Annotated in this window: 57 protein-coding genes (1 of these 57 running past the window's edge); 18 read left to right on the forward strand and 39 right to left on the reverse strand. The window is 34.8% G+C overall.

Annotated features, from left to right (window positions below; genetic code table 11):
• Nucleotides 1-516 precede the first annotated feature (516 nt).
• Nucleotides 517-1,134, forward strand: a complete 618-nt coding sequence (locus IP023_RS10740) for a trimeric intracellular cation channel family protein (RefSeq protein ID WP_241790281.1) — start codon at nucleotides 517-519, stop codon at nucleotides 1,132-1,134.
• Nucleotides 1,135-1,166: 32 nt separating this feature from the next.
• On the opposite strand, the gene IP023_RS10745 is transcribed toward IP023_RS10740, so the two are convergent.
• From IP023_RS10745 to IP023_RS10775, 7 genes are all read right to left on the reverse strand, one after another.
• Nucleotides 1,167-2,462 (reverse strand): UDP-N-acetylmuramoyl-tripeptide--D-alanyl-D-alanine ligase, encoded by a 1,296-nt coding sequence (locus tag IP023_RS10745; RefSeq protein WP_241790282.1) that lies wholly within the window; start codon nucleotides 2,460-2,462, stop codon nucleotides 1,167-1,169.
• Nucleotides 2,463-2,543: 81 nt separating this feature from the next.
• Nucleotides 2,544-3,368: an SMP-30/gluconolactonase/LRE family protein gene (locus tag IP023_RS10750; protein WP_241790283.1), complete on the reverse strand. Its 825-nt coding sequence runs from the start codon at nucleotides 3,366-3,368 to the stop codon at nucleotides 2,544-2,546.
• Between the two features lie 47 nt (nucleotides 3,369-3,415).
• On the reverse strand, nucleotides 3,416-4,156 hold the full coding sequence (locus IP023_RS10755; RefSeq protein ID WP_241790284.1) for an acyl-[acyl-carrier-protein] thioesterase: 741 nt from the start codon (nucleotides 4,154-4,156) through the stop codon (nucleotides 3,416-3,418).
• Nucleotide 4,157: 1 nt separating this feature from the next.
• On the reverse strand, nucleotides 4,158-4,745 hold the full coding sequence (locus IP023_RS10760) for an LOG family protein (protein ID WP_241790285.1): 588 nt from the start codon (nucleotides 4,743-4,745) through the stop codon (nucleotides 4,158-4,160).
• Nucleotides 4,746-4,827: 82 nt separating this feature from the next.
• Nucleotides 4,828-7,236 (reverse strand): TonB-dependent receptor, encoded by a 2,409-nt coding sequence (locus IP023_RS10765; protein ID WP_241790286.1) that lies wholly within the window; start codon nucleotides 7,234-7,236, stop codon nucleotides 4,828-4,830.
• 48 nt (nucleotides 7,237-7,284) lie between these two features.
• On the reverse strand, nucleotides 7,285-9,018 hold the full coding sequence (locus IP023_RS10770) for a PspC domain-containing protein (protein ID WP_241790287.1): 1,734 nt from the start codon (nucleotides 9,016-9,018) through the stop codon (nucleotides 7,285-7,287).
• 20 nt (nucleotides 9,019-9,038) lie between these two features.
• The gene (locus IP023_RS10775) at nucleotides 9,039-9,377 is read right to left on the reverse strand and encodes a PadR family transcriptional regulator (protein ID WP_241790288.1); all 339 of its coding nucleotides are present in this window, start codon (nucleotides 9,375-9,377) and stop codon (nucleotides 9,039-9,041) included.
• A gap of 163 nt (nucleotides 9,378-9,540) precedes the next feature.
• Between IP023_RS10775 and IP023_RS10780 the strand changes: the two genes are divergently transcribed.
• Nucleotides 9,541-9,921 carry a VanZ family protein gene (locus IP023_RS10780; protein ID WP_241790289.1) on the forward strand — a complete coding sequence of 127 codons (381 nt, stop codon included), beginning with the start codon at nucleotides 9,541-9,543 and terminating at the stop codon, nucleotides 9,919-9,921.
• A 129-nt stretch (nucleotides 9,922-10,050) separates the two neighbouring features.
• Here IP023_RS10780 and IP023_RS10785 read toward each other — a convergent pair whose 3' ends face one another.
• Nucleotides 10,051-10,668, reverse strand: coding sequence for a ComF family protein (locus IP023_RS10785; protein ID WP_241790290.1), 618 nt, complete (start codon nucleotides 10,666-10,668; stop codon nucleotides 10,051-10,053).
• A gap of 110 nt (nucleotides 10,669-10,778) precedes the next feature.
• A complete protein-coding gene (rlmN, locus tag IP023_RS10790; RefSeq protein WP_241790291.1) occupies nucleotides 10,779-11,834 on the reverse strand; it encodes a 23S rRNA (adenine(2503)-C(2))-methyltransferase RlmN in 1,056 nt (351 codons plus the stop codon).
• A gap of 116 nt (nucleotides 11,835-11,950) precedes the next feature.
• On the opposite strand from rlmN, the gene IP023_RS10795 reads away from it, so the two are divergent.
• Nucleotides 11,951-12,775, forward strand: coding sequence for an N-acetylmuramoyl-L-alanine amidase (locus tag IP023_RS10795; protein ID WP_241790292.1), 825 nt, complete (start codon nucleotides 11,951-11,953; stop codon nucleotides 12,773-12,775).
• A gap of 51 nt (nucleotides 12,776-12,826) precedes the next feature.
• Here IP023_RS10795 and rimO read toward each other — a convergent pair whose 3' ends face one another.
• The 5 genes from rimO to rpmB all read right to left on the reverse strand — a co-directional run bounded on the left by rimO (nucleotide 12,827) and on the right by rpmB (nucleotide 16,124).
• Nucleotides 12,827-14,161, reverse strand: coding sequence for a 30S ribosomal protein S12 methylthiotransferase RimO (rimO, locus tag IP023_RS10800; RefSeq protein ID WP_241790293.1), 1,335 nt, complete (start codon nucleotides 14,159-14,161; stop codon nucleotides 12,827-12,829).
• Between the two features lie 133 nt (nucleotides 14,162-14,294).
• Nucleotides 14,295-15,257 carry a signal recognition particle-docking protein FtsY gene (gene ftsY, locus IP023_RS10805; protein WP_241790294.1) on the reverse strand — a complete coding sequence of 321 codons (963 nt, stop codon included), beginning with the start codon at nucleotides 15,255-15,257 and terminating at the stop codon, nucleotides 14,295-14,297.
• 171 nt (nucleotides 15,258-15,428) lie between these two features.
• Nucleotides 15,429-15,590 carry a DUF4295 domain-containing protein gene (locus tag IP023_RS10810; RefSeq protein ID WP_241790295.1) on the reverse strand — a complete coding sequence of 54 codons (162 nt, stop codon included), beginning with the start codon at nucleotides 15,588-15,590 and terminating at the stop codon, nucleotides 15,429-15,431.
• A gap of 46 nt (nucleotides 15,591-15,636) precedes the next feature.
• Nucleotides 15,637-15,819: a 50S ribosomal protein L33 gene (gene rpmG, locus IP023_RS10815; protein WP_002998409.1), complete on the reverse strand. Its 183-nt coding sequence runs from the start codon at nucleotides 15,817-15,819 to the stop codon at nucleotides 15,637-15,639.
• Nucleotides 15,820-15,890: 71 nt separating this feature from the next.
• Nucleotides 15,891-16,124 carry a 50S ribosomal protein L28 gene (gene rpmB, locus IP023_RS10820; protein ID WP_241790296.1) on the reverse strand — a complete coding sequence of 78 codons (234 nt, stop codon included), beginning with the start codon at nucleotides 16,122-16,124 and terminating at the stop codon, nucleotides 15,891-15,893.
• 298 nt (nucleotides 16,125-16,422) lie between these two features.
• Between rpmB and recO the strand changes: the two genes are divergently transcribed.
• Nucleotides 16,423-17,145 (forward strand): DNA repair protein RecO, encoded by a 723-nt coding sequence (recO, locus tag IP023_RS10825; protein ID WP_241790297.1) that lies wholly within the window; start codon nucleotides 16,423-16,425, stop codon nucleotides 17,143-17,145.
• Nucleotides 17,146-17,212: 67 nt separating this feature from the next.
• Complete coding sequence (locus IP023_RS10830) at nucleotides 17,213-17,629, forward strand: DUF805 domain-containing protein (protein ID WP_241790298.1); 417 nt, start codon at nucleotides 17,213-17,215, stop codon at nucleotides 17,627-17,629.
• A gap of 103 nt (nucleotides 17,630-17,732) precedes the next feature.
• Here IP023_RS10830 and IP023_RS10835 read toward each other — a convergent pair whose 3' ends face one another.
• Complete coding sequence (locus tag IP023_RS10835) at nucleotides 17,733-17,924, reverse strand: cold-shock protein (protein WP_241790299.1); 192 nt, start codon at nucleotides 17,922-17,924, stop codon at nucleotides 17,733-17,735.
• A gap of 127 nt (nucleotides 17,925-18,051) precedes the next feature.
• Here IP023_RS10835 and IP023_RS10840 point away from each other — a divergent pair, with 127 nt between their 5' ends.
• The 4 genes from IP023_RS10840 (at nucleotide 18,052) to gcvT (ending at nucleotide 21,098) form a co-directional block, all read left to right on the forward strand.
• Complete coding sequence (locus tag IP023_RS10840) at nucleotides 18,052-18,768, forward strand: SIMPL domain-containing protein (RefSeq protein WP_241790300.1); 717 nt, start codon at nucleotides 18,052-18,054, stop codon at nucleotides 18,766-18,768.
• Between the two features lie 88 nt (nucleotides 18,769-18,856).
• On the forward strand, nucleotides 18,857-19,225 hold the full coding sequence (locus tag IP023_RS10845) for a hypothetical protein (RefSeq protein ID WP_241790301.1): 369 nt from the start codon (nucleotides 18,857-18,859) through the stop codon (nucleotides 19,223-19,225).
• A 2-nt stretch (nucleotides 19,226-19,227) separates the two neighbouring features.
• On the forward strand, nucleotides 19,228-19,941 hold the full coding sequence (locus IP023_RS10850) for a pseudouridine synthase (RefSeq protein WP_241790371.1): 714 nt from the start codon (nucleotides 19,228-19,230) through the stop codon (nucleotides 19,939-19,941).
• Nucleotides 19,942-20,018: 77 nt separating this feature from the next.
• Nucleotides 20,019-21,098 (forward strand): glycine cleavage system aminomethyltransferase GcvT, encoded by a 1,080-nt coding sequence (gene gcvT, locus IP023_RS10855; protein WP_241790302.1) that lies wholly within the window; start codon nucleotides 20,019-20,021, stop codon nucleotides 21,096-21,098.
• Between the two features lie 90 nt (nucleotides 21,099-21,188).
• On the opposite strand, the gene IP023_RS10860 is transcribed toward gcvT, so the two are convergent.
• The 3 genes from IP023_RS10860 to IP023_RS10870 form a co-directional block, all read right to left on the reverse strand.
• Nucleotides 21,189-21,422, reverse strand: a complete 234-nt coding sequence (locus IP023_RS10860; protein ID WP_241790303.1) for a DUF6358 family protein — start codon at nucleotides 21,420-21,422, stop codon at nucleotides 21,189-21,191.
• A gap of 337 nt (nucleotides 21,423-21,759) precedes the next feature.
• Nucleotides 21,760-23,178: a Glu/Leu/Phe/Val family dehydrogenase gene (locus IP023_RS10865; RefSeq protein WP_241790304.1), complete on the reverse strand. Its 1,419-nt coding sequence runs from the start codon at nucleotides 23,176-23,178 to the stop codon at nucleotides 21,760-21,762.
• 252 nt (nucleotides 23,179-23,430) lie between these two features.
• Nucleotides 23,431-23,745 carry a rhodanese-like domain-containing protein gene (locus IP023_RS10870; RefSeq protein WP_241790305.1) on the reverse strand — a complete coding sequence of 105 codons (315 nt, stop codon included), beginning with the start codon at nucleotides 23,743-23,745 and terminating at the stop codon, nucleotides 23,431-23,433.
• A 107-nt stretch (nucleotides 23,746-23,852) separates the two neighbouring features.
• On the opposite strand from IP023_RS10870, the gene IP023_RS10875 reads away from it, so the two are divergent.
• Nucleotides 23,853-25,154, forward strand: coding sequence for a M20/M25/M40 family metallo-hydrolase (locus IP023_RS10875; RefSeq protein WP_241790306.1), 1,302 nt, complete (start codon nucleotides 23,853-23,855; stop codon nucleotides 25,152-25,154).
• Here the strand turns inward: IP023_RS10875 and IP023_RS10880 are convergent.
• The 9 genes from IP023_RS10880 to IP023_RS10920 all read right to left on the reverse strand — a co-directional run bounded on the left by IP023_RS10880 (nucleotide 25,151) and on the right by IP023_RS10920 (nucleotide 33,789).
• Entirely contained in the window at nucleotides 25,151-25,627 is a 477-nt protein-coding gene (locus IP023_RS10880) for a GNAT family N-acetyltransferase (RefSeq protein ID WP_241790307.1), read from the reverse strand. The two genes, IP023_RS10875 and IP023_RS10880, sit on opposite strands and share 4 nt — an antisense overlap.
• 8 nt (nucleotides 25,628-25,635) lie before the next feature.
• Complete coding sequence (locus tag IP023_RS10885; protein WP_241790308.1) at nucleotides 25,636-26,199, reverse strand: thiamine diphosphokinase; 564 nt, start codon at nucleotides 26,197-26,199, stop codon at nucleotides 25,636-25,638.
• A 4-nt stretch (nucleotides 26,200-26,203) separates the two neighbouring features.
• Nucleotides 26,204-27,394 carry a M20 metallopeptidase family protein gene (locus IP023_RS10890; protein ID WP_241790309.1) on the reverse strand — a complete coding sequence of 397 codons (1,191 nt, stop codon included), beginning with the start codon at nucleotides 27,392-27,394 and terminating at the stop codon, nucleotides 26,204-26,206.
• Between the two features lie 20 nt (nucleotides 27,395-27,414).
• Nucleotides 27,415-27,870: an SPOR domain-containing protein gene (locus IP023_RS10895; protein ID WP_241790310.1), complete on the reverse strand. Its 456-nt coding sequence runs from the start codon at nucleotides 27,868-27,870 to the stop codon at nucleotides 27,415-27,417.
• Between the two features lie 20 nt (nucleotides 27,871-27,890).
• The gene (secA, locus tag IP023_RS10900) at nucleotides 27,891-31,178 is read right to left on the reverse strand and encodes a preprotein translocase subunit SecA (protein ID WP_241790311.1); all 3,288 of its coding nucleotides are present in this window, start codon (nucleotides 31,176-31,178) and stop codon (nucleotides 27,891-27,893) included.
• 124 nt (nucleotides 31,179-31,302) lie between these two features.
• Complete coding sequence (locus tag IP023_RS10905; RefSeq protein WP_241790312.1) at nucleotides 31,303-32,178, reverse strand: menaquinone biosynthesis family protein; 876 nt, start codon at nucleotides 32,176-32,178, stop codon at nucleotides 31,303-31,305.
• Between the two features lie 23 nt (nucleotides 32,179-32,201).
• Nucleotides 32,202-32,462, reverse strand: a complete 261-nt coding sequence (locus IP023_RS10910; RefSeq protein ID WP_241790313.1) for a hypothetical protein — start codon at nucleotides 32,460-32,462, stop codon at nucleotides 32,202-32,204.
• 2 nt (nucleotides 32,463-32,464) lie between these two features.
• Nucleotides 32,465-33,247 carry a 5'/3'-nucleotidase SurE gene (gene surE, locus IP023_RS10915; protein WP_241790314.1) on the reverse strand — a complete coding sequence of 261 codons (783 nt, stop codon included), beginning with the start codon at nucleotides 33,245-33,247 and terminating at the stop codon, nucleotides 32,465-32,467.
• Between the two features lie 353 nt (nucleotides 33,248-33,600).
• Nucleotides 33,601-33,789 carry a CsbD family protein gene (locus tag IP023_RS10920; RefSeq protein ID WP_241790315.1) on the reverse strand — a complete coding sequence of 63 codons (189 nt, stop codon included), beginning with the start codon at nucleotides 33,787-33,789 and terminating at the stop codon, nucleotides 33,601-33,603.
• 288 nt (nucleotides 33,790-34,077) lie between these two features.
• Between IP023_RS10920 and IP023_RS10925 the strand changes: the two genes are divergently transcribed.
• Entirely contained in the window at nucleotides 34,078-37,302 is a 3,225-nt protein-coding gene (locus tag IP023_RS10925) for a SusC/RagA family TonB-linked outer membrane protein (protein ID WP_241790316.1), read from the forward strand.
• 12 nt (nucleotides 37,303-37,314) lie between these two features.
• On the forward strand, nucleotides 37,315-39,186 hold the full coding sequence (locus tag IP023_RS10930; RefSeq protein WP_241790317.1) for a RagB/SusD family nutrient uptake outer membrane protein: 1,872 nt from the start codon (nucleotides 37,315-37,317) through the stop codon (nucleotides 39,184-39,186).
• A 128-nt stretch (nucleotides 39,187-39,314) separates the two neighbouring features.
• Here IP023_RS10930 and nadD read toward each other — a convergent pair whose 3' ends face one another.
• The 7 genes from nadD to dnaN form a co-directional block, all read right to left on the reverse strand.
• Nucleotides 39,315-39,896 carry a nicotinate (nicotinamide) nucleotide adenylyltransferase gene (nadD, locus tag IP023_RS10935; protein ID WP_241790318.1) on the reverse strand — a complete coding sequence of 194 codons (582 nt, stop codon included), beginning with the start codon at nucleotides 39,894-39,896 and terminating at the stop codon, nucleotides 39,315-39,317.
• A 5-nt stretch (nucleotides 39,897-39,901) separates the two neighbouring features.
• Nucleotides 39,902-40,471, reverse strand: coding sequence for a guanylate kinase (gmk, locus tag IP023_RS10940; RefSeq protein ID WP_241790319.1), 570 nt, complete (start codon nucleotides 40,469-40,471; stop codon nucleotides 39,902-39,904).
• 4 nt (nucleotides 40,472-40,475) lie between these two features.
• Nucleotides 40,476-41,351: a YicC/YloC family endoribonuclease gene (locus tag IP023_RS10945; protein WP_241790320.1), complete on the reverse strand. Its 876-nt coding sequence runs from the start codon at nucleotides 41,349-41,351 to the stop codon at nucleotides 40,476-40,478.
• Nucleotides 41,352-41,605: 254 nt separating this feature from the next.
• On the reverse strand, nucleotides 41,606-43,909 hold the full coding sequence (locus IP023_RS10950; RefSeq protein WP_241790321.1) for a family 20 glycosylhydrolase: 2,304 nt from the start codon (nucleotides 43,907-43,909) through the stop codon (nucleotides 41,606-41,608).
• 85 nt (nucleotides 43,910-43,994) lie between these two features.
• Nucleotides 43,995-44,630, reverse strand: coding sequence for a DedA family protein (locus IP023_RS10955; RefSeq protein ID WP_241790322.1), 636 nt, complete (start codon nucleotides 44,628-44,630; stop codon nucleotides 43,995-43,997).
• 31 nt (nucleotides 44,631-44,661) lie between these two features.
• Nucleotides 44,662-45,324, reverse strand: a complete 663-nt coding sequence (locus IP023_RS10960) for a DedA family protein (protein ID WP_241790323.1) — start codon at nucleotides 45,322-45,324, stop codon at nucleotides 44,662-44,664.
• 8 nt (nucleotides 45,325-45,332) lie between these two features.
• Nucleotides 45,333-46,457 (reverse strand): DNA polymerase III subunit beta, encoded by a 1,125-nt coding sequence (gene dnaN, locus IP023_RS10965; RefSeq protein WP_241790324.1) that lies wholly within the window; start codon nucleotides 46,455-46,457, stop codon nucleotides 45,333-45,335.
• A 124-nt stretch (nucleotides 46,458-46,581) separates the two neighbouring features.
• On the opposite strand from dnaN, the gene IP023_RS10970 reads away from it, so the two are divergent.
• The 5 genes from IP023_RS10970 (at nucleotide 46,582) to IP023_RS10990 (ending at nucleotide 51,093) form a co-directional block, all read left to right on the forward strand.
• Nucleotides 46,582-47,727, forward strand: a complete 1,146-nt coding sequence (locus IP023_RS10970) for a DNA polymerase III subunit (protein WP_241790325.1) — start codon at nucleotides 46,582-46,584, stop codon at nucleotides 47,725-47,727.
• 102 nt (nucleotides 47,728-47,829) lie between these two features.
• Nucleotides 47,830-49,107: a PSP1 domain-containing protein gene (locus IP023_RS10975; protein WP_394801853.1), complete on the forward strand. Its 1,278-nt coding sequence runs from the start codon at nucleotides 47,830-47,832 to the stop codon at nucleotides 49,105-49,107.
• Nucleotides 49,108-49,127: 20 nt separating this feature from the next.
• Complete coding sequence (locus IP023_RS10980; RefSeq protein ID WP_241790327.1) at nucleotides 49,128-49,589, forward strand: gliding motility lipoprotein GldH; 462 nt, start codon at nucleotides 49,128-49,130, stop codon at nucleotides 49,587-49,589.
• The gene (gene lpxK, locus IP023_RS10985; RefSeq protein WP_241790328.1) at nucleotides 49,586-50,623 is read left to right on the forward strand and encodes a tetraacyldisaccharide 4'-kinase; all 1,038 of its coding nucleotides are present in this window, start codon (nucleotides 49,586-49,588) and stop codon (nucleotides 50,621-50,623) included. Before IP023_RS10980 ends, lpxK begins: the two co-directional genes overlap by 4 nt.
• A 95-nt stretch (nucleotides 50,624-50,718) precedes the next feature.
• Complete coding sequence (locus tag IP023_RS10990) at nucleotides 50,719-51,093, forward strand: hypothetical protein (RefSeq protein ID WP_241790329.1); 375 nt, start codon at nucleotides 50,719-50,721, stop codon at nucleotides 51,091-51,093.
• Between the two features lie 77 nt (nucleotides 51,094-51,170).
• Here the strand turns inward: IP023_RS10990 and dnaA are convergent, their stop codons facing one another.
• Both dnaA and dxs read right to left on the reverse strand, forming a co-directional pair.
• Nucleotides 51,171-52,598: a chromosomal replication initiator protein DnaA gene (gene dnaA, locus IP023_RS10995; RefSeq protein WP_241790330.1), complete on the reverse strand. Its 1,428-nt coding sequence runs from the start codon at nucleotides 52,596-52,598 to the stop codon at nucleotides 51,171-51,173.
• Nucleotides 52,599-52,971: 373 nt separating this feature from the next.
• On the reverse strand, nucleotides 52,972-54,900 hold the full coding sequence (gene dxs, locus IP023_RS11000; protein WP_241790331.1) for a 1-deoxy-D-xylulose-5-phosphate synthase: 1,929 nt from the start codon (nucleotides 54,898-54,900) through the stop codon (nucleotides 52,972-52,974).
• Between the two features lie 148 nt (nucleotides 54,901-55,048).
• On the opposite strand from dxs, the gene IP023_RS11005 reads away from it, so the two are divergent.
• Nucleotides 55,049-55,837, forward strand: coding sequence for a segregation and condensation protein A (locus IP023_RS11005; RefSeq protein ID WP_241790332.1), 789 nt, complete (start codon nucleotides 55,049-55,051; stop codon nucleotides 55,835-55,837).
• Between the two features lie 3 nt (nucleotides 55,838-55,840).
• On the opposite strand, the gene IP023_RS11010 is transcribed toward IP023_RS11005, so the two are convergent.
• The 3 genes in view from IP023_RS11010 to IP023_RS11020 are tightly spaced (each overlapping or abutting the next) and all read right to left on the reverse strand, a layout consistent with a single transcriptional unit that may run on beyond the window.
• Nucleotides 55,841-56,539 (reverse strand): enoyl-CoA hydratase/isomerase family protein, encoded by a 699-nt coding sequence (locus IP023_RS11010; RefSeq protein WP_241790333.1) that lies wholly within the window; start codon nucleotides 56,537-56,539, stop codon nucleotides 55,841-55,843.
• The gene (locus IP023_RS11015; protein WP_241790334.1) at nucleotides 56,526-57,380 is read right to left on the reverse strand and encodes a beta/alpha barrel domain-containing protein; all 855 of its coding nucleotides are present in this window, start codon (nucleotides 57,378-57,380) and stop codon (nucleotides 56,526-56,528) included. The genes IP023_RS11010 and IP023_RS11015 overlap by 14 nt, the downstream gene beginning before the upstream one ends.
• Nucleotides 57,370-57,671: the 3' end of an acyl-CoA dehydrogenase family protein gene (locus tag IP023_RS11020; protein WP_241790335.1), read on the reverse strand. Its footprint extends 850 nt past the window's final position; 302 of the gene's 1,152 nt are visible here — the last part of the coding sequence; its start codon lies beyond the right edge, outside the window; the stop codon is at nucleotides 57,370-57,372. The genes IP023_RS11015 and IP023_RS11020 overlap by 11 nt, the downstream gene beginning before the upstream one ends.

The raw sequence follows: 57,671 nt of genomic DNA on the forward strand, positions 1-57,671 counted from the left end.
TTAAAGTTAAATTGTAACTTTCGTTTCTCAACTACTCATTACGCTACATGATCATTTTCTTAAAGAACTTTCTTCGCATCCGCATCGCGCTTCTGCTTATATTTCGAGCATTACTGCTGTACTTATCGTTTTTTGTTTTCCCTTCGTTTCCGTCGGGACTGCAAAGGTAGAAAATTTATTCTAATCTCCAAATTTTATTTGAAGATTTTTTTGTTTTGTTTTTCGCATATTTCTATGCTTAAACATCTTCTACTCTACTTTTTCAAGGTTGTTACCAACCGTTCCTCCCTTGCGGAGTGGTGCAAAGATAGCACAAAATATATCCTACTTCCAAGTGTTTTATTCCTTATTTTCTGAAATAGTAGCTAAGTTGTTGATACGATGACGGATAAAATGATTGTATATGCAATTATCGCTACTCTTAATTATAGTAAGATATGATGGAATAACGTTTAAACAGTAGTTAATTATCATTTTTGCCTAACAATCACTATAATTGTTTAGGAATAACATATTATGAACTTTATTTACGCAATAGATTTATTAGGAACAGGAGTATTCGCGATTTCTGGAGCAATGGCCGGACATCGAAAAGGTATTGATATCTTCGGTGCCACATTTATGGCCTTCGTTACTGCTATAGGTGGAGGTTCATTACGCGATGTATTCCTTAATATACGACCGCTATGGGTCGAGGATGGCAATTATCTGATTGCTATTTTCGTTGGTGTTTTAATTTCTATAGTAGCCAACAAACAATTATATACATTAGCGAAGACATTAACTTTATTCGATGCGATAGGAATCGGATTTTTTACAGTAGTAGGAACATTAAAATCATTAGATTATGGGAGCAGTGATATTGCAGCCATTATGCTGGGGATGTTTTCTGCAGCAATGGGTGGAGTAATACGCGATGTATTAGTCAATGAGACACCACTTATTCTACGCAAGGAGATATATGCATCAGCCTGTTTGGCGGGAGCCCTATTATTTGTAATATTAAACTATTTCGAAGTGGACACAGGATTGAATGCTTTTATAAGCGCATCATTAGTTTTTATTATCCGGATAATATCAGTAAGGTTCAATTTATCATTACCAAGTGTTGAAGAAAAAGAGGAGGTTGTATAAATACAACCTCCTTTATAATTTATATTGACAATCTATAATAGAGCGATTAAATTTTCAAAAGCCATACCTCTTGATGCCTTTAACAATACAAAACTATCTGACAAATCTATAACCGCAGCCTTAGCTTCTTCAGTAGTCTTATAAAATTCAGCTTTATCCGATTTTTGCTTATAAAACTCCTTGCCCACAAATATGAGTTTATTAAAGCCTAATTTTACAGCCTTCTGAATGATATTTTTGTGCTCTTCATACGCTTCTTCCCCCATTTCGAACATATCACCTAAAATAACAACCTTATTATTTGCTGTCAAGACCTCCATATTGTCCAAGGCCGCCGCCATACTACTGGCATTAGCATTATAAAAATCAGCAACTACAGTATTTCTTTCGGTTTTTGTGATCTGTGATCTATTATTTTGAGGAACATAACTAATGATACCATTATTGATCTCCTCTGCATTAAGACCAAAATGTAAACCAACCGCAATTGCGGCTAAAAAATTCTCCGTATTATAAGAACCTGTTAGGTTTGTCGGAACTTCATAAGGAAGCTGCTGCCCCTTTTGCTGCCAAGCAATAGATAAATATGGGTTTGCAATTATTAACTTCCCTATTACATCATTAAAGTCACTAAATCCATAGCGAATAACAGTATCAATAGATCGTTGGGCTGCCATTTCTACTAGATGATTATTATCTCCTTGAAGAAATAATATTCCATTATGATCTTGCAGATAATCATACAACTCACCTTTGGTCTTCTTTACGCCCTCAAAGGAGCCAAATCCTTCAAGATGCGCTTTACCGACATTCGTTATCAATCCATGTGTCGGTTGGGAGATATTAGAAAGAAAAGCTATTTCGCCAAAGTGATTTGCCCCCATCTCAATTATTGCTATTTCATAGCTACGATCTATAGCAAGTAAAGATAATGGAACCCCGATATGGTTATTCAGATTTCCTTTTGTAGCAAATGTTTTAAAATGTTGAGATAATACAGCATATAACAATTCCTTAGAAGTGGTCTTCCCGTTAGTGCCTGTTATACCAATAACTGGGATCTGCAATTGCTTACGATGGTATTGTGCTAAGTCTTGCAAGGCAGTCAATACATCATCTACAAGAATATATTGATCTCCTTTTTTGAAGGCTACTTCATCAATAACAACATACGCTGCACCATTGGCTAAAGCCTGATCAGCAAAATAATTACCATTGAAATTAGCTCCTTTTAAGGCGAAAAAAATACTATCTTTTATAATATTACGTGTATCCGTAGATATGGAAGGATATTGTTTATAAATAGTGTACAATTCTTCGATGTGCATAAGACTAAAATTTTATAGAACAAATGTACTAAACGTTCTATTTATAAAACAAAAAAAGGTGCCTAGGCACCTTTTTTTGTTTTATTTTAGTTGATAAGCAATCACGCTGTTATTACTAAAAGTAGGAATATACATTATTTTAGTTTTAGGATTATAGCCCAAATCTGCGGTATTCATTACCCCTTGCACATCTTTCATTTTGACAATACTACCATCGGCATTAACATAATATACAATACCAGGCCAACACGTAACCAAATAATCCCCATTACCAATTGGTTCTAGGCCATCGCCACCTTTTTCAAAACCTTTAGCGATTACTTTTATTTGTTTATTCGCATCTATAGCCCACAGTTCTGTTCCTACTAGTGCCAAAAGCTTCCCTTTATCAAATTTTAAACCATTCACATTTGGGGCATTCTCTAAGTACAATGAGGAGCTTCCATTCTGTACTTGATAAATCTTACCATCTCTTGTATCGGATACATACACAATTCCTCTATCATCTACGGTGACATCATTCAAAAATGTAGATCCAGGAATACTGATTTCATCGACAATATTTCCAGAAACAATATCTACTACTATGATAGATGATATATCTGCTATATATAATAGGTCATTAAAAATTGCTAATCCTTTAGGGGCATTTAAACCCGTAATCCAACTCGCATCTTTTGTAGAACCATCTGTATTTAGAATCGCAATTCCTCCTTTACCATCTTTATCACTCGCTCCACCATCAATCAGAGAAACATATAGCATTCCATTTTTGGCATGAAAGAGCACAGACTCCGGTGTTGGAAGATTATCCTTCACTTCCCATAATCTCTCTATAGATTGTGCTTTCAAACTAGATGTTCCTAAACACGCTGCTATCGCAACCAAAAACATATATCTTTTCATATTTTAGTGTTTTAGACTGTAAAATACAAAAATATAATGACTTATCCCTAAGCTATTTCAAATTCACAAACAAAACAAACGACATCATCCTTAAGGATTTTAAAGAATATCCTATTTTCATCTATACCTTTAGCAATAATTATTTTGTCCTCTAATGCCAATTCTTTAATAAAATTTAAATCTATTGCTTTGATTCTATTATTTAGAATAAGATCTACATTTACATGATTGAGACACCACTCGAGGTATTTGACATTATTAGCATGCCTAACGATATCTAAATCTGAAAACTGCACGGTATAATCATAAGATTCCGTAACGACAAAATCTGATGAAAGCTTGCGATTTGGAAAATTAGTGGCGTGTCTGTCGGGGTAACGTTCCACGTGGGAGGTGTCAATTTTAAGACTATCAGGTCTACGTGTTTTCATATTAAATATAGCCCATAAGGAAGATACACCTATGTATTTTTTCCCTTGATGAATTACCTCAAAGTCACGGACAGATTTAACGCCTTTCAGTTCTTCTACCCAGGTATTAATTTCAATATTATTTGACCAAACAGGAAGTTTATCAATTTCAATACGCATTCTATTCATCACCCAAGACTGATCATAGTCTGCAAGATCGGCAAATCCCACACTGCCCATATCTGCATGAGCTGCTGCTGTCAATTGGAGTAAATTAGATAACTCCGGTATTTTGAGTGCTCCATTAGGATAACACTGCGAAAAATAAATCTCCCAATTAACTGTCAATTGAGAGCTAAAATTTGCTGCTATAGGCATATTAACTATTTTCTATATTCAACCACTTAGGAACATTTGGAGCTTTATAATTCTCCATTTTTTCCAGCAACTCTTCAATTGTATTTGCAACCAACAACATATTTTTATTTTCTATTTTCAACAGCCCTGTATCCACCATCTGAAGAATAAATTTTAGGAGGTGATCATAAAAACCATTTGTATTTAGAATACCTACAGGTTTTTTATGTAATCCCAATTGCGCCCAAGTAATCATTTCAAAAAGCTCTTCCATCGTTCCAAAACCACCAGGCATAGCAATAATTCCTTCACACAATTCGCTCATCTTCAATTTGCGCTCATGCATTGTCTCTACAGTGATCAGCTCCGTGACTCCGGTATGTCCGACTTCTTTACTATTTAGAAAATGAGGAATCACACCTATCACCTGCCCTTTATTGTCAAGAGCACCATTAGCAACTTCCCCCATCAGACCTACACGACCACCACCATAGACAAGAGTAATGCCACGATTAGCTAAGTATGCACCCACTTGTCTAGCTTCTTTCCCCCAAATTGTATCAAAGCCTAAACTTGAAGCACAGAAAACTGATATACTTTTTATTTTCATAGGACAAAATTAAACAAAAAACCGCTAGCTAATTATAAGCTGGCGGTCATATAAACTTCAACAAAAGGTTTTATAAAATATATTATAATGCTCTTTGTTTTTCATCACTAGCATTATCTGAACGCTTTATCGTTTGTTTTAAGTTACCAAACTTATAATTGAATGTTAGGCGTACAGATTGTGAATCATAGTATTGATAGATTCTAGAGTTAAATTGGTTAAAACTAGTAAACACATTATTGTGGTCAGAATGGAAAATATCCGTTACTGCTAATTTTAGGGAGCTACGTTGATCCTTGAAATTATAACTAGCCCCAAGATCTACATTTACACGTTGCTGAATTTCGTACACGTTGTAAATAAATTTAGAATTGTAACGAACAGACATTTCAGCATTCCATTGTTTTGTCAGCTTAAATGTACTATTAGAGTTACCTTGCACAAAAGCAGAACCTTGATTTACTACCGACCCCGCAATAGGACCTTTGAAATGCATATATACTCCTGTAATATTATTATACATGGACCATATTTTACCTATACGCACAGGTATAGTAAGGTTCAAATAACTGGTTGACTGTTCGCCCAAATTTTCTCTAATCACCCAAGTCGTTTTTAATTCATTGTCTTGACCTAAGCTTTCGACGATAGCATCTTTAGTAATATCATGTCCTAAGGCAATATTGAACATCTTGTATAGTGTATAGTTTAAAGAGAAGCCATCGGTATACTGCGGATTCAAATAAGGATTACCTTTGTTATAAGTTCTCTTATCGATATAATATTCAAAAGGATTCAAATAACGATAATTTGGTCTTGTAACCTTACGTGCATAAGAAAGTGATAACACATGATTTTCATTCATATTATAACTTAATGCTGCTGAAGGAAATAAATCTAAATAATCTCTTTTTACTCTTTTACTTTCTGTTATAGAGTGGCCATCAGAAACAGTATATTCCGCTCTAAGGCCGGCTTTTATTGCCCATTTATTGATATCCTTAGCATAATCTAAATATCCAGCAGCAATTTGTTCTACATAATTGAATGTATTGGAACGTTTAGCATCATTGACCCAATTATTGTTTATGAGTTCACTAAAATCTAATGCATTATCAGACTGTACATTGCTATACTTCAAACCTGCTTCCATTATTCCTTTCCAAAGACTTTGTGTATAATCCAGCTTTGCGGCTAAAATGCGAATATCAACTGAAGTATAATTTTTTTCAAATTCAGGATCATATTTACTGCTTAGATCAGGCAATAAAGTATAGTAATCATAATTAGTATTTGCTTTAGTATTGAAAAAACTATAATCTAAGTCAGCTGTTAATTTTCGTCCTGTAGTATCGATTTTAAATTCATTATTGGCATTAAACGAATAACGGTTGAAATGCTCCATGGTAGCCGTTTTAGCATCTAAAATAGAATCCACTTGACCAAAATTTGGCCCCATCAAAGTCCGCCCCGTAATGTAACTATCTTCCGGATTATTGATACCACTAAACTGAACCATAAATGTATTACGATCCGATGTTTTTTGCTCTATTCCTATTTTATAATTATGACTAACGTCAGAATATTTACTTACCGATGTTTGATCAAAAACAGTATTACCATCCACTCCTGGGATTGTACGCTCCAGTCTTAAATCATTTTCTCGCGTATTGTTATTATACGAGTAATTTGTAAATAAGGTTGTATTATCTTTTCTATAGTTCAAATTTAAATAAGTATTCCCTCTTGTCTTTTTAGCGATTGCACCGGAAGCCATAAAAGTACCATTGAAGCCTTCTATTTTATTCTTCTTCATTACGATATTAATGACACCAGCCGCTCCTTCAGCATCATTTTTTGCAGAACGTGTAGTAGACAGTTCAATACTTTTAATCTGACTTCCATCCGTACTTTTCAATAGCGATGCTAACTGATCACCTGTCATATATGTCTGTCTACCATCAATCGTAACACTAACCCCCTGTTGCCCCATCAAGCTGATATTATCATCCTTGTCAACATTTACGCCAGGTGCTCTTTTCAATACTTCAAGTGCATTATTGCCCGCGCTTATAGTAGAATTCTCTACATTCATCACGAGCATACCATTTTTACTTTGTATGGTTGGTAATTGGCCTACTATAGATACAGCATCTATCTCTTGTTGTTTGGTATTTAAAACAACAGTTGGCAGCAAAATCGTGTTCCCTTTTCCTTCAAATTCTACGGACATATACTTGGCATAGCCTATTGCACTAACCTCGACTACCATCGTACCTTCAGGGTAATCCAAGAATGAATATTCACCTACCTCATTAGTTACTGTTGTTTTTAATATCCCTTTAGCAGTAGCAGTCAGTAAATACACAGAGGCATTGCTTACGACTTCATTTTTTTCATTAACAACTTTTCCTCTGATTAAGTGTTGCTGATTGGCCATAGCTATCCCCGCACAATATATTGCGCAAAGAATTAATAATATTCTTTTCATAAATATTTTAAGTAATGGTTGTTGTTATCTTCCTATTCTAATAGACACTTAGTTAGAAGAATTGGTAGCTGTGGGGTCCAATTTCTCCGCCTTTCGCTCAATAGCTTCTGCAGCTCTTTCAATTTTTCGTTCCATTTCCTTTGCTTTGCGTTCAATTTCTTCCCCTGCTCTCTCCAGTTCACGCTCTGCGGTATCCATATCAAGACTACTATCTATGTCTGTTAACGGATAGAAATCAGGAGCACACGTAAGGCCAGTCTTCATCATAACCCATTCCGTACTTTTTACGTTATCATTACTATAGGAATTTTGACAAGCATAATAATCAAACCCTCTGACTTTATAACGCAATGATTGATCAATCACAATTATAGCACCAATAGGCAAATAAACTACTGCCGTCACCGACTGATCTCTAAAATCATTAGATTCACCTAAAGAGAAATGACTATCAAAGGTAATTTTCCCATTATCCTGTATAGCGATATAATTGATATCTGACGCTCTTTTGGTTGCGGCTTGATATGTTTTTCCTTTAGCATAATAATTATACTGAATATAAGGTGCTTCCCCTTCATTCAAATATTCGAATCTAATGTTGATATCACTTTTTAGATAAGCAGAAAGTTCTTCACCATCTACTTGAATTTTATATTTCTTCTGTCCATTGTCTAATGTTGAAGCTTCTATTACTCTAATATCCTTTTCGGAAAAATAATAAATATCCTGCTTAACTAAAGGCTTATCAATTTTAATGGTACTATCTTCCTTAAATTCTCTTGCTCCTAATAAAGCGAAGAACACAACCAATAAAACAGAAGCAATCCAACCAGCCCATAAGCTTAGGGACAAATAATTATTCATTGGCTTGGTCTTAAAAAGAATACGAATAAGTACATGAAAAAGCGCTAAAAATGGGATTGTAATAGCAAGTACGCCGGCAAATAAAGCTAAAAAAGCCTGTTCTTGTGGCAATACATCTAATCCTGGGAAAGCCATTTGATTTTGTAGACCAATAATGGCCGAACCAAACCCTATTAAAGTAATCAACATCCCAAAAATTGTCATTCCCGAGAAGATCAATAACATAAACACAAAACCTTTACCTATAATACTAAAAATTGTAGCAATTCCATTGCTTACAGATTGGCTACCTTTGGATTGCTGTCCATTTTCATTAGACAAATCTTCTTTATAATGTTCCAGCTCCTCTTCGTAATTCTTTTTAAAATTCTGCAGATTTGGCTCTTCACCACGCATCGCCATTCTATCCGCTCTACTAGTAGCAATAGGCATTACAATCCATAAGACGATATATAATAAAACACCAGATCCTCCGAAAATAAAGAACAAAACAAATAATATACGTACCCATTTGGTTTGTATGCCAAAATAATAACCTAAGCCACTACAAACGCCTCCTAATACTTTATCATCCCCATTACGCATCAGCTTCTTTTCATAAGCTAAACGAGAAGGTTCTTCTTTATTCTCGTTCACATAAGGTCCATCGGCTATATCTTCAAAATCGCTAACTCTACCCATCTGAGCAATTACGATTTCGACATCTTGTGCAGCAATAACCTCTTTCTTTCCTTGCTGAATACGCTCAGTAAACATCTCTGCTACACGATTTTCAATATCCAATAATATCTCCCCACTATCAGCAGATTGACTGAAATGTCTTTTTATTTCAATCATATAACTTCTTAGTGTTTCATAAGCATCTTCTTCAATATGAAATACGATACTATTAATATTTATAATTATGGTCTTATTCATTATCTTTCGTTTTATAGTGCTTAATTATTAAATCTGCCAGCTATAGAAACCTCTACAGCATATAAAAGTTCCTTCCAAGTAACATCCAGTCTACTTAATACCTCCTGCCCTTCAGCGGTAACTTCATAATACTTCCTAGGAGGGCCTGATGTAGATTCTTTCCAGCTATAACTCAATAGTCCATTATTTTTCAGCCTCGTCAATAGAGGGTACAGCGTGCCCTCTACAATCAACAATTCAGCTTTTTTTAATTCAGCTATAATGTCCGAAGCATAAATTTCACCCCTAGAAATAATAGAAAGTATACAGTATTCAAGTATACCTTTTCTCATTTGGGTTTGTGTATTTTCAGCTATCATAATAATACAAAGATATATCCTTTAGATAGTACTTTGCAATACATAGTACTAAAATTCTTAAAAAAACACAGTAACTTTCTGATTATCAGCGAAATAATTTTCATTTCTTAAAACTTAGGATTTAATACATTGATAATTAATGAAATAATGCGACATTTGAGATGTGAATTACTTTATTAATTATATTTGGGCGATACTTTGGGGCGCTATTATTTGTTTATTCTTGTTATTACCTTCTAATAGTTATAATAGTATACCAATGTTCCCCGGAATAGACAAAATGGTACATTTAGGCATTTTCTTTGTGCAGGCTACATTGCTTTATTGGGAAGCAAGCATGAAATCTAATCGTACAGCCAACAAATGGATCATCATCTTAAAAGTAATTCCTACAACAGCCGTATTTGCTGTAATGACTGAACTGGCTCAAATGTATCTTACTAATACAAGATCTGCTGATCCTTGGGATGTATTTGCTGATATCGTAGGCGTGGGTATGGCTACCTTTTCGTTCATATTGATATATAAAAGAGTAAAGAAATGATAAAGAAAAAATATCTTATAGCTATAATGATTTGTCTTACTACGTGTTTGACATTAGAATCGTGCGGTGTCTTCAAAAAAGATTGTGGATGCCCAAGTCCAACTAAGGCATCGAAAAGAAGATAATATCTTAAGCCCGAGCTAATGTAACTATACTTACCTTGGCACCTATATCCTTCAATATATTGCCTGCCACGGACAATGTAGCTCCGGTAGTAAGTACATCATCTACCAACAAGATGTGTTTATCTTTTAAGGAAATTACATTTTTAGAAAGTCCAAACACCATTTCTACATTTTCATACCGTTCTACACGAGCTTTAGTGATTTGACTATCCGAATTGATCATTCGTATCAAATAATTATTCAACAAACGAACCTTCAATCCATTAGATAATCCATTAGCAAAACATTCTGATTGATTATAACCTCTTTTTCGTAATTTGGATGGATGTAAAGGTATCGGAATGATATAATCAAAAGGTAATTCTTGGTGTAAATCTATGAGTTGTTTACCATACATATTTCCTAAGTACACGCCAATTTCTGGAAATCCATTAAATTTTAATTTATGTAATAGCCGCTCCGCATGGGATGCTTTACTGAGGTAAAGCATAGAAGTAGCAAATTCGAAATCCAATTTCCCCCAAAGTTGCTGTGCGCTTTCATTCCGCTTATCGCGGTGAAAATCCGTCAGGGGAAGATGATATAAGCAGGCCAAACAAAGGACATCTTCGTTAGCAAACAAAGCTTTATCACAAGCACAACAGGTGTTGGGCAAAAACAGATGGATAAAACTTTGAAACGACGATTTTATGTGCATGCATAATAATTTGGTATATTAAATATACCAAATTATTATGCAGACTCTTCTTTAATTGCTAATTGTCCACAGGCAGCATCAATATCTTTACCTCTACTGCGACGTACATTAGTAATGATACCTTGACTTTTCAAATAGTTGGCAAAAGCATCAATTTTATCCGCCTCAGCATTTACAAAATCAGCCAAAGAAATAGGATTATATTCAATAATATTTACTTTACATGGGACATGTTTACAAAATTGAGCTAATTCACGTGCGTCTTGAATTTCGTCATTTACATTATTAAAGACGATATATTCGTAGGTAACAGGGTTTTTTGTTTTGGAATAATAATAACGCAATGCTTCAGCTAATGCTTGTAACGAATTTTGCTCATTGATAGGCATTATTTCATTACGTTTCTTGTCATTAGCGGCATGCAGTGATAGTGCCAAATTAAATCTCACCTCATCATCACCCAATTTTTTAATCATTTTTGCAATACCTGCCGTAGACACTGTAATTCGCTTTGCAGCCATATTTAGACCATCGGGCGAGGTAATACGCTCAATAGACTTCATCATATTGGCATAATTCAGCAATGGTTCACCCATGCCCATATATACAATATTGCTCAAAGGAATACCATATTTATCTTTAGCTTGCTTATCTATCAAGACTACTTGGTCATATATTTCATCGGCATTAAGATTACGCTTACGATCCATATATCCTGTAGCACAAAACTTACAGGTCAAACTACAGCCCACTTGCGAGCTTACACAAGCGGTCATACGCTCTGGCGTAGGAATTAATACACCTTCGATTATATTACCATCATACAAAACAAAGCTGCTCTTTATTGTTCTATCGGAACTAATTTGAGATTGCTTTACTTGGACATAATTAATGGTAAAGAACTGCTTTAGCTTTTCACGAAGCTCTTTACTTAAATTACTCATTTGATCAAAATCGGTAGCCGATTTTTGCCAAAGCCATTCGTAAATTTGTTTAGCACGAAACCCCTGCTCACCCATTTCTACTAAATTTGCTTTCAACTGATCTAACGAAAGACTTCTGATATCTATTATTTTTGTTTGTAATCCCACGGCACAAAGATACGGCAAATTTTCTTTCTTATAATAACTTAGCAGATTGATGCAATAGATTTACACAGAAATTATAATTTATATGTTAATTTGCAGCAACATTTAGTTAAACAAAAATGAAAAGAACTCTTTATATCCCCCTACTTATAGCCGTAGCACTATTTGCATCTTGTAAATCAGGAAAATATGACGCTACAGAAAAAGTGTACAAAAAGAAAGCTACTGAATATGCAGACTTATACAAGGAGGCTCCTGTAGAAAGTCAATTAGCAAAAATCAATAGCAACGACAAAGAGTGGATAGCATCTATCAATTTTGGGATACGCAAACCAAATTATGTGATGATCCACCATACAGCACAGGATTCTCTTGCGCAAACGGTAAAAACATTCCATTCGGCGAAAGCTGGAGTAAGCTCGCACTATGTTATCGGTAGAGATGGAAAAATCGTACAAATGGTAAATGATTTATTTCGTGGTCATCATGCGGGTGCTGGAAAATGGGGAAATGATACCGATCTAAATTCCTCATCTATCGGTATAGAATTGGACAACAATGGTACAACAGATCCATGGAGCGATGCCCAAATAAATGCCTTAATAGCACTTTTGACGACTTTAAAAGATACTTACAAAATTCCTCAAGCAAACTTTATAGGACATATGGATTATGCTCCTACGCGCAAAAATGATCCTTCCCGTTTCCCGTGGAAAAAACTTGCTCAATCTGGATTTGGTTATTGGTATGATGAATATTTAGAAACTCCTCCAGCAAATTTTGATGTTAAATTAGCGTTACGTATCATAGGATATGATGTAAAAAATCTAGACGCCGCTATCAAAGGATTTAAGCACCATTACATTCAAAACAATGCGAATAGTGCTAATCTTAATGATCAGGAATTAAAGATTCTATATTCGATCTTCAAGAAATATTTATAACCAAAAAAGGGAGCTTTAAAGGCTCCCTTTTTTGGTTATATAAAATACAATCTATTTTACAATAGATCCATATAAATCGAAATCTTCGGCACGGTCAATTTTTACTTTTACAAAATCACCAATACGTGCATAATTATCTTTAGCATTCAATACGACTTCATTATCAACCTCTGGAGAATCGTACTCCGTACGGCCAATAAAATAATCCCCATCAACGCGATCCACAAGAACTTTAAACTCCTGACCTACTTTCGTTTGATTGATATCGTATGATATCCCCTGCTGCACTTCCATAATAGCTTCTACACGTTCCTGTTTAACTTCTTCAGGTACATCATCTACAAGCGTATGTGCATGAGTTTTCTCTTCATGAGAATAGGTAAAACAGCCCAAACGGTCAAAGCGTGTTTCTTCAACCCAGTCATACATCTCTTGAAAATCTTGTTCTGTTTCTCCTGGATAGCCACAGATCAATGTGGTACGCAATGCAATATTTGGTACTTTATCACGAATTTTATTTACGAGATCAATTTGTTTCTGCTTTGAAGTACCTCTACGCATAGACGTCAACATACTGTCCGTAATATGTTGCAAAGGCATATCTAGATAATTACAGATATTACTACGCTCATTCATCACATCCAATATATCCATCGGAAAACCCGAAGGATAGGCATATTGAAGACGAATCCATTCAATACCATTGACATCAGAAAGGTGACGCAATAAGTCTGAAAGGTTACGTTTACCATATATGTCTAATCCATAATATGTTAAATCTTGAGCTATTAGGATAAGTTCTTTGGTACCATTTGATGCTAAAAACTTAGCTTCCTTTACTAGATCTTCAATAGATTTAGACACGTGATTTCCACGCATCAAAGGGATAGCACAGAAAGAACAAGGACGATTACATCCTTCAGCTATTTTGAAATAAGAGAAATGCGATGGTGTCGTCAATAAACGCTCGCCTAATAATTCGTGGCGATAATTAGCCCCTATAGTTGACAATAATTCAGGCAAATCATTTGTTCCAAAAAAAGCATCAACATTAGGAATTTCAGATTGCAATTCCGGTTTGTAACGCTCCGAAAGACATCCTGTGACAATAACTTTATTTACTTTACCTTGATCCTTAAGCTCCGAAAACTGTAAAATTGTATCTATTGATTCTTGTTTCGCATTATCAATAAAACCACAGGTATTAATAACAACAATGTCATTGGCCTGTATATTATTAGATTCATGAACAACATCGAATTGATTCCCTTTCAATTGGCCCATCAAAACTTCCGAATCGTGAATATTTTTGGAACATCCTAAAGTCACCACATTTACACGGGGTTTACTTATAGGAGTTATGATTTTTGTTTGTTTTGTTTTCATTATTGAAAATTGAGAATAACAGCAGTTAGTTTAAAGCACTTAATACCCTATTCTGCTATTAAAAGATAAAGATGAAATTCTATTAGAATAAAATTCACCTTTAAAATATATATGAATTCATCCGAATTCGATTCTATTTAAATATACTATCTACAAAGTCCTTTTTGTTGAACAATTGTAAATCTCCTATTTTTTCACCAACACCTATATATTTTACTGGTATACGGAATTGATCAGAGATACCGATCACAACACCACCTTTGGCCGTACCGTCTAATTTGGTAAGTGCTAACGCGTTAACATCTGTTGCTTGGGTAAATTGCGTACATTGTTCTATGGCATTTTGGCCTGTAGAAGCATCCAATACTAACAATACTTCGTGTGGAGCACCAGGAACGACTTTTTGCATGACATTTTTGATTTTGCCAAGCTCATTCATCAAACCTACTTTATTATGTAAACGTCCTGCGGTGTCAATAATTACCACATCATCACCATTAGAAACGGCAGATTTTATCGTATCAAAAGCTACAGAAGCAGGATCAGAACCCATTGCTTGTGCTACCACACGCACACCGACTCTTTCTCCCCATAACTTTATTTGCTCTACAGCAGCAGCTCTAAAAGTATCGGCAGCTCCCAATACCACTTTATTGCCTGCAGCTTTGAGTTGGTGGGCTAGCTTACCAATTGTTGTGGTCTTACCGACGCCATTGACGCCGACGACCATGATAACATATGGTTTATGATTGCCGTACTCGAAACTTTCAAAATCATTACTATTATTTTCAGATAATAATGCTTGAATCTCTTCTTTTAATAATCGATTAAGTTCATCAGTCCCTAAATACTTATCCTTAGCTACACGATCTTGAATACGTTCGACAATCTTCAAGGTCGTAGTTACACCTACATCCGAAGTAACTAACACCTCCTCCAAATTATCTAGCACATCATCATCAATAGTCGATTTCCCTACTACCGCCTTTGTTATCTTAGCGAGAAAACCTTCTTTGGTTTTCTCCAAGCCCTTGTCCAACGCCTCTTGAGCCTCTGGTGTTTCTTGTTTCTTTTTGAAAAAATCGAATAAACCCATTTGAAATAAATAAAAAGCTATTAAAAAAAACTATTAAAATATAGGATTCTTTAATCTATTGCATTCAAATATACAGAAATACGCTATACTAAAAAAGCCCTTTCGGTTTCAATACCAAAACGGCTTATTAGCTTTTTTTAAAAAATATTTAAAAAAAGGAATATCTTATACTTATTTAGTACCTGCAGCAACAACATCTTTAACGTTGTCGTTGTGAATCATACTTTCTTTGAAAGTATAAGCTCCTGTTTTTTCAGATCTTTTAGTAATAATTACTTTAGTGTACTCTTTACCACCACCTTTTTGTAATGATGCTACCGCTTTCTTTGCCATAGTATTATATTTTTAAAATGGTAAGCTCACGCAAACCAAATATGAATTATTTAATTTCTTTATGAACAGTAACTTTTCTCAATACTGGGTTGAATTTTTTCAACTCTAAACGCTCAGTTGTGTTCTTTTTATTCTTCGTAGTAATGTAACGTGACATTCCTGGAAGACCGCTTTCTTTGTGTTCAGTACACTCTAAGATAACTTGTACTCTATTTCCTTTTTTAGCCATTGTTTTACTTTATTTTAATCACTAGGGACTAATAGTTTATGAATCTCTTTAATTAACAGGCGAATTATCTATTAAACGTAACCTTTTTTAATAAAAGTACTAATAACAGATGAAATTCCGTTTTTGTTAATTGTTCTAATTGCAGACGTAGATACTTTTAAAGTAATCCAACGGTCTTCTTCAGGAATGTAGAAACGTTTAGTTTGCAAATTTGGGTAAAACTTACGCTTAGTTTTAGCGTTCGAGTGAGAAACGTTATTACCTTTTAATGCCGTTTTGCCTGTTAAGTCACAAATTCTTGACATGATATTTATTTTTAATGTTGTCTAATTACACAAATACTACTTTGCACTCTCTGCAAAGAGTTTGCAAATATCTATATTTTTTTTTGGACTTACAAGAATCTGGGAGAATTATTTTTTCGCAAACAATTCAATAGGAGGGCTTAGCATGCAAATGTATAAGTTTATAAATCGCGTTTTTAAGGAATTTGGCAAAATAGTTTTCAACAATTCACAATTGTAAGCGATATACAATTCATAATTATAGATCATGTTCGCTACAAATTAAGTTATTACCTTTGTAAAAAACAGCAAAAAAGAGATGCTTCAGAGGACACGTGGTATAGCACTTAAAGTAACAAAATATTCCGAAAATAGTGTTGTAGCTCAGATATATACAGAATATCTAGGTTTACAATCCTATCTGATCCCTGGAGCCCGTAAGCCTAAAGCAAAAATACATGCGAATTTATTACAGCCCTTGCATTTATTAGATATGGTTGTTTATGTGAAAGAGAATGGCTCACTCCAACGCATCAAAGAGGCGCAAGCATCACCTTCGCTAAAGACCATCCCTTTAGACATCCAAAAGAGTGCCGTTAGTATGTTTTTAAACGAAGTATTATTTAAAGTATTAAAACATCAGGCAGCAGATCCACATCTTTATCACTTTATCCATCAATCTATCCTATGGCTAGATGAGACAACAGGTTCCATCAGCAACTTTCATCTTTGTTTTTTAATGAAGCTAAGTCGATTTTTGGGATATACGCCAACGACAACAGCCGAAGTAAAGCCTTATTTTGATTTAGTAGAGGGGATTTTTACGGCCTATGCCCCCGCACATACTTACGTATTACAAGAGCCACATACGTCGATATTTCATGGGATATTAACGGCAAACTATGACGAGAGTCAAGCACTAATTATAAATCATTCGGACCGCATATACCTACTTCAACAAATTATAAATTTTTATAAGTTACATACTGAAAACTTTGGTAAAATTAATTCATTGTTAATTTTAGAAGAAATATTTCATTAATAAATAAAATTTAACAAAAATTTATTTACTTTAGATTAAAATTTATTATTACATAATACTGTAATCTATGAACTGGTATCTAAAGGTGATAACACAAAACTACGCTAATTTCAGAGGTAGAGCACGTCGAAAAGAATATTGGATATTTGTTATATTCAATTTAAGTATTGGTTTTATTTTAGCTTATATTGATAAAACATTTGCGTTGTCATACGGTAATAACAACACCGGAATAATAGAAACTATCTATTCATTAATTGTAACAGTACCAACGATAGCAGTGATTGTACGAAGGTTACATGATACGGACCATTCAGGATGGAACTTTTTGTGGGTATTTACAATAATAGGGATAATATATATCCTTTACTTATTGATCAAAAAAGGGGATTTTGGGGCCAATAAATATGGTGAAGATCCGAAAATAGACTATAATGATGGTTCAATTAAAAGAGAGCATATTGAGAAAAATCTATTTCTTTAGCTATGCAACTCATCTGTAAAAAAGATGAGGTAATTTAGCTAAAAAAAAAGCCCGAAATTCTTATAATTTCGGGCTGTTCACAATAAATATATTGAGTATTATCTTAGATAACTTTTACATTCACTGCGTTAAGACCTTTACGGCCTTGCTCAACTTCGTAAGAAACATCGTCGCCTTCACGAATTTTGTCAATTAATCCTGAAACGTGAACGAACAATTCGCTCTCGCCTGAAGCTGGGATGATGAAACCGAAACCTTTAGTTTCATTAAAAAATTTTACTTTACCTTCTTGCATTACTATATTGTATTAATTTCCTAAAGATAATATTTAATTATATAAAACTCAACAATTTTTTGAAAGTGAAGTTAAACATTTATGTCTTCTTTGAGTCAAATAAAAAAGCAACATAAAATATATCTATATGAAAAAAATAAGTACATTATTAGTATTAATAATCTCTATAATAACGGTAAACGCACAAACCATAAACGTAGAGAATAGTAGAAAAGTAGCAACCAAAGGGTATGCCGAAAAAGAAGTAACACCAGATATAATATACCTATCGATCAATATCAAGGAATTCTATAAGGATGGTAATCAAAAAAAGAAGGTGTCCATCGAAACACTTGAAAAGCAGCTATTTGATGCTGCTATAGCAGCAGGCGTAAAGAAAGAAGATTTTACGATTCAGAATATATTCAGCTATAATCAGCAAAACAAGAAAAAAAACAATGAATTGCTTCAATCAAGACAATATAGGATTAAAGTAACCAACCTTAATGGCTTAAACGATATGATGGACAAGATCGACCCTCAAGGGTTACAGAGTACAGCTATCGAAGGATATGACCACAGCAAAAAGCGTGAGATTGAGAAGGAATTAAAAACTACAGCTGTCAAAGATGCGCGCAATAATGCAGAGATATTAGCGGCTGCAGATGGCCAATCGATAGGTAATGTTTTAGTCATAAACGACAACAGCAATTTCAATTTTAATGACTTAATACCACAACCACGTTATATGCTTTCAAAAGTTGCAATGGCAGATAATACGGTGATGGAATCCAATGCTTTGAATCTTGATATTAAGCCAATAAAACTAAGCTGCTACATTGATTGCGTATTCGCATTAAAATAAAAACTATACACAAAAGGTTCAGCATCGTCTGAACCTTTTGTTTTTCTAAATATAAAGCATTTCAAAAGTAAAGGCTTATTTTTGTACTATGTCTAAAACAAGAGTATTTGCACTTCTTATGGTTGCATTCATGTTGATTTGCATCCTTACAAACCCTTCAAAAGAGAAATTTGAAGACGCTATTAGCAATAAAGCGACAACCATCGTAAAGCAACAGCTGCACTATAAAGATCAAGGTGCTGTAGATTTGGCGATGGCATTATTCGGCCATAAAACCGTAAACGAATTTGTCAACAATAATATTATCATTAAAAACTATTACCTATTTAGCGTTGCGACCCTAAAATGGGAAGGACAAGAGATGCCGATTGGTGGAGGAGCGCTCCAAACAATATGGTTAAGTCCAAAAATAGACGAAAAAGCAGATGAAATTATAGGTGTTTTAAAATCTTTATAATGATATTAGATATCCTTTATCGAGATGAACACCTAATCGCGATCAACAAACCACATGGTTTATTGGTACACCGCTCTTCCATTGCGGCAGATACGTCCGAGTTTGCATTACAGATCTTACGTGACCAAATAGGTCAACCAGTATATCCAGCACATCGTTTAGACCGAAAAACAGGAGGAGTTTTATTATTTTCCTTAGATAAAACTACAGATCAATTGATCCAACCTTATTTTGCGGACAAAAAAATCAACAAAGAATACGTCGCTATCCTTCGCGGTTACTGCCCGGAAGAAGGTACGATAGATTACCCTTTAGCCAAAGAAAATGGAACCATCCAAGAAGCGATCACACATTATACGAGATTAGCCACTGCAGAGATAGATGTTCCACAAGGAAAATTTACTACCTCGCGTTATTCTTATGTAAAAGCAAATCCTGAAACCGGTCGGATGCACCAATTACGTCGTCATTTTGCACATATTATGTACCCGATAATAGGGGATAGGCCACATGGTTGTAATAAGCAAAACAAACTGTGGAAGGAAAAATTCAACATGGACACCATGCTATTACATGCTACGCACTTATCTTTCCAACACCCTCATAGTGAACAACAAATCAGTATAAATGCGCCCTTACAAGAGGAGTTTATCCGTGTATTAGATATCTTAAAAATTAAGCCGTCGGAGGCTCCGAAACCGATTGCACAATATTAAGAATATTGCAAATTAAAGCCTAATAATCCCGATATATTAATTATTTTTGTAATAAAATATACTTATAATACTAAAGAATGAAAAATACTGCTTTAACTGATCTTCATATCTCATTAGGGGCCAAAATGGTGCCATTTGCTGGCTTCAATATGCCTGTTCAATATTCTGGCATTAATGTAGAGCACGAGACTGTCCGTACTGCTGTCGGTGTATTTGACGTGAGTCATATGGGTGAGTTTATCCTAAAAGGAGAAAAAGCTTTGGACTTAATCCAAAAAATATCATCAAATGATGCCTCAAAACTATATGATGGTAAAGTTCAATATGGTTATATTCCAAACGAAGAAGGCGGTATTGTTGATGATTTCTTAACGTACAAAATTGATGATCAAACCTACTTCTTAGTAGTTAATGCATCAAACATAGAAAAAGATTGGAACTGGATCAGCAAGTACAATACATACGGTGTAGAGATGAAAAACATATCTGATCAAACCTCTTTATTAGCGATTCAAGGACCTAAAGCTGCAGAAGCTTTACAATCATTAACAGAAATCGAATTAGCATCAATGGAGTACTACACGTTCTCTAAAGGGCAATTTGCGGGTGTTGACAACGTAATTGTATCTGCTACAGGATATACTGGCGCAGGCGGTTTTGAGATATATGTAGACAATAAAGATGCTAAGCAAGTATGGGATGCTATATTTGAAGCAGGAGCAGCATATGGTATAAAACCAATTGGCTTAGGCGCTCGTGATACATTGCGTTTAGAAATGGGTTTTTGTCTATACGGTAATGATATTGATGATACAACCTCTCCATTAGCGGCAGGATTAGGCTGGGTTACAAAATTCACTAAAGACTTTGTAAACTCGGATAACTTAAAAGCAGAAAAAGAACGCGGCTTAACACAAAAATTAATAGGTTTTGAAATGATTGATCGTGGTATTGCACGTCATGATTATCAAATCGTAGATATCGATGGTAACGTAATTGGCCGAGTTACTTCAGGAACACAATCCCCGACTTTAAAGAAATCAATAGGCTTAGGTTATGTTGACTTAGCATTTACTAAAGAAGGAACTGAAATATACATCAGTATCCGTGATCAAAAAGTAAAAGCGGTAGTTAAGAAAGCTCCTTTTGTAAAATAATATCCCCTAAAATATAAAAAAGGAAATCAATAGATTTCCTTTTTTATTACTATAATATAAAGCGCTAAAACAGTACAATCTCTTAAAAAATTATTTCTTCGTTTTAGTCATTTTTTCATTCTTGATTTTTTCTTGGTGCTTATTTGCTAGATCCTTATTTACAAACTTTAGTAAGACCACTTTCAAATATATTAGAACCACAGCAATAGCAATTGATGCGCCTAAAATAAGCATATTACCACTTTGGTAAGCAGCGACACTACTCATTAACAAGAAAATAATCCCTAAGTTTAGGAGAAGATTTAAAATAAAGTGTTTTTTCATAAGTTTCAACTTTTTGTCCTTGTCACCCGATCTCTTAACAGAAAGAAATATGCTGTACCTCCAATAATATTGGTAAATATGATGAATAATAACAGAATTAATCTTTCTGCATTTCCGATCTTAGAAGAAAGCATTATTTCCCGCAGTACTAAGAATACCCAAATCAAAGAAATCAATAGGGCCACACTAAATAAAATAGGGCCATAACTAACTTTAAAAATCATTAGCACAACGGACACTAAATAGAAAGCCAAACTAAATAAGAAGGCTTGTTTAGTCTGGTGATAAAGACTCTTCATACCCCAAAAGTACGAAATTATTTTTTGAGAATATAAGATTATGGAAATATCCCTAACTCTTCATAAGCTACTCCAATCTTATTTATAGCACATATAAATGCTGCTGTACGCATATCTTCGACGCCTGCTGTATTGATGTATATATCTCTTATTTCGTGATAGGATCCCATCATTGTATCTTCCAAACCAGAATGTATTAAATCAATCTCCTCAGGGCCTTTCAAGATATTACGTCTTTCGATAGCACCAACATTCTTATTGGTCAAAGCCTCCAAAGAAGACACAATATCGGAGTATCTATTTTCGGTAAAACGTTTCTCTAGTCTACCATAACGAACATGGCTCAAATTTTTTAACCATTCAAAATAGGAAACCGTTACGCCACCGGCATTTAAATACATATCAGGAATTACTAAGACCCCTTTTTTATTTAGGATATCGTCCGCATCCGGGGTCAAAGGACCGTTGGCTGCCTCACCGATTATTTTGGCTTGAATAGCATGCGCATTATCTTTATGAATTACTGCTTCCAACGCTGCAGGAATAAGAATATCACAGGGCTGTTCAAGCCCTTTAGTTTCATCTTCGAAACTCGTTGCACCTGGAAAATTCAACAAAGAGCCATTTCGCTTACGATAAGCTTGTACCTCATCTATATCCAAACCAGATTCTTTATAGATGGCTCCATTATATTCTATCAATCCAACAATAATAGCGCCTGCCTGCTGACAATATTTAGCGGCATGATAACCTACATTACCTAAACCTTGAATAATAATCGCTTTACCTTTGATCCCTGTAGAAAGGCCCAATTTTGCCATATCTTCTTTTATAGAACAGGCTTCCCTAATCCCAAAAAATACCCCCATGCCCGTTGCTTCCACGCGACCTCTAACGCCACCTTGGGAAATAGGCTTACCCGTAACACAACCTAATGCATTCAAATCACTAGGATTCAAAGAGGAATATGTATCTACTATCCAACTCATCTCGCGACTACTGGTACCATAATCCGGTGCTGGGACATCTAATCCGGGGCCTATAAAATTCTTCTTACACAACTCAAACGTATACCGTCTCGTAATACGTTCAAGATCTGCTACAGAATAAATAGAAGGATCTATTTTTATTCCTCCTTTTCCACCTCCAAAAGGAACATTAACAATAGCACATTTATAGGTCATCAATGCAGCTAATGCCATTACCTCATCTTGGTTAACAGATTTACTAAAACGAACACCTCCTTTGCAGGGCAATTTGTGGTGTGAATGCTGTACTCTATACGCTTCAAATACCTCTACCTTACCATTGATAAGTACAGGAAATTTAACTTGAAGCGTCGAATTACATTCTTTTATCTGATTCAAAATACCTTTGGGGAATCGTGTAAATTTAGCTGCTTTATCAAAACTCCGTTCTACACCTTTGAAAAAACTATACCTTGGATTTGTTGACATTTCTAGATAATTTGGTTATCCTAAATTACATAAAAGAAAATAATTAAACCTTTGTGATATTATTTTTATAAAAATAACATTTAACAGGAGTAAATATTAACAAACTACATCACAAAAGTGTTGATTATTAGATATTTACTATCAAAAAGAAACATATAATAAGATAATACTAATAAAAAAGCCCCCAAAAGTATATAACTTTTGGGGGCAGTATAATATGGGTCGCTTTTTTATTAGCTATGACTATAGCTACTAATAAACGTCCAATTCAGGATCAATATCTTCTTTCCAAGCTAAGATACCGCCTTGAAGATTAGCTAAATTCGTATAACCTTGTTGTTCTAATACCATCACGGCTTGGGCACTTCTTTTACCCGAACGACATTGAATAATTACAGGAATATCTTTAGAAACTTTATCCGCTTCAATTAAAATTCCTGAAAGTGGAATATTTAGGCCATTAAGATTTGACACCTCATATTCAAATGGTTCACGCACATCGATCAATTGAAACGCTACATTATCATCAATCATCGACTTTAGTTCTTGTACTGTAACCTCTTTCATAGTTCTAAAATTTTATACTCAAATATATAAGAATTTATCTAGATATATAAACTAGTAAGTCATTGGTATGTTTTATTTTTTAGTAAATTGTACCAAAATAACGTAATATGAAAAAAGCTTTTATACTAAGCATAAGTTTGATCTTGGGATTTAATAATAGTTATGCTCAAGACACTAATAATATTGTAGAAACGTCCTTTATAGAGCGCGTATTGGGTGAATTAGCCTCTGACGATATGAGAGGAAGGCATGCATTTACAGCCGATGCAGAACGAGCTGCAGACTTCATCGCATCAGAATTCAGGGCAATAGGATTGGAGCCTTATGCAAAAGATAGCTACAAACAAAGCTTCGCCATGAATAAAGTAAGTAGGGAAGAGGCAGCAGTCGTATTGGATAGTAAACCGATCGCGAAAAATAAATTCCTTATCCTAGGCAATGAAAAAGAACTTACTTGGGATCAAAAATCAAACATACAAATAGGGCTAATAAAAAAGACGGATGATTTTGCAACTAAATTTAGGGCATATGCCAATGGCAATGAAAACATAATTGTATGGGTAGACCCCTCATTTGCATCTTATATTGAACGCTTCAATAAAATATATGGTAAGGATAATGTAAGCGCAGCATCAGCAAAAAGTACACCTACACGCGTATTTATAGTTGCTGAAGGATTGACCAAAGATTTCCAAATCAGCTATAAAAACAATATTCAGCCGATCACGATGAGTAATGTAGCAGGTATGATCCCAGGCAATGAAAAGCCCCATGAATATGTAATATTTTCTGGACATTATGATCATATAGGTATTTTACCTGCCGAAGGAGGACAAGATTCTATCGCTAATGGTGCTGACGATGATGCGTCCGGTATTACGGCGATGATCAGCTTAGCAAAATATTATAAGGAACAGGGGAATAATGCACGTACTTTGATATTTGTAGCTTTCACAGGAGAAGAAGTAGGTATGTATGGTTCAAAATATTTTTCTAATAATATCAATGCAGATAGCGTAGTAGCCATGATCAATATAGAGATGATCGGTAAAGATTCGAAATTTGGTCCGAATAGCTTATATATTACAGGCTATGATCGATCAAACTTAGGCATATTGATGCAGCAAAATCTCAAAGGTTCATCATTTACATTTCACCCAGATCCATACACGGCACAAAACCTATTTTATAGAAGTGATAATGCTGTCTTAGCAGCTTTAGGAGTACCTGCACATACCTTTTCGACATCACAAATAGATAAGGATGAATATTATCATACTGTAAAAGATGAGATAAGTACTTTGGATATTGGCAATATAAAATCAAGTATTGAGGCTATTGCTATCGGTGCTAAAGGTATTGTTGATGGTAGCCAAACACCAAATCGTGTAGAAAAATTGAAAGATTAAAAATCTTGCTGCATGACATAGTCATCTAAGATATAGCCATAGTATGGAATATCTATTTCTTGGATGACTTTGAACCCTTGTTTCAAATAAAAATTGTACGCTTTATTACCACGGTTTACATTCAGCTCTAATCTATGTTTACCTACTGATAAGGCCATATCTTGGGCGTAATTGATCAACAACTTACCACAACCTTTTCCTTGCATCTCAGGCAGTAAATATAGCTTTTCTATACGTACTATAGTATCTGTAGCTTGCTTTAAAGCCATGAAGCCGACGTATTCATCTTCTTCTTTCAAGAGATAAAAGTCTTGATCTGTAGCCATTGCGTGTTGTAGGGCCTCAATCGTATAACTCTTATCCAGCATAAAATCTATTTGTTCCTTAGTAAGGATATCTTTGTAGGTAGGATAATAGATTTGATGTACCAAATCATGAATAATCTGAGCTTGATCCGCCGTCGCTTTAGTCACGTGAAACATTATATATCTTCTCCTATTAGTACAAATTCTTCCGTATTAAACTCCAATTGTATAAAACCATCATTGGTCGTCACAAAAGTACCTTTACTGTTATGCGCTAAGCCCTGAAAGGACTTTACCAATGACTCATCAATATAAACAAACTCACCCTTGGGTTTCCATTTTTCATAAGTATGCCGTACAAATACAAAGCGCTTAGATTGAAAAAATAGGACGATATTAATATCTTTTGCCAATAGACCTATATTCGTTGGTATATAAGAACTAAGGATATTTACAGCTTTATGATTATGGTCAATAAGATAACGTAAAGCGACCTCCAAAAAATCTCCTTCTTGAGGTACTACTTTAGTATGCTCCTGCAGGGGAGGAAGCACATGATCTGCAAATAATATATCTACTTTGATCCCTTCTGCTAGTAGAATGTCTACACTATCCTCATTGGTGACAACAGTAGGCGACCATTCCAATAGTTGACCAAAAGATTCTAAGTCTAAAGCCGAAAAATCTTGAACCAATACTGCTGGTTCTTGATTTTCTCTTATTACATGATGCGAAGACATACTTTTATTCGCTTAATTGTTTTATAGTAATATAAGACATTAATCCAATACTTAATTCTAAAGCATTTTCATCAATATCAAAAGTTGGTGTATGCACGGCAGACAGAATACCTTTTTCTTTATTACCTGTACCCAAGCGATAGAAACAAGCATTAGCTTCTTGCGAGTAATAGGAGAAATCTTCTGCTGCAGGCCACAATTCAAGCTCTACTACATTATTATCCCCAAGGTATTCTTTAGCAAATGAACGGGCATTTTCAGTCAATTTAGGTTCATTTACGAGAAAAGGATATCCTTTACGGACCTCAAAATCACAGCTTGCACCCATACTTTCAGCAATACCTTGTGCCATTTTCACCATTTTTTGATGCGCATCGGCACGCCATTCTTCATTGAATGTACGAAATGTACCTTCGAGATAAACTTCATCCGGGATAATATTTGTAGCACCATTGCCGATAATTTTTCCCCATGATAAAACCGTTGGTATGCGTGGATCCGCAAATCTACTTACTACTTGTTGCAAGCCCGTTATTATTTGTGCTGTAATAGCTATAGGGTCAATATTCTGATGTGGTTGAGCACCATGACCACCTCTGCCACGTACCGTCATAAACAATTCGTCACATGAGGCCATGTATTGTCCAGATCTAAAGCCTACCTTACCGACTTCAATAAAAGGCATTACATGCTGTCCTATAACAGCTGAGGGTTCAGGATTTCTGAGTACACCTTCCTTTATCATTAAAGAAGCACCACCAGGGAGCTTTTCTTCACCAGGCTGGAATATCAACTTTACGGTACCACCGAAAGAAGATTTCAAATGCTGTAATATTTTTGCAACCCCCAATAGGGAAGAAGTATGCACATCATGACCACAAGCATGCATAACTCCAGGGTTTTGAGAACCATAGCTTCGTCCTTTTACCTCCGTAATCGGCAAAGCATCCATATCAGCACGCAACGCTATTACCTTATCGGATGCTAATTCACCTTTAATAATACCAACAACGCCTGTATTAGCCATCGTCTGATAGGGAATATTAAGCTCATCCAGTTTTTGCTTCACAAAAGCCGAAGTTTGGTATTCCTCGAAAGATAATTCTGGATTTTGGTGTAAATGACGACGATTTTCTACGGTTTCAGTAAAAAAATCTTTCGCCAACTGTTGAATATTACTTTTTAAATTGGCCATAACACTAAAGTGAAGTTATTTTATTCCCAAGTCCATATATCTTCTTGGAGTACGAAGACATTATTGTACTGAGAACGCAGAATACGCATATAATTATTTGCTTCTGTACGACTGGTAAAATCACCTACCTTAACACGAAAATTGGGTTCATGATAAGCTATATAGGCGTCCATCTCTGGGTGTAAACTTTTAAACCGTGATTGTATAGCTTGCGCTTCCGAACGATTTGCCCCGGAATATATTTGGACTCTAAAACCTTTACGTTTTACGCGCGTTGCTTTAGCTTTGTCCAGTATTTTGGGAGCCAAGCTTACGGTACGTGTTGTTGTAGGATTGATTTCATTCTCTGCTCTAAAATTCTGCAGGATGGTAATCAGCGTATCCTTAGATACATCTATTATTCCTGACTCTTGTGCTTTAAGGGAAAAGCTACCAAGCATTAAAGTAAATCCTAAAATCAATCCTCTATTCAACATCACTATTTATATTTTGTTAATTATCCGTTCTTACCGTGACAATTTTTATATTTCAATCCTGATCCACATGGACATTCTTCATTTCTACCAATTACTTGATCATTGCGAATGGGTTGTGTTACGGCGATATCTTCTTCAGAAACACCCGTTGGGGAATCTAAATCTTCCTTCGATGCAATCACATTTGCAGGTTGAGCGGGAATTGGTTTTGCTTCTTGTACATTTTCAGCTTGTTGTGAGCCTGGAATTTCGCCTTTGAATAAGAAACTTACAATCTCTTTATTCATCGCTGCTAACATGCTTTTGAACAAGTTGAAGGCTTCCATTTTATAAATAATAATAGGATCCTTTTGCTCATAAACAGCATTTTGTACAGATTGTTTTAAATCATCCATCTCACGTAAATGCTCTTTCCACGCTTCGTCAATTAATGCTAAAACAACACCTTTTTCAAATGATTTGAATACCTCTTGACCATTGGTCTCAATAGCTTTTTTCAAATTTGTAGCAACTTGAATACCACGAATACCATCCGAGAATGGGACAATGATATTTTCAATCATTTCACCACGCTCCGCCATTACGTTAGTTAAAACTGGTAAGGTATGAGAAGCAATATGTTTAGCTTTTTGCTCATAATGAGCTATGATTTGACTAAATAATTTCTCTGTCAATGTGAATATACTACCTGAAGTATACTCTTCTGATGATAAATTAGGATCTACAGCAAACAAACGGATGACTTCAATTTGTAGTTCTTCAAAAGAACCACCTTCTTTAGCTGAAGTAACCACATCTTCGACAACATCATAAATCGTATTATTCAAATCTACGTCTAGACGCTCACCAAATAGGGCATTCTTACGCTTAGTATAGATTACCGAACGTTGTGAATTCATAACGTCATCATATTCCAATAGACGTTTACGAATACCGAAGTTATTTTCCTCTACTTTACGTTGTGCACGCTCAATAGATTTTGTCAACATACTATGTTGCATTACTTCACCATCTTCAACCCCCATCTTCACCATGATATTAGAGATACGCTCCGAAGCGAACAAACGCATCAATGGATCTTCTAATGACACGAAAAATTGAGACGACCCTGGATCACCTTGACGACCCGCACGACCTCTCAACTGACGGTCTACACGACGAGATTCGTGACGCTCAGTACCAATGATTGCTAAACCTCCAGAATTAATTACTTCTTCTGTCAATTTAATATCGGTACCACGACCCGCCATATTTGTTGCGATAGTAACCTGTCCTGGTTGACCAGCTTCAGCCACAATCTCCGCTTCTCTTTGGTGCAACTTCGCATTTAAGACATTATGTTTGATCCCTCTAAGTTTCAACATACGGCTCAATAACTCGGAAATCTCTACCGAAGTAGTACCTACCAATACTGGACGGCCTAATTCTGTTAAAGTTTGAATCTCTTGCGCTACGGCATTATATTTTTCACGTGCAGTACGATAAATCAAATCCTGTCTATCGTCACGTTGAATCCCTCTATTTGTAGGTATCTCTACTACGTCTAATTTATATATTTCCCAAAGCTCACCTGCTTCAGTAGATGCTGTACCTGTCATACCTGACAATTTGTGGTACATACGGAAGTAGTTTTGCAAAGTAATAGTTGCGTACGTTTGTGTCGCATCTTCTACTTTAACATTTTCTTTGGCCTCGATAGCTTGGTGTAAACCGTCCGAATAACGACGGCCATCCATGATACGACCAGTTTGCTCATCTACAATCTTTACTTTGCCTTCATCAACGATATATTGATCATCAATTTCAAATAAAGTATATGCTTTTAACAACTGATTGATCGAGTGAATACGCTCTGCTTTAATGGAGTAATCACGTAATAATTCCTCTTTACGCGTAGCTTTCTCCTCTAAAGGAGCAGAAGAATTTTCAATCTCTGCGATTTCAGTACCTACATCAGGCAAAATAAAGAAACTAGGATCTTCACCTGAAGCAGTAATCAATTCGATACCTTTTTCGGTAAGCTCTACTTGATTATTTTTCTCGTCAATAACAAAGAATAATTCTTTGTCCGCTTTAGGCATATGACGATTTTGCTCCTGCATGTAATAGTTTTCAATTTTTTGCAAGATTTGACGGTGATTACCTTCACTTAAGAATTTAATCAACGATTTGTTCTTAGGAAGACCACGGTACGAACGGAACAATGCTAAACCTCCTTTTTCAGGATCTGTATCACCAGCAGCAATCGCTTTCTTGGCTTCATTAAACACAGTATTGATATATGCTTTTTGTGCATTTACCAAACGCTCAATACGAGGTTTCAATTGATAAAACTCATGCTGATCGCCCATCGGAATAGGACCAGAGATAATCAATGGCGTTCGAGCGTCATCGATCAGTACTGAATCGACCTCATCAATCATCGCATAATGCAATTTGCCCTGCACCATAGCATCAGGAGTTTGCGTCATATTGTCACGCAAATAATCAAAGCCAAATTCATTGTTAGTACCATAAACGATATCACTTTTGTAAGCGTTACGTCTTTGGGGAGAATTTGGTTGGTGCTTATCTATACAGTCAACAGACAATCCATGGAATTCGAACAATGGCGCATTCCACTCAGAGTCACGTTTTGCTAAGTAATCATTTACGGTAATGATATGAACCCCTTTGCCTGACAATGCATTCAAATAAGTTGGTAATGTACCTACTAAAGTTTTACCCTCACCTGTAGACATCTGCGCAATCTTACCTTCATGTAATACAATACCACCGATCAGCTGCACATCATAGTGTACCATATTCCAAGTAACCTCATTACCTGCAGCTAACCATTTATTGCTCCAGAAAGCTTTGTCCCCTTCGATACGTACATGAGGCTTGCGCGCCGCAAGTTCTCTATCATAAGCAGAAGCGGTAACTTCTAAAACACTGTTTTCAGAAAGGCGACGGGCCGTATCCTTAACAACAGCAAAAGCTTCAGGCAATATTTGTAATAATACTTCCTCAAGCTTTTTATCTCTATCTTTATTTAACTTATCTACTTTCTCATATAGCGCAGTTTTGTCTGCCATATCTGTAGCAGGATCATCTGCCTTTTCATTAAGTTGTCCAATTTCAGCATCTATTTCTTTTAGATATTCTGCTATACGTCGTTTAAACTCAAATGTTTTAGCACGCAATTCATCATGTGATAAATTGGCTAGCTTGCTATATTCCTCTTTAATTTGATTAACAAGAGGCATAACAGCTTTAATATCTCGCTCTGACTTGCTACCAAATAGTTTGCTTAAAAATTTTAACATAATTATATTTTATCTCTTTTCATATGCACAAAATTAAATCCAAACTATTTTGCAGGACATTTTGGCACTAACCGAGCAAATTTACTTATTCGAACTGATAACTTACAGTATAATAAGGATTTTTTTACTTTTTTTCCTTTAAAAATATATTCTTTTCTGTTTCGGGAATTAATCCTAAATCTCGAGCTTTGTCGAACATCGATTGAATAGCTTTTCTGCCTAAAGGACCTAAGTCCGAAGAGTGCTGATTTACATACAGTTCTATATGCTTATACATCACATCTTCTTCCATTTCTTGAGCATGTGAGCGGATATAATCTATTCCCGACTTGGGATTAGCAAAGGCAAATTCTACAGATTCATGAATCAATCTGTTTACAATATCTTTTATTTCTTGTGGCAAAGACCTCTTTATGACAATACCTCCAAGGGGAATAGGACTATTTGTCGCTTTTTCCCAAAAGTCACCTAAATCGTGGATTTTATAAAGTCCTTTATTTTGATAGGTGAAACGATTTTCATGTATGATCAATCCTACGTCAATGGTACCGTCCAATAAAGAGGCTTCAATTTCTGAAAAAACAAGCTCCACTTTATTTTGAAGCTCGGGATACGCTAAACCTAACAAAAAATTAGCTGTCGTGTATTTCCCTGGTACACCTACTTTCAATTTTTTATACTTGTCAGGTAAGTCTTTGCCCGCATATAAAGCCAAATCCTTAGCCAAAGATTCCTCTTTAGTAATCAACAATGGCCCTACACCGAATCCCAATGCAGAGCCAGAATCTAATAGCTCATACTGTTCAATAGCATATGCAAAAGCATGATAGCTAAGCTTGGTGATATCCAATTCTCCACGGAGGGCCTTGTGGTTCAATGTTTCAACATCATGGTATTCGACATCAAATTCCAAGCCTTCAGTATTTATTTTATGATGAATCAAAGCATCAAAAATAAAGGTATCATTGGGACAAGGGGAAAACCCTAATGTTAATTTCATACTATTATTTTTTATAAATGTTACTACACTTTTAAGCCTGTTCCAAATACTAAAAATAGCATTGCTAGGAATGTTATCATTAGTATCCCTTTGGCGAAGACATCTTTACCTGCGCGATAAGAAAACCTAAAAATACCCAAATTAATAACCGCAGCCATAACATATATAGCGATCGGCTTCTCTACAAAGTAAGCTGCTTGTACCTCCGTATATACGGTTAATAAATAAGCTACTAAAGGAAAAAATAAACCTATTAATACACCTAATGGTAAAGAGTTTTTCATGGTTAATCGTTTAAATCAAAACTCCAACTATTCAACTCTTGAATAGCATGGTGTGCTGTCATATCATACTGTGTAGGTACGATAGAAACATAACCATTATTTATGGCGAACACATCCGTATCTTCACCTCTATCCATCCACTCATAACGCCCTGTCATCCAATAGTACTCTCTATTGTAAGGATCTACACGGTGTTCAAATTCCTCTACCCAATTGCCATTCGCTTGACGACAGATTTTAATCCCTTTAATTTCCTTATCAATATGTGGGAAATTGACATTCAATAAGGTTCCTTTCGGCAAGCCATTAGCTAATACTTGTTGCGCTATTCCAGCCAAATAAGGACGTACATGTGTAAAGTCAGCAGAATGCGAAAAATCATCTAATGAAAAACCTATCGATGGAATACCTTCAATAGCACCTTCAACAGCAGCAGACATGGTCCCCGAGTACAATACATTGATGGAATAATTCAATCCATGATTGACACCAGAAACACAAAGATCAGGTTTGTTATCTCTAAATATACGATCTACAGCTAGTTTGACACAATCTACAGGCGTACCTGAGCATTTGTACATTTCTATACCTTCGTATATCTCCACCTTATCCAAGCGTAATGGTTTACCGATACTAATAGCATGTCCCATTCCAGACTGAGGTCCATCAGGAGCAACGACTACCACATTACCCAATTTCTTCATCTCTTCCAACAGCACTTTTATACCTGGTGCCGTTATACCATCGTCGTTTACGACCAAAATAGTAGGCTTCTTCTTTGTCATACTGCTAAGTTATGAAAATATCAGTAATGACATTATTAGCCTATTGTAAAAACATATAGTTATTTCAGCTAAAAGGTATAAACCTTGCAAAGCACAATACCTCAGTGGAGATCCTCTTACCACAAGTCGGTATAAATACATCTTAGCAAAGAGACAAATTGTACCAATAAATAAGAATAGTCCTAAAATGCTACATTAGTATAATGGAGAGGTATATAATACGATTACTAAAGCATAGATCAATAATACCACAAAAGGATCATCGCTGGTTTTCCCTATCACAAGGTAAAATAATAAATAACAAAAAAGGGAGCTCACAAAAATGGCTCCCTTTCTTGTTACGATAAATACAGCTATCCTAAACTATTTAACCAATCAATAACTTGTTCTCTAGTTTTTCCTAATTTTTGTTGAATCCGCCCTAATAATTCGTCATCTTGACCTTCTTCATAGGTTAGATCATCATCGGTAAAGTCGGCATACTGTTGTTTAACTTTACCTTTTAGCTCGTTCCATTTTCCTTTCAAATCTAATGAGTCCATAGTATAAATATTTAAGTATTATATTATTAGTATTACTATATAAACAGACAATTGCGAAAACTTGTTTGTTAAGAATAGTTAAAACTTAATAATAAAGATTTACAGTAAAATATATCATAATGATATTTATTAATTATTAATCTATTCTTCATAGAAGAAAAACAAAAATGATAGGAATTGTAGGATTTTATAACAAAAAAAGAAAATAATTACTATTTTTAAGCATCAATTATAAACTCAAGGGATATACATCCTCTCTTCGGTTTTAATATTTAAAATCATTTACATATGCCTAAAAAACCTATCCTAAAGCCTGGTTTGAAGACTTTTTTATGTATTGGTGGTACAGTGTTAGCATGTTCATATTCTCCAAATATGAGTGTATTTGCTAATCCATATTCTCCATTTACAAAAAATGTATTTCAACAAAACATTACTGTAAAAGGTATTGTTAGCGATCAAGAAACTAACAGCCCTATGGTTGGTGTTACCGTTACAATACAAGGGACAAGCATCACAACTACCACAAAAAACGACGGTTCTTATGAATTAAAGAATGTCCCCCAAAACGGTACAATTTTATTTTCCGTTGTTGGTAAATCCCCTGAGACCCAAAAAATTAACAACAGAACGACGATTAACGTCACATTATCAAGCAGCAGTACAGATTTGGATGAAGTCGTAGTTGTTGGTTATGGTGTCCAAAAAAAGGAAACTGTAACCGGATCAATCGTCGCCGTAAAAGGTGAGGATTTAAAAAAATCACCCGCATTGAATGTTTCTAATGCTATTGCGGGACGTGTTCCGGGTGTTATAGCTACTAATTCTAGTTCTGAACCTGGATACGACGGATCAAGTATTAAAATACGTGGTTCTAACACACTGGGCGATAGTGGACCACTAATTGTTATCGATGGTGTTCCTGCTCGCCAAGGCGGATTTGATCGATTAAATCCCGCTGATATAGAGAATATTTCTGTCCTTAAAGATGCATCTGCAGCTATCTATGGTGCGAGGGCAGCCAACGGTGTAATATTAGTGACAACAAAAAGAGGAAAATCAGGAAAACCTAGATTATCATATAACTTTAATGAAGGCTTTTCTCAACCTACAGTTGTTCCAAAACTCGCTGATGCGGTAGAATATGCAGAGATGCGTAACGAATTAGAGATTTATAAACTCCCTGTTGGAGAATGGTCCAATGCACTGACGGGTTTTAATTCAACAGGTAATTATATCAGACCTAATACCAATACCATCACGGCGCCATTCACGCCAAACGATATAAGCCTATTTAAAGACGGTAGCGATCCATGGGGGCATCCAAATACAGATTGGTACGGTGCTACATTAAAAAAATGGTCCCCTCAACAAAGGCATAATTTACAAATTGATGGAGGAACAGATGACATTAAATATTTAATTTCTTTGGGGTACCAAAACCAAGATGCCTATTATAAAAACTCAGCATCAGGATATAAACAATATGATTTCCGTATTAATCTAGATGCAAATATCAATCCTTATATAAAAACACAATTTGGGGTACTAGGACGTCAAGAAGACCGAAATTCTCCAACAAAAAGTGCAGGTACCATTTTTCGTATGCTCATGCGTGGTAACCCCACGATGCCAGCATATTGGCCTAATGGTATGCCAGGCCCAGATATCGAACACGGCGAAAACCCTGTAGTAATAACTACCAATGAAACAGGGTACAATAAAGACAAGCGTTATTATTTACAAACAAATGGTCAGGTAGATATAACAAACCCTTGGGTTGAAGGATTAAAATTAACTATCAATGCCTCAGTAGATAAATACTTCAGAAAAGGAAAAAACTGGCAAACACCCTGGTATTTGTACACATGGCAAGACCAATATGAAGCAGATGGTGTTACACCAAAATTAATCGCTGGTAAACGAGGTCCAGCCGAACCTCGATTAACTCAATCAGATGAAGATCAACTAAATGTTCTACTGGGAGGTATATTAAGTTATGATAAAAAAATTGGCGACCATAACTTCAGTATATTAGCAGGTGTCACTAGAGAAACGATTAGAAACGATTATTTTAGCGCATACCGTAGGTATTTCTTATCCGAAAATATAGATTACCTATTTGCTGGAGGAGACACTGAAAAAGATAATAATGGTGGCGCATGGGAACGTGCCCGGTTAAATTACTTTGGCCGAGTTGGATACAATTACAAAAGCAAATATATAGGTGAATTTTTGTGGCGATATGATGGTTCCTATATGTTTCCTGAAAACAAAAGATATGGCTTTTTCCCGGGGGTATTGTTAGGGTATTTAGTGTCTGAAGAAACCTTTTGGAAAGATAATGTTTCCTTCATCAATTATTTCAAAATTAGGGCTTCCTATGGACAGATGGGTAATGATAACATATATTATGATGGCGCATTGCAAGAATATCAATACTATTCTACCTATGCATTTGGTAGCTATATAGTTGGTAATGAAGTTGTAAAATCATTATATGAAAGTAGAGTACCTAATAATTTTATCACTTGGGAGGTTGCAAACAATTATAATTTAGGTCTTGATTTCCAATTCTTTAATGGAAAACTAAATGCGGAATTTGACGTGTTCAAAAATAGCAGAAATAGTATATTATGGCGTCGAAATGCGTCTATTCCACAAAGTACAGGCATGACATTACCGGCTGAAAATATTGGAAAAGTAGATAATTCGGGATGGGAATTTAATGTTGGTTATAAGAACAAAATTGGGGAGTTAGGTTATAATGTGTCTGTAAATGGTGGTTATGCTAAAAATAAAATCATCTTTTGGGATGAAGCACCTGGTGCTCCTGAATGGCAACAAAGTACAGGAAGGGCGATAAATGCAGGCTTGTTTTATATCTATGATGGCGTCTTTAGAGATGCTGCAGACATCTCCTCAAACAGTATAGATTACAGCTCTATAACGGGCAATCTTAGACCTGGAGATATGAAATATGTAGATTATGATGGTGATGGTAAAATAACTCCTGATGATAGAGTACGAAGGAATAAAAATACAGACCCTACATTCCAAGGAGGATTAAATTTAGGATTGACCTACAAGAATTTTGATTTAAGTATACTATTTCAAGGGGCAACAGGAGGAGAACTTCGTGTAGGAACAGATGAATCAGGTGCCATTGGTAACTACCTACATACATTTTATGAAAATCGTTGGACAGTTGACAACCCAAGTAGTGAACATCCTAGAATAACCGATAGAAGTGATCAATATTATTCATATAATAATACCTATTGGCTCCGCAGCACAAATTATATACGACTAAAGAATGTAGAATTAGGATATAATTTTTCACCTACGCTATTAGAAAAGATAAAAATGAATAATATAAGAATTTATGTAAGTGGCTTAAACTTACTCACATGGAGCAAGATTAAGGTATACGACCCAGAATCAACAAATCAATTAGGCCAATATTATCCGCAAGCCAGATTGATTAATGCTGGGCTTATGGTTTCATTTTAAAGATAGCACAACATGAAAAATCTAAAATATATTTTATTATCAGTATCAATATCCTGCATATCAGTATCTTGTAACGATAATTTTGTTAATACAAGCCCTCTAGGAGAGGTTTCAGAAACTGCAGTATGGCAAGATGCCTCATTAGCACAGGCTTTTGTATATGAAATTTATAACGGCTTTGGCGTAGGTGGTTTTTATGAGCAACAGATGGCCTCCATGACAGATGAAGCCCTATTTACCCATCCAGGCAGAGGCATAAATACCGTTACTGAAGCTCGCTCGAACCCTGCAGATCAAGGCTATATAATGGATACCTATAACTATGGAAATATGTATAGTCGTATCCGTGCTACCAATATAGCCATTGAAAATCTTAAAGATCCAAAATTTACTAATCCCTTATTAGTAGATCAATTGTTAGGCGAGGCCTATTTTCTAAGAGCTTATTATTATCATAATTTAATTCGTATTTACGGCGCTGTTCCATTAATTGAAACCGTTTACAAATTAGGTGAAGCTGATTATACAAAAGAGCGCAATACATTTGAAGAGTGTATTAATTTTATTGTTAAAGATTGTGATCAAGCCGCTATATTACTTGCCGGTAAAGCAACAACAGATGGAAGAGCGACAGACGTAGCTGCATTAGCATTAAAAGCAAGAATCCTCACTTACGCAGCTAGTGATCTACATGATAATACCACAGCGAAATCCAAATCATCAATTATATCGGCCTATGCTAATCCTGAATTTTTAGGTTATAGCTCAAGCAATAGGGTAGAACGATGGCAAAAAGCTAAAGATGCTGCCAAGGCAGTGATAGAAAATAATAGTCATGCCTATAAATTAGATTTAGCGACAGCAGCCACAGCGGCAGAAGGACAGGCAAATTATAATGCTATTGCGATGGGCGGTGGTAGTAAAGTAGCTGACATCAATGCTAAGAAGGATTTGATATTGGGAAGATTTTTTACTGATATGAAGGATGAAAGAGGAGGCTATGTCGGACGAGACAATGGTCCAAATGGCTATCACAATTGGTCTGGGAATTCACCAACACAATTATTGGTGGATGATTATGAGTTGATAAGTGGCGTAAAATTTGACTGGAATAATAGTAACCATAAAGCATCACCTTATACCAATCGTGATCCTAGATTATATGCTACTATTTTACATGACGGCAGTACATGGAAACCTCGTACCGATGATGTAAAGAGTAGAGATCCCCTTAACCAAATACAAACAGGGCAATATGAAATCAACAATAATACAGGTGCAAAAATTGTCAACTATGGCTTAGATACCAGAAATAGCCCTGTAGAAGATTGGAATGGCTCATATACTGGCTATTATTACCGAAAATTTGTAGACGCCAATCCTGCCATTGTAGATCAAAATACACGCCAAAGTATTCCATGGCCAATGTTAAGATATACAGAAGCTGTTTTAAATTATATTGAAGCTTGTATAGAATTAGGCGAAGAAAATGAAGCAAAAATATGGCTTAATAAAATACGTTTTAGAGCAGGGATGCCAGCAATTACTGATTCAGGACAAGCTTTAAAAGATAGATATAGGAATGAGCGTCGCATAGAACTTGCATATGAAGAGCACCGCTATTTTGATGCTAGACGATGGATGATCGCAAACGAAACGCTAGGCAGAAAAGTAACTTATATAAGCATATTTGGTTCGTTGAAGGCTGGTAAAACCGTAAATATCTATTCCTATAATACCGACAATTATACGTATTCGTATACTGTAAATACGATTGATCCGGGTATTGAAAATAGATCGTGGAATGACAAAATGTATTTTACATCCTTTCATAGAGATGAAATAAATAGAAATACAAAATTAGTTCAAAATCCAGGATATTAATCCTAAAATGAAAGCAGTAAACGTAATAAGTTTACTGCTTTCATTTTTGATTTATTTACGCTCCAATAATTAGATACTAATAAAATGAAATAAGAAGAACTGCTATTCTTCCATCATGATTTTTATTATTACTGATAAAGACCCTTTTTATCGATAAAGTCAATCACACTATCCGGTGTAAAGAAAGCTATACTTTTTTTGTCTGCTATTGCTTGACGTATAAAAGTAGATGACAATTCCATCACAGGTGTATCGGTCATCGTCACAGCAGGGTGATTTCTTAATTCGCCGGCATCATACCCTGGACGTGGATATACTACGATTTTATAATCACGCAGGATGATATCAGCATTTTTCCATTTTGGTAGACCTACCAAATTGTCTTCACCCATTATCAAGGAAAAATCCTTTGTAGGATATTTTTCCGCTAGATGAGCTAAGGTGTCTATGGTATAGGAGGGTTGCGGTAGCTTGAATTCTATATCACTGGCGCGCAGACTGTGGTGCCCCTCTATAGCGAGGTTTACCATTTCTAAGCGATCATACATATTACCTAATGTTTTTTTCTCCTTAAAGGGGTTATGAGGAGAAACAACAAACCACACTTCTTCTAAATCCGTAAAGTTGGCTATATAATTTGCTATGATCAAATGCCCTATGTGAATAGGGTTGAACGATCCAAAAAACAAACCAACTTTACTTTTATTCATTATATTTATGAATTGATAAAATCAAAAAACATTGTTTCTGCTTCAGCTTTCGCTGTCTCTAATTCAAAATTATTTAATATAACATCAAACTTATCCGCATAGCTCAATTCCAATTCTGCCTTTGCGAAACGCTCATTCAATTTCTCTTGGGAATCCGTTCCTCTACCTGACAATCTTTCCTTCAGCACTTCCAAAGAAGGCGGATTTACAAAAATCGCTAATGCTTCGTCAGGAAACTTGGATTTTAAACGTAATCCTCCTATAACATCAATATCAAAGACAACATGCTTACCCAATGCCCATATACGCTCTAACTCCGAACGTAGCGTACCATAAAACGTACCAGAATAAACCTCTTCAAACTCGATAAATTCATGCTTTGCAACCTTATGCAAAAAATCTTCTTTGGAAATAAAATAGTAGTCCTTACCATCTACTTCATCCCCACGCAGTTCGCGTGTTGTAGCAGAAATAGAGAATGCTAGTTTATCACCATATTTATTCAATAAGTGCTTTACTATAGTTGTTTTTCCTGCTCCTGATGGGGCAGAAAAGATTAATAATTTTCCCGACATACTATTATAATACGTTTAGCAGTTGTTCTTTAATTTTTTCTAATTCTTCTTTCATTCGCACTACAACCTGTTGAATTGCAGCATTGTTAGCTTTTGAACCTAACGTATTAATCTCTCGGCCCATTTCTTGCGAAATAAAGCCTAATTTTTTACCATTTGAATCTGGTGCATTTAGTGCTTGTAAAAAATAATTACAATGACTTCTCAAGCGTACTTTTTCTTCTGTTACATCCAATTTATCGATGTAAAAAATTATTTCTTGCTCGAAACGATTCTTATCAATATTTTCTTTGCCTACCGCAGCATCCATATATTGGCTTAATCGTTCTCTAATTAAGGGAATACGATCACCTTCTACAGCTTCTACTTCTGTCAATAAATCCAATATCATCTGAACACGCTTTTCCGCATCATTTTTTAATATTAGACCTTCATCCTCACGAAATTTATTGAATTGTTGAACAGCTAACGCAAATGCATTTAATAAGACCTTTCCTTCTTCTTCATCCACCACATCGTCATTATTTGCTATTACCTCAGGCATATTGAGTGCCAAAGAGAAGATAGCAGCATCCTTGTCACCAAGCTCATCGGCTACCGTCTTTAATTGATTGTAATACTTTTTGAGTAATTCAGTATTTATGGAAGAAGCTTTTGCTGTTTGATCGGTATATTCTGATGAAATCATTACATTCACCTTACCACGTTCAATTAGTTTACTACATTCTCCGCGTAATGTTAATTCCTTATCCGAAACAGCTTTTGGAAGACGAATGCTTAACTCTAAAAATTTTGAGTTAAGAGACTTTATTTCTACAGTGTATTTTACTTTCGCATTTTCATGCGAACCAACACCATAACCTGTCATTGACTTTATCATATACAAAGGTAGGAAATCTCTGAATAAAAGTGAATTTTAGATTTATAATCGATATAATAGTAAAATGAATTATTTCATTTAGGAAATTAGAAACCTAACATGCCAATGGTAAAAATAAAAATGTCGTTGGATCCACCCCTTTGTAGCAGATATAGGTTTGAATTATTCATGAAAACAATACGCATGAATATCCAATATATAAAAATTAAGGTACCCAATATGGGTACCTTAACAACTATTACAGTATGTAGTTATTATTTCTTATTCACTCTAAATTCATCCGCTATCTCCGCACTATTCAACTTAACATTATAAACCTTCAAGTCAGCTATAGCACCATTTTTAAAGGTAACCTTCTCTAATGGGAATACCAATGTTTTTACTTTGGTAAAGGAGACCGCTTTACCAGTTTTATCCTTTGTTTCTAAAACGATAGTTTCTGGCTTATTATCTGTTACTAATTTATCATTAAGATAGAACTGAGTGCCATTTTTATCTCCTGTAACCGTTAACAATGCCCATTGGTCTACAGGAAGCTTGATATCTACATTATAGGTATAGCCATCCCTTTGATACATCAAACCTTGATTCTTTAGATAAGAAACAACAGCATTTTTAGATTCAAAAAGCTTTCCTTCAAAATTAGTGGTGGGTTTTACCCAGAATGATACGGTATAATTCTCTCCAATTTCTTTTATAGGCAATGTCTTATCTATACCTGTAGTTGCTGCTTCAGCAAAAGAGTCAGCAAAAATAACACCTTCCTTTTTATCCCCGAAGTAACCTCTCATATTTAATCCTGGAGCTTCGCCAATATATTTTCTATTAGCATTAAATTCAAATAGGGAAGGTTTTGTATCCTCTGCGGTCCACATTTTTTCGGATAAAATTTGCATAGCAGGGAACACACGATTATGGACATCTTTCTCGGAGATACCATTTCCAGCGATATCATTCCATACCGCAAACATACCTCCACGGACAATAGGATCTCCTTTTTCAAATAACACATTACCTATCTGACGTGGAGACCAGCTATTATAAAGATAATTGGTATTTAGATAATCATAATAATACCCTGCTGCAGGTACGATATATAAATAACCATCAGGTGTACTTATCTGGGGATATCCCAATTTTTTCATCTCTATAGGATCCGCATAGCCATTATACCACATATTGAGGGTGACATCTTTTACACGAACAGGTGTCTTACCTTGTGCATGTGTCAACGCTCCCCACGCACGTACAGATTTACCATTATCTTGAACCACCTTGAATATAAAGTTTGTAAAAGCTCTAAATTTTTCAGCTTCTTTCTTATCGTATTCATCCGTACCTACGTGTACTTCTTGCCCAATAAAAACAGGATTATCACCTTTTGTATATTCATCGAATACATTCTTTACTACTTCATAAGATTTGGGATTGTTAAGGTCCAAATGATCCATACCATATTCTTTACTCCCCAATTCTGGCATCATATGCGCAAATGCTAAGGAATGTGCCGGAACATCAATCTCTGGAATTATAGTGATACCATAGCGTGCAGCTTTCTTTTGAAGATCTATAAACTCTTGTTTGGTATAATGTCCATCTTTAGATGCTAAGCCCGGATAAGTGGTATTCTCTAGTCGAAATCCCGCATATGTCTTATTCCAATCATTATCAAAATATTGCTTAAATCCATTGTCATTTAAGTGAATCTGAAAATTAGACATTTTATAGTAAGACATTAGCTCTACATAATCATTAAGGAAATCTATCGTAAAGAATTTACGGCCAACATCCAACATAAAACCACGTACATCATACGTAGGGTAATCACGAACCTGCCCTTTAGGAATTGTAAGGTTATCCTTATCTTGTGCTAATAATTGTAGCAATGTTCGTGTCCCAAATACTTTACCGGCATATTGTGGTGCTGTAATTTCAAATCTATCACCTATATCTATTCTATATCCATCACGACCCAAAGCATTGTCATTGGAATAAGCTATGGTAATATCTCCTTTTTTCGCAGCCAATCTACGAGAAGCAACAACCGGTATATCCAAATTCAATAGCTTCTTTATATCTTCTTGCAATAGTACAGCAGCCTCTTTGGAAGTCGCAGACGTATCACTATATACAATCTTTGAACGTGAAGATAATTTATAATCACCTTCAGTACCTTTCCACTCCCGTAGCGTAGGGATAACAAAAGGCTGTGCATTGCCTGTAGCAGCACTATTTACACCTGTTACCACAATATTCTTTGCTGGCACTTCTAGGACCTCTTGAGAACCAGTATCAGTAACTTTAAAAAGTAGATTTACAGATTTGTCTACCAACGGTTTATGAATATTACCCTTCAAATCAATAACAGATTGATTGTCTGAACCTATTAGCATGATATTCTTATTTGGAATATTAGGCAATACAACCTTATTGTTGGAGATAATAACCTTATCAAAATAAGGATTTAACTTTTTTAATTCTACATTATCTTGAGCAAAGGACTGAGCGGCACAGGAAATAGCCAATACGGATAAAAAAAAGGGGTTTTTAATTTTCATAACAAAATATTAGTCTTTCGGTAATTAGTAATGTTGTAAATATAATAACATTATGTAATACATATAGAAATATATTAAACTTACCTTATTTCTTACCAAAGAATAATTCGAACAAAAATGGTATTAAAGATAATGCGATAATAGCTAAGACAACTAAAGAGAAATGATCACGAATAAAAGCTATTTGACCAAATAAATATCCCGCACTTAAAAAAATAGAAACCCACAATACCCCTCCAATAACATTATATTTTACAAATTGAGGATATTTCATTTTACTGATTCCAGCAAAGAAGGGAGCGAAGGTTCGAATGATAGGAACAAATCGCGCATATATAATGGTTTTATTCCCATGCTTTGCATAGAATGCTTGTGTTTTATGTAAATAAGAAAGCTTAAAAATCATTGCATCCTTTTTAAACACCCGAATACCTAAATACTTGCCTACTTCATAATTTACAAAATCACCTATTACCGCAGCTATTATCAACACGAAGAACATCAGGAAGAAGTATATGTCTGTTTCTGGCTTGGCTATTAAAGCACCCATAGCAAAAAGAACAGAATCACCAGGTAAAAATGGGGTAACAACTAAACCTGTCTCTGCAAAAATGATAAGAAATAATAGGAGGTAGGTCCAATAATGATATTCATTAACTATCTGTACGAGATGAATATCTATGTGAAGAATAAAATCTATAAGCTGTGTTATCCATTCCATAAGGAATATATTAAAATAAAAAAGGAAGCTTTTAATGAGCTTCCTTTTTAGAACTGAATTTTGCCTTTAGCACTTCATATATTATTGGTAATACCGATAAAACTATAATTAGCAGTACTACTTTAGAAAAATTATCTCTTATCAAAGGAATATTCCCTAAAAAATAACCTGCTAAAGATATACCTACTACCCATAATATAGCACCTAATATATTATAGGTAAAGAATGTAGTATAATTCATTCTACCAATACCTGCCACAAATGGCGCAAGCGTACGTACAATAGGGACAAATCGTGCTATAACAATAGTTTTACTACCATATTTCTCATAAAAAGAATGTGTTTTTTCAATTTGAGAATCCGTAACCATTTGTTTTCCTAAGAGCCTAAACTTTGTAATACGAAGACCAAAATTTTTGCCTATTGAGTAATTTAAAGAATCACCTGTAATAGCAGCTATAAGCAGTAAACCTATCATAATCCAGATATTCAATTCATTGGGTTGAGCAGCTAACATACCTGCAGCAAACAACAACGAATCCCCCGGAAGAAAAGGCATTACTACCAAGCCTGTTTCTACAAAAATAATTAAGAAAAGAATCAAATAAGTCCAATATTGATAGTCATTCACTATCTCAACTAAATGCTTATCTATATGAAGAACAAAATCTATTAAAACTGTAATATACTCCACGTGATATACTAATTATAGTTATTTAACATAACTGGCATCACCAACATCAAAATCTCTTCGCTATCCTCTTTAGTAGCCGGTAATAATAAACCAGCTCTATTTGGAGTACTCATTTCTAATAGAACTTCTTCGCTGCTCAAGTTATTTAACATCTCTACTAAAAATTTAGCATTGAAACCTATTTCCATATCCTCACCTTCAAATTGACAACTCAATCTTTCATGTGCCTCATTTGCAAAGTCCAAATCCTCTGCCGAAATATGTAATTCAGAACCTGATATTTTTAAGCGCACTTGGTGTGTAGTTTTATTCGCAAAAATAACAACACGACGAAGCGTATTTAAAAACAACAAACGATCAACTGTCAATTTATTAGGATTTACCTGAGGAATAACAGCCTCATAATCTGGATAACGCTCATCTACCAAACGACAGATCAAATTAATCGCGCCAAATTGAAAAAAGGCATTCGTTGTATTGTATTCTACAGATACAGCTGTATCATCTGAAGGCAATGAAGACTTTAATAAGGTCAAAGCTTTCTTAGGTAAGATAATAGAAGTTGCTTTATCTGTGCCTACATCAGTACGACGATATCTTACCAAACGATGTGCATCCGTAGCCACAAACGTAATGGTTTCTTCACTGAGTTGAACAAAGACACCAGACATCGCAGGACGTAACTCATCTGTACTAACAGCAAAAATAGTTTTGTTGATCGCTTCTGCTAATACCGAAGCTACCAAGCTCACTTTAGACACATTGTCTACAACAGGAATCTTCGGAAAATCATCGGCATTTTCACCGCTCAATTTATATTTACCATCACCCGCACTAATCTCAATAGCTAAAGTCTGTGTATCGACAGAAAATGCAACAGGCTGATCTGGTAAAGTCTTTAATGTATCTATCAATATCTTTGACGGCATAGCTACTCTTCCATCTTCTTTAGCTTCGATAGGCAGAGACGTAACCATACTTGTCTGTAAGTCAGTCGCTGAAATTGTAAGCGTATTATCTTTGATTTCGAATAAAAAGTTCTCCAAAATAGGAAGAACAGTACTACTACTCGATGCTCCGCTGATTGCTTGCAATTGCTTTAATAATACGGATGTTGATACTATAAACCTCATGTTTTATTTCGATAAGTTATTATATGCAATATTACAGAAAAGAATTAAATTTTGCCAATATATAGTACAATAGCATTTTTAATTAACCAATCTCTAATTTTGTTATATTTGTATATATAAAGTTATGCATTTCAAAGATATATTTGGTCATAAAAGTGTTAAACAGCATTTAATCAGCTCTGTAAAAAATAACAGAGTGAGTCATGCCCAGCTGTTCCTAGGTCCCGAGGGCTCGGGTAGCTTAGCATTAGCTATCGCTTATGCTCAATATATTAACTGCCACAACAAACTAGTAGATGATTCTTGTGGAGAATGTAATTCGTGTCGTAAATATGACAAACTCATACATCCGGATTTACATTTCTCGTATCCATTTTACGCTAAAAGTAAAGATGAAACAGCAAAAGATTATATCGGCGAATGGCGTAGTGCACTCCTAAAGAACCCTTACTTAGGATTGAGCTATTGGCGAGATCAATTGGATGCCGGCAATAAGCAAGCAAATATCAACATCGCAGAAGCCCATGATATTATCAAGAAGCTAAGCCTTAAGTCATTTGAAGCGGAATACAAAGTGCTAATTATGTGGTTGCCCGAATATTTAGATACCCAGGGTAATGCTTTATTAAAACTTATAGAAGAACCGCCGGCAAAGACTTTGTTCTTGCTGGTAGCCGAAAATCAAGATAAAATAATTAATACAATTATATCGCGCACACAACTTGTTAAAATCAATAAATTGAAGCATCAAGAGATGTGCGATTATTTGGTCAAAGACAAAGGAATAGAGGCAAATAAAGCCAATGAAATTTCTTTTATCGCTGATGGTAATATCCAAGAGGCACTTAACCTTATAAATGAGCATAGCGAAAATGAAACTTTCTCACTGTTAGTACAATGGTTACGACTTATCGTTACCGATAATGGATCAGAATTAATTAAACTTTCTGAGGACAAACTTTCTAAGTTAGGGCGAGAAAATCAAAAAAGTTTCTTACTTTATGCCATTAATATGATGAGACAAATCATATTAATGCAACAAGGATTAAGAAACTTAATATTTTTACAAAAGGAAAAACTATCTTTTATTGAAAAATTTAGTGAATTATTTCAATTTGAACAACTAGAAGAAGCTATTTCTGTAATAGAAAAAACACATTATGGAGTAGAAAGAAATGGTAATCCTAAAATATTATTTTTAGACTTATCTTTGCAATTAGTTTTATTGTTCAAATATCAAACGTTCCCGAAAGGGACTCAATATATATAAAAACATAATATGGGATGTGGCAGTTGCTCATCTGGCGGTTGTGGGAGTAGCAGTACAAAATTAGGTACTGTACCAGGAGGTTGTAATAACAACGGTTCCTGCATGACTAGCGGATGTAATAAATTAGATGTATATGACTGGCTTTCCGATATGGATTTGCCCTCAAATTATAAACCATTCGACATCGTAGAGGTTCGTTTTAAAGGGTCTAGAAAAGACTTTTATTTAAATACAGACAACCTATACCTCGAAATGGGAGAAATGGTAGCTGTAGAACCCTCTACGGGCGGCTACGATATTGGTCACGTTTCTTTGACAGGCGAATTAGTTCGTTTACAATTAAAGAAAAATAATGTTGATCCAGAAACTGTTTTAAAGAAAATCTATCGAAAAGCGAACGAAAATGATATCGCTAAATTTGAGGCAGCCAAAGAATTAGAATGGGAAACCATGCATAAAGCACGTAAACTAGCTTTAGATTTGGGATTGTCCATGAAAATATCTGATGTTGACTATCAAGGTGATAAAACAAAAGCTACATTTTTCTATACTGCAGAAGGCCGTGTTGACTTTAGAGAGTTAATCAAAAAGATGGCCGAATCATTCCGTATTCGCATTGAAATGCGTCAAATAGGGATGCGTCAAGAAGCAAGTCGTTTAGGTGGAATTGGTTCATGTGGTAGGGAATTGTGTTGTTCAACATGGCTTACGGATTTCAAAACCGTATCTACATCAGCAGCACGTTATCAAAATCTATCGCTAAACACGTTAAAATTAGCAGGTCAATGTGGTAAGCTAAAGTGTTGTCTAAACTTCGAGTTGGATAGCTATATGGATGCCCTAAAAGACATTCCTAACGATGTAGATAGGATAGAAACACAAACGGGTGTTGCTTATCTTCAAAAAACAGATATTTTCAAAAAAACAATGTGGTTTTCTTTCCCTGGTGCGGAAAGTTGGATTCCCTTGAGCATTCATAAAGTAAAAGAATTTGCGGAAATGAATAAATCGGGATCTAAACCATTGGGCTTGGATTATGTTCCAGAACAAAAAGAAGTTAAGAAGCCTATTGTATTTGATTATGAAAATGTAGTTGGTCAAGACAGTTTAACACGTTTAGACGAAAAGAGCAAAAGACGTAAAAAGAAAAAACCAAGATTAAATCCAAATTCTACTTTGGTAAAACAAGAGAATACGGCGACTTCTAGAGACATTAAAGAGCAAAAACAACCCGTACAGGCTCGTGTTGAAAAAACTGCTTTACAGCCAAGCGCAGCAAGCGCTAATCCACAAAAGACGGATCAAAAGAAGAAACGTAGATTTAATAATAACAGAAACAAAAACAGAAATAACGAAAACCCTAATAAAGGTGGCGAATAATATCGCCACCATTTTTCAATATGGTAAAATATATTCTATATAGTTTTTTTATTGTAACCGGATTAAGCAGCTGTACCAATAATGCTATTTATGATCAGAACTCCACTATTAAAGATAAAAGTTGGACATATGATCAAAAACCTGCATTTACCGTACATGTAGCGGACAATAAGCCTACATATAATATTTATATCAACCTAAGACATACAAATACTTACGATTATTCAAACCTATATGTCTTATTGCACGAAAAAGGAAATAAACTAAAGGATACAGCGTATAGAAATGAAATACAATTAGCTGCACTTGATGGAAGGTGGTTAGGAAAATCGGCAGCTTCACTGTATGAAGTACAATATTTAGCTAAAGAAAACTTTTCCTTTCCTGATACCGGCAAATATACATTTACAATAGAGCAAAATATGCGCGAAAACCCTTTGAAAGATATCGTTGATATTGGATTAAAGGTCGTTAAACAATGATTGCAATTTTACGCTGGATATTATTACCTATTAGCCTTATCTATCAATTTATAGTATGGCTAAGAAATAAAATGTATGACCATAACATCCTAAAGAGTCAAACATTTGATACCCCCACTATAGTTATTGGAAACCTCGCTGTAGGTGGCGCAGGAAAAAGCCCAATGACAGAATACCTTATCAGATTCCTCAAAGACAACTATACTATCGCTACATTAAGTAGGGGATATGGGCGACAAACTAAAGGATTTAGAATAGTTACTACAGCATCTACTGCCTTAGAAGTGGGAGATGAGCCATTACAATTCAAAAAAAAATTTCCCGACATTACGGTATCAGTTTGTGAAGATAGATGCACAGGCATTGAAACATTAGGCATAGCCAATGATATTATACTACTAGATGATGCGTATCAACATCGAAAATTAAAAGCTGGATTTTATATTTTACTTTTTGATTTTCAGTCGCTATTTAAGCCCCTATTAACATTACCTACTGGCAATTTTAGAGACAATCTTTCATCCATAAAAAGAGCAGATTTAATTGTTATTACAAAATCTCCTTCTACGATAAGGTCCCATCAAAAAAAACATATAGAAAAGCTAATCCGTACCTATAGTGATTCGCCTATCTTCTATAGCGCTATACAATATCAGGCACCTGTAAGCTGTGCTAACCAACATCAAACGATAAAAGATCTTACGGGCTTAGATATTGTTTTATTTTGTGGTATTGCCAATCCGACACCGCTAGTAGAATACCTAACAAACTTAGGAAATCGTATTCACCTGTTAGATTTTCCAGATCATTACAACTATTCGAATAAAGATTTTCAAAAAGTCATAGCTAAATATCATCAAATAGCATCAGATAATAAAGTAATAATTACGACCGAAAAAGATATGCAACGGATCGAAAAAAAAGACTTTTTAAACCTCCCTTTATATTATATCCCTATCCAATTAGGAATTAACAGGAATGATGATAATGCGTTTGAGTATTATATAGAAAAATATATATCAACAGTTATTTAGTGTTAAGAAACCTTAATAAAGGTTAAACTTTGATAATCAGTTAGTTTTGTTATTTTTTTTCATAATATTTACATTAAAACATAAGTATAACAATTATGAAAAAGATAATGACAATTGTAGTTGCAGGGCTATTAACTATTGGAATATCCTTTGCACAAGATAGCGGATCACGTCAAAAAAGAACTCCCGAAGAAATGGCCAAAGCTAAGATTGAACGGTTAACAGAGCAATTAGCATTGAGCCAAACTCAACAAGATTCCATTTACAAATATGCCCTATTAGCGAGTAAAGAGCAGCGTGAATTAATGAAATCTGCAGGAGATAATAGGGAAGCTACATTTGAAAAAATGCGTGTATTAAGAGATAATAGTGACAAAAAGATAAAAACTTTCTTAACGGCAGAACAGCTTAAAAAATACGAAGACGAAGTAAAAAATAACCCTCAAGCTGGCCGACGAAGAGCTAACTAAAGTTCCACCGACTTACGGATACAAAAAAAGAGAGTTGATAATCTCAACTCTCTTTCTTTTGTTATAATTCAGTAAAATTAAACGCCTTTTAATTTTTTCTGAATGTCATTGACATACGTTTTAAATTTTTTATCCGTTTCGATAAGATCTTCTACTGTTTGACAAGCATAAATAACAGTGGAGTGATCTCTACCACCAAAGAAACTACCTATTGATTTCAATGAAGACTTTGTGTGGCTTTTTGCTAAATACATTGATATCTGACGCGCTTGAACGATTTCACGCTTACGTACTTTAGATTTTACCATCTCTACAGGAACTTCAAAATATTCACATACTAATTTCTGGATATAATCCATAGAAATCTCTTTGTGCGTATTCTTAACAAAGTTCTTTAACATTGATTTCGCTAAGTTAAGATCAATCTCTTTCTTGTTAAGAGTAGATTGGGCTAATAAGGAAACCATTGCACCTTCTAACTCTCTTACGCTATTATCAATTTGAGTAGCTACATATTCAACTACATTTTCAGGTAACTCAATACCATCGGAATACATTTTCTTTTTCAAAATAGCCATTCTTGTTTCCAAGTCTGGGATTTGAATATCAGCAGATAAGCCCCATTTAAATCGACTAAGAAGACGCTCTTCTAAACCTGATAAATCTTTAGGTGCTTTATCCGATGTAAGAATAATCTGTTTTCCAGATTGATGTAAATGATTGAACACATGGAAGAAAATATCCTGTGTTTTCTCTTTACCAGCAAAATTGTGAACATCATCCATGATGATAACATCCATTGCTTGATAAAAATTAACAAAATCATTAATGGTATTATTTTTTAAGGAGTCAACAAATTGTTGACAGAACTTCTCACAAGAAACATAAATAACCAACTTGTCTGGTAAGTTCTTTTTGATTTCATTACCTATAGCTTGTGCTAAGTGGGTTTTTCCCAAACCTACATCACCATAAAGCATCAAAGGATTGAAAGAAGTACCACCGGGCTTATTCGCTACAGCATAACCTGCTGATCGCGCTAAACGATTACATTCACCTTCAACAAAGTTATCAAAAGTATAATTTTGATTTAATTGAGGATCTACTTGTAATTTCTTAAGTCCAGGAATAACAAATGGATTCTTGATGTTTTTGTTCAAAGCAACAGGAACAGGAATAGACTGCTTTTTAGCTTCTGCTCCATTACCATTAGAAGGAATATTTGTTGTATACGGTATATTAGCAGAAGATTTCTCTACTACAATATTATACTCCAGTCTTCCTTGCTCTCCCAAAAACTTTTTTACTGTCTTACGAAGGATTCCCACATAGTGCTCTTCCAACCACTCGTAAAAAAATAAACTAGGTACCTGAATAGTTAAAACGTTTCCCTCCAAACGAACAGCTTTTACTGGCTCGAACCATGTCTTGAAACTCTGTGCGGGAATGTTGTCTTTTATTACTTGAAGACAATTATTCCATACACTTGTAAACGTTTTTTCCATTCTAAAATTGTTAATAACTTGATATCCAACAGTTGATACAAAAAGTGTTTATAACTTTTGCTCACAACGAAGATGACAAAAAAAAATGAGCTATAAAAGTTAAATTCTAAAAAAATCACAAAAGATTAAAAATCAAGATGTTAGGTTATTTTTTTAGGTGTTTAAGCAATTGATAAATGTGAATAACTTTGTTTTCCACATTGTAATTTCTTCTATAAATTTAACGTTATTTATTATCATAAACAACACAAATTTGTATTATATGTTGAAAACTTAGCGGAGGCTTAAAGGTTGATAATAAACAGGTTATATAAAACACAAAAAAGCCACAAAGATTTGTGGCTTTTTTAGGATTATTATCTATCGTTTACAACTAGCTTACTAATACCTTAGTAGTAATAGATTTAGCTAATTTTTGAACCTCTTCAACAACAGCTTTGGCATCATATCTACAAATGCTCCACAGTTCCTTTTGCTCTGCATGCTCAACGATTTCATCTGGAATACCTAAACGTATAACCTCAGCAGCATAATTGTTGTCCGCCATAAATTCAAGAACAGCAGATCCAAAACCGCCAGGCAATACACCATCTTCTATAGTTATGACGTTATTAAATTTAGCAAACACTTCATGTAGCAAAGCTTCATCAATTGGTTTTACAAAACGTATATCATAATGTGCAGGATGAATTCCTTCTTGATTCAATACTTGTAAAGCTTTAGAAACTTCATTACCAATATGGCCTATACTTAATATCGCTACTTGCTCACCGTCTACCAGTTTTCTACCTTTGCCTATTTCCAACTCTTTAAATGGTCTCTTCCAATCAGACATTACACCATTTCCTCTAGGATAGCGTATCACCACAGGCCCTTTATCTTCCAATTGAGCAGTATACATCATATTACGAAGCTCTTCTTCATTCATAGGAGCTGCAACTACCAAATTAGGAATACAACGCATAAAAGCAATATCATATGCACCATGGTGCGTCGGTCCATCAGCACCTACTAACCCGGCTCTATCCAAACAAAATACTACATTCAGTTTTTGTAAGGCCACATCATGTATCACCTGATCATAAGCACGCTGCATAAAAGAGGAATATATATTACAGAAAGGAACTAATCCTTGGCTAGCCAATCCCGCACTAAAAGTAACAGCATGTTGCTCGGCTATGCCTACATCAAAAGCACGATCAGGCATGGCTTCCATCATGATATTCATGGAAGATCCACTTGGCATAGCAGGAGTAATCCCCATGATCTTTTTATTATTTTCTGCTAATTCTACTAGCGTATGTCCAAAGACATCTTGATATTTTGGTGGCTGAGGCTTATCATAAATAGGCTTTTTTATTTCTCCAGTTATTTTATCAAATAATCCTGGTGCATGCCATGTTGTTTGATCTTTTTCAGCCAAAGAATAACCTTTGCCTTTTACCGTCACTACATGTAACAATTTTGGGCCTGGAATATGCTTCAAATCTTCTATTGTCTTCGCTAATCTATTAACATCATGTCCATCTACAGGGCCAAAATACCTAAAATTTAACGCTTCAAATAAATTAGCATTTTTCAATAAAGAACCTTTAACACTAAGTTCTAATTTCTTAGCCCACTTATAAGCATCAGGACCATTTTTAGAAATTCTGGTAAGAATAGCAACGAGATCATCTCTAAATTTATTATATCCTTTGGAGGTCGTGATACTAGTCAAATATTCTTTCAAAGCGCCTACATTAGGATCTATAGACATACAATTGTCATTAAGAATGACTAATACATTAGATTTTTCTATTCCAGCATGATTAAGCGCTTCAAACGCCATCCCACCAGTCAAAGCTCCGTCACCAATAACAGCGACATGCTGTCTATCAGTTTCTCCCTTATAAGCAGAAGCTACTGCCATGCCTAAGGCCGCAGAAATAGATGTCGAGGAATGCCCTACACCGAAAGCATCGTATTCACTTTCACTACGTTTTGGAAAACCAGATAAACCACCTTTAATTCTATTGGTATGGAATTGATCTCTTCTACCTGTTAAAATCTTATGACCATACGCTTGATGTCCTACATCAAAAATCACTTGATCATAAGGAGTATTCAAGACATAATGTAATGCAACTGTAAGTTCAACAACCCCTAAGCTAGCAGCAAAGTGTCCTCCATTTACAGATACTACATCTATTATATATTGTCTAAGCTCTTCACTAACCTGTTTTAAGTCAGATTCTTTCAATTTCCGTAGATCTGAAGGAAAGTGAATATCATTCAAAAGTGCCCCTGCTTCAATTTGCATGCTCAAAAAAGTTTCAAAATAAGATACAAAGTAACAATTAATTCCTTAAAGAATAGGAATATTATATAAAAAACATATACTATTATTATACTTTAATTAGTTTATAAGTGGATATTAATATCCAATTGTTTATTTTTGGTAGCAGTATATGGAAAAAACAAATTACGAAATAAAATTAGAACAATTTGAAGGACCCTTTGATTTATTATTATTCTTTATAGAACGAGATGAATTAAATATCCATGATATTCCTATTTCACGTATTACAGATGATTTTTTGGAATATATTCAAAAAATGCAATCCCTAAATATAGAACTCGCTTCTGAATTTATTTTTGTTGCCTCTACGCTTATGCGTATTAAGGCCAAAATGTTGCTTCCTAGACCCGATTTGGATGAAAATGAGCAAGAAGTAGATTTAAAAGAGCAACTTGTTCAAAAATTAATTTTATATAAGCAATTCAAAGATATCTGTGAAGATTTAAAATCACTAGAAATCAATAGAGAGAAATTGCATCATCGTGCAAATATTGCTTATGATCTGAAACATACCAAACGTCAAATAACAGAAGAAGAATTAGCTTCATTTGATTTATACAAGTTGATGATGGTTTATGAGAAGATGATGTATCATTTTACGCATCGTGTTCTTCCTGTAACACATACGGTTGTTAAGTTTCCGTATACCATAGAGCAACAGAAAGATGCTATTACAGCCTTATTAGATCTTAATAAGAAATTAGATTTTCAATCGATATTACGTAATTCCGAAAATAGAGTTCAATTTGTATATAATTTTCTAGCTATCTTAGAGATGCTTCAACAAAAGCTTCTTGAAATTGAAGTAGGATTGGGTTATAATAATTTTTCGGTCGAGAATAGAGATCCTAATAAACCCGAAGAAATTATAGAGGAAATAAAATATACATTATTCTAAAATTTACAAATTATCCAATATAGATTTTAAGTACGAAAATCTTTGCTGTGTTGGAATATGCTGTAAAGACCTTAATGTTTTTATACCTGCTTGGAGGGTTTCGGTTTTTACATCCTTAAAAGAGTTTATTAATACATCAATACGTTCTTCATGAAGGTATCCATCTACGATGCCTAATTTTTTAGCTTTTACAGCATCAAAATATTCCGTTTCTAAGCATAACTGCAATACTTTCTTTTCGGGCATTACTTTTAGTAAAGAAGCCATTACTTGAAAAGGAAAAATTCCTAAAGCTAATTCTGGCAATCGAAATTGTATTTCAGGCTTACAAAAAACATAAGTACATCCTAGTAGAATCATAAATCCCCCCGCTATTACATTGCCTTCCACCAGTGCAATAGAAGGTTTGTGCAACTTATCAAACACCTCACCCAAAGAAATATCTTGGGGAATAATAGCTGCATTAAAATTATCTAAAGCAGGATTTTCAAAAGTCTTCAAATCCATACCAGCACAAAAAATAGGTCCATTGGCTTTTATAATTACAAGCTTAACCTCTTCGTCCATATTAGCTTCATTAAATGCGTCCTGAATTTCATTTACCATAGTTGGTGTAAAGGCATTTCTTTTTTCAGGGCGATCTAAAGTAAGGATCAATTTAAAATCGTCCTTAATGACGTTTATGTAATTATACGTTATCATGAAGAATCATATTTTGAAAACTAATCATCAATTTTGTCATTTCTAAAGAATCTGATTTATTAAATCTATCCAAGAGCAATTCCATAGGTACATTACCTACCAAATCATCCTGTGCAAAAGGACAACCTCCATACCCCAAAAATGCACCTTCAAAACGGCTACAACCCGCTTGATAGGCGGCTTCAATTTTTAATAATGAGGATTCAATCCTGCTATGCAGATGGATACCAAAATCTAAGGTTGGAAACCTACGATTTAGAATAATGAATAAATCGCTTATAGAAGAGGGACTGGCTTCAGAAGTAGTATCTGCAATAGAAAAACGTTTAATACCTAAATGGGAAATTCTATCTATCCATTCTATTACATTTTCCATTCTCCAGTGATCTCCGTATGGATTGCCAAATGCCATAGATATATAAATAACAATTTCTTGTCCAGAATTGGCTACAATAGTTACTATATTTTCTATTCTACTAAAAGATTTAGCAATACTAGAATTGGTATTACGTTGCTGAAAAGTTTCTGAAATTGAAAATGGATAGCCTAAATAATCTATTTTATTGTAATTAACAGCTATTTCTGCTCCTCTTTCATTCGCAACAATAGCTAATAACTTGGTTTCATTGATCTTTCTTAATCCTTCCAAGACCGCTAAAGTATCTTTCATCTGAGGAACAATCTTTGGCGATACAAAAGATCCAAAATCAATGTATTCGAATATATTACTCGCTATCAATTCATTTAAATATTCAATTTTCCTTTCTGTCGGAATAAAGTGCGTAATTCCTTGCATCGCATCTCTAGGACATTCTACAAGATTTATAGTATTAATATACATCTTTTTTTATTTCACGCGATATAACCATTTTCTGAATAGCACTTGTTCCTTCGCCAATTGTACAGAGCTTAGCATCTCTAAAGAACTTCTCCGCAGGATAATCCTTGGTAAATCCATAGCCACCGAGAATTTGTACCGCTTGATTAGAAGCTTCTACAGCAACTTCTGAAGCATACAATTTGGCCATTGCCCCTTCTTTGGTAACCTTAAGATTATTATCTTTCAAATAGCCTGCTTTGCGAATTAGTAACTCCGAAGCTTCAATCTTAGTAGCTATATCAGCAATCGTAA

The organism is Sphingobacterium rhinopitheci (assembly GCF_022627575.1).
GTDB classification, from domain to species: Bacteria; Bacteroidota; Bacteroidia; order Sphingobacteriales; family Sphingobacteriaceae; genus Sphingobacterium; species Sphingobacterium rhinopitheci.

Excerpts from the sequence above, each read along its gene's own strand:
- lpxK (WP_241790328.1), top strand. The coding sequence starts at position 49,586 with ATGATTGCAATTTTACGCTGGATATTATTACCTATTAGCCTTATCTAT.
- dnaN (WP_241790324.1), bottom strand. The coding sequence starts at position 46,457 with ATGAGGTTTATAGTATCAACATCCGTATTATTAAAGCAATTGCAAGCA.
- rpmG (WP_002998409.1), bottom strand. The coding sequence starts at position 15,819 with ATGGCTAAAAAAGGAAATAGAGTACAAGTTATCTTAGAGTGTACTGAA.
- secA (WP_241790311.1), bottom strand. The coding sequence starts at position 31,178 with ATGTTAAAATTTTTAAGCAAACTATTTGGTAGCAAGTCAGAGCGAGAT.
- IP023_RS10970 (WP_241790325.1), top strand. The coding sequence starts at position 46,582 with ATGCATTTCAAAGATATATTTGGTCATAAAAGTGTTAAACAGCATTTA.
- ftsY (WP_241790294.1), bottom strand. The coding sequence starts at position 15,257 with ATGGGTTTATTCGATTTTTTCAAAAAGAAACAAGAAACACCAGAGGCT.
- IP023_RS10835 (WP_241790299.1), bottom strand. The coding sequence starts at position 17,924 with ATGCAAGAAGGTAAAGTAAAATTTTTTAATGAAACTAAAGGTTTCGGT.
- nadD (WP_241790318.1), bottom strand. The coding sequence starts at position 39,896 with ATGAATAAAAGTAAAGTTGGTTTGTTTTTTGGATCGTTCAACCCTATT.
- IP023_RS10775 (WP_241790288.1), bottom strand. The coding sequence starts at position 9,377 with ATGATAGCTGAAAATACACAAACCCAAATGAGAAAAGGTATACTTGAA.
- IP023_RS10920 (WP_241790315.1), bottom strand. The coding sequence starts at position 33,789 with ATGGACTCATTAGATTTGAAAGGAAAATGGAACGAGCTAAAAGGTAAA.
- IP023_RS10885 (WP_241790308.1), bottom strand. The coding sequence starts at position 26,199 with ATGTCTTCGCATCATGTAATAAGAGAAAATCAAGAACCAGCAGTATTG.
- IP023_RS10870 (WP_241790305.1), bottom strand. The coding sequence starts at position 23,745 with ATGAAAGAGGTTACAGTACAAGAACTAAAGTCGATGATTGATGATAAT.
- IP023_RS10740 (WP_241790281.1), top strand. The coding sequence starts at position 517 with ATGAACTTTATTTACGCAATAGATTTATTAGGAACAGGAGTATTCGCG.
- IP023_RS10925 (WP_241790316.1), top strand. The coding sequence starts at position 34,078 with ATGCCTAAAAAACCTATCCTAAAGCCTGGTTTGAAGACTTTTTTATGT.
- IP023_RS10760 (WP_241790285.1), bottom strand. The coding sequence starts at position 4,745 with ATGAAAATAAAAAGTATATCAGTTTTCTGTGCTTCAAGTTTAGGCTTT.
- dnaA (WP_241790330.1), bottom strand. The coding sequence starts at position 52,598 with ATGGAAAAAACGTTTACAAGTGTATGGAATAATTGTCTTCAAGTAATA.
- IP023_RS10745 (WP_241790282.1), bottom strand. The coding sequence starts at position 2,462 with ATGCACATCGAAGAATTGTACACTATTTATAAACAATATCCTTCCATA.
- IP023_RS10750 (WP_241790283.1), bottom strand. The coding sequence starts at position 3,368 with ATGAAAAGATATATGTTTTTGGTTGCGATAGCAGCGTGTTTAGGAACA.
- IP023_RS10875 (WP_241790306.1), top strand. The coding sequence starts at position 23,853 with ATGAAAAAAGCTTTTATACTAAGCATAAGTTTGATCTTGGGATTTAAT.
- IP023_RS10845 (WP_241790301.1), top strand. The coding sequence starts at position 18,857 with ATGTCTAAAACAAGAGTATTTGCACTTCTTATGGTTGCATTCATGTTG.
- IP023_RS10945 (WP_241790320.1), bottom strand. The coding sequence starts at position 41,351 with ATGATAAAGTCAATGACAGGTTATGGTGTTGGTTCGCATGAAAATGCG.
- IP023_RS10980 (WP_241790327.1), top strand. The coding sequence starts at position 49,128 with ATGGTAAAATATATTCTATATAGTTTTTTTATTGTAACCGGATTAAGC.
- IP023_RS10910 (WP_241790313.1), bottom strand. The coding sequence starts at position 32,462 with ATGAAAAACTCTTTACCATTAGGTGTATTAATAGGTTTATTTTTTCCT.
- rpmB (WP_241790296.1), bottom strand. The coding sequence starts at position 16,124 with ATGTCAAGAATTTGTGACTTAACAGGCAAAACGGCATTAAAAGGTAAT.
- recO (WP_241790297.1), top strand. The coding sequence starts at position 16,423 with ATGCTTCAGAGGACACGTGGTATAGCACTTAAAGTAACAAAATATTCC.
- IP023_RS10950 (WP_241790321.1), bottom strand. The coding sequence starts at position 43,909 with ATGAAAATTAAAAACCCCTTTTTTTTATCCGTATTGGCTATTTCCTGT.
- IP023_RS10905 (WP_241790312.1), bottom strand. The coding sequence starts at position 32,178 with ATGAAATTAACATTAGGGTTTTCCCCTTGTCCCAATGATACCTTTATT.
- IP023_RS10975 (WP_394801853.1), top strand. The coding sequence starts at position 47,830 with ATGACTAGCGGATGTAATAAATTAGATGTATATGACTGGCTTTCCGAT.
- IP023_RS10930 (WP_241790317.1), top strand. The coding sequence starts at position 37,315 with ATGAAAAATCTAAAATATATTTTATTATCAGTATCAATATCCTGCATA.
- IP023_RS11010 (WP_241790333.1), bottom strand. The coding sequence starts at position 56,539 with ATGATAACGTATAATTACATAAACGTCATTAAGGACGATTTTAAATTG.
- IP023_RS10770 (WP_241790287.1), bottom strand. The coding sequence starts at position 9,018 with ATGAATAAGACCATAATTATAAATATTAATAGTATCGTATTTCATATT.
- IP023_RS10955 (WP_241790322.1), bottom strand. The coding sequence starts at position 44,630 with ATGGAATGGATAACACAGCTTATAGATTTTATTCTTCACATAGATATT.
- surE (WP_241790314.1), bottom strand. The coding sequence starts at position 33,247 with ATGACAAAGAAGAAGCCTACTATTTTGGTCGTAAACGACGATGGTATA.
- rimO (WP_241790293.1), bottom strand. The coding sequence starts at position 14,161 with ATGAAAACAAAACAAACAAAAATCATAACTCCTATAAGTAAACCCCGT.
- gcvT (WP_241790302.1), top strand. The coding sequence starts at position 20,019 with ATGAAAAATACTGCTTTAACTGATCTTCATATCTCATTAGGGGCCAAA.
- IP023_RS11015 (WP_241790334.1), bottom strand. The coding sequence starts at position 57,380 with ATGTATATTAATACTATAAATCTTGTAGAATGTCCTAGAGATGCGATG.
- IP023_RS10830 (WP_241790298.1), top strand. The coding sequence starts at position 17,213 with ATGAACTGGTATCTAAAGGTGATAACACAAAACTACGCTAATTTCAGA.
- IP023_RS10765 (WP_241790286.1), bottom strand. The coding sequence starts at position 7,236 with ATGAAAAGAATATTATTAATTCTTTGCGCAATATATTGTGCGGGGATA.
- gmk (WP_241790319.1), bottom strand. The coding sequence starts at position 40,471 with ATGTCGGGAAAATTATTAATCTTTTCTGCCCCATCAGGAGCAGGAAAA.
- IP023_RS10865 (WP_241790304.1), bottom strand. The coding sequence starts at position 23,178 with ATGTCAACAAATCCAAGGTATAGTTTTTTCAAAGGTGTAGAACGGAGT.
- IP023_RS10840 (WP_241790300.1), top strand. The coding sequence starts at position 18,052 with ATGAAAAAAATAAGTACATTATTAGTATTAATAATCTCTATAATAACG.
- IP023_RS10795 (WP_241790292.1), top strand. The coding sequence starts at position 11,951 with ATGAAAAGAACTCTTTATATCCCCCTACTTATAGCCGTAGCACTATTT.
- IP023_RS10990 (WP_241790329.1), top strand. The coding sequence starts at position 50,719 with ATGAAAAAGATAATGACAATTGTAGTTGCAGGGCTATTAACTATTGGA.
- IP023_RS10890 (WP_241790309.1), bottom strand. The coding sequence starts at position 27,394 with ATGGCCAATTTAAAAAGTAATATTCAACAGTTGGCGAAAGATTTTTTT.
- dxs (WP_241790331.1), bottom strand. The coding sequence starts at position 54,900 with ATGCAAATTGAAGCAGGGGCACTTTTGAATGATATTCACTTTCCTTCA.
- IP023_RS10860 (WP_241790303.1), bottom strand. The coding sequence starts at position 21,422 with ATGAAAAAACACTTTATTTTAAATCTTCTCCTAAACTTAGGGATTATT.
- IP023_RS10895 (WP_241790310.1), bottom strand. The coding sequence starts at position 27,870 with ATGTTGAATAGAGGATTGATTTTAGGATTTACTTTAATGCTTGGTAGC.
- IP023_RS11005 (WP_241790332.1), top strand. The coding sequence starts at position 55,049 with ATGGAAAAAACAAATTACGAAATAAAATTAGAACAATTTGAAGGACCC.
- IP023_RS10755 (WP_241790284.1), bottom strand. The coding sequence starts at position 4,156 with ATGCCTATAGCAGCAAATTTTAGCTCTCAATTGACAGTTAATTGGGAG.
- IP023_RS10810 (WP_241790295.1), bottom strand. The coding sequence starts at position 15,590 with ATGGCAAAGAAAGCGGTAGCATCATTACAAAAAGGTGGTGGTAAAGAG.